The organism is Pelorhabdus rhamnosifermentans (assembly GCF_018835585.1).
Classification (GTDB): domain Bacteria; phylum Bacillota; class Negativicutes; order UMGS1260; family UMGS1260; genus Pelorhabdus; species Pelorhabdus rhamnosifermentans.
The window spans coordinates 57672-115342 of record NZ_JAHGVE010000012.1 but is presented as its reverse complement, the minus strand read 5'-3'; the positions used below and the strand labels follow the sequence as shown (position 1 = coordinate 115342).

Genomic DNA, 57671 nt, shown 5'->3' with positions numbered 1-57671 from the left:
AGCATCCACCTGTTATGCCAAGTAATTTTTTTGTGTATATCTTGCTTGTCATTAAAGAATATTTAGTTGGGTTAATTATTGGTTTTACAGCTTCACTTGTGTTTTCGTCTATACAAATGGCAGGATATCTCATTGATACACAAATTGGTTTTAGTATGGTAAACGTTCTCGATCCGTTGTTTGGGCAACAAGTTCCTCTTATAGGTAACTTTAAGTATATGTTGGCTTTAATAGTATTTTTAGCGATAAATGGTCATCATTTGTTTATTATGGCTCTTGTTTCTAGTTTTCAAGTTGTTCCTGTTACACAGGTTGTATTTCGTACAACACTGGCACCGTTATTTGTTGATTTTCTGAGTAACTTTTTTATTATCGCTTTAAAGATTAGTTTGCCTGTTGTTGTTACATTACTTTTGATGGATATTGGCATGGGAATTTTGGCTCGTACCATGCCACAAATGAATATTTTTATGGTTGGAATGCCTGCAAAGATTCTTGTTGGATTATTTATATTATCTATAGCACTACCTTTTTATATTCTGTTTATCGAGGTTTTATTTAATGGAATGTATGCCAATCTTAATCAAATTATTCAACAGTTTGCGCCAGGATAGTGTCGTAATGAGTTCATTTGATTTACAACGGTTTGCAGGTGAAAAAACAGAAGAACCAACAGCCAAACGCAAAGGCGAGGCCCGGCAAAAAGGTCAAGTTCCCAAAAGTATGGATTTTAGTTCAGCTGTTATTATGCTTGCTGCCTTTTTTTCATTACAATTTATTGCTCCTTATATGTACAAAGAAATTTCTGGACTAATGAGAAGTGTTTTTACTCAATTTCCTACGGCCGATTTTACAATAGCGAGTTTTCAGATCATGTTTATGGATTATGGCGTGGTTTTTTTGAAAGCTTCTTTACCTATTATGCTTGTGATTCTTGTTGTTGGGTTAGTGATTAATTATCTTCAAGTGGGATTTTTATTTACTTTACAGCCTTTAACACCGAGTTTGAGCAAACTCAACCCTATTAGCGGCTTGGAGCGCATGTTTTCCATGCAATCCATGGTTGAATTAATCAAGTCCATTATTAAAATTAGTGTTGTGAGCTTTTTTATTTATCGTTTTGCGCAAAATCAAGTGAGTCAAGTAGCGCAGTTGATGCATGCCGATCTGATGGATGTGATGCAAGTCGTCGGCTCAATGACACTAAAACTTGCTTTTCAGATTATTACGGTTTTGTTAGTTTTATCAATTCTTGATTATTATTTTCAATGGTGGCAAACCAATAAGAATATGAAAATGGACAAGCAAGAAGTGAAAGAAGAAATGAAGCAATCCGAGGGGAATCCGCAAATTAAGAGTAAAATTAAAGAACGTCAACGGGCACTCGCATTAAAGCGAATGATGCAGGAAGTACCTAAGGCTGATGTTATTATTACCAACCCGACACATTTTGCAGTTGCTCTAAAATATGATGCGGATATGGCAGCTCCCATTGTCGTTGCGAAAGGGCAGGACTATATTGCCCAAAAAATAAAGGCAATTGCTAAAGAGCATGCAATTGTTATCGTTGAAAACAGGATGTTGGCGCGGACTCTCTACAGTTCGGTGGAAATAGGTGAAATCATTCCCGCTGAATTGTATCAAGCTGTTGCTGAGGTTTTAGCATATGTATATCGCTTAAAAAAACGGTTGTCTTAATTAAAGGAGCGAAATTCGTTGGCTGCACAATCTACACCATTTGCAAAATTAACCAAACATAGTGATATCCTCGTGGCATTGGCCATTATAACGATTGTTGTTATGATGGTAATTCCTTTGCCTGCCGAAGTTTTGGACTTGTTTTTAACGCTCAATATTACCATTGCCTTAACTGTGGTGATGGTAGCTATTTATAATGTGGAACCCCTTGATTTTTCTGTATTTCCATCCCTGTTACTTATGACAACGCTGTTTCGTTTGGCTTTGAATGTTTCATCAACACGACTCATTTTACTTAATGGCTATGCGGGCGACGTGATTTTATCTTTTGGTAATTTTGTTGTGGGTGGTAATGCGATTGTAGGGTTTATTATGTTTGTCATACTGATTATTATTCAGTTTATTGTTATTACGCGCGGTGCAGAACGGGTAGCTGAAGTTGCAGCTCGGTTTACTTTGGATGCTATGCCTGGTAAACAAATGAGCATTGATGCTGATCTGAATGCCGGTCTCATTCAAGATAGTGAAGCTAAGGCCCGGCGTATAAAAATTCAGCGCGAAGCTGATTTTTTTGGTGCCATGGATGGTGCCAGTAAGTTTGTTAAAGGTGATGCTATTGCAGCGATTATTATCATTGTTATTAACATTGTCGGCGGTTTTATTATTGGTATGGTACAATTGAATTTGTCCGTGACTCAAGCACTTCAGCAGTATACGTTGCTTACAGTCGGCGAGGGATTGGTAAATCAGATTCCAGCGCTCTTAATATCAACGGCAACGGGTCTTGTTGTAACAAGAGCTGCTTCGAGTGAAAGTCTGGGTGTAGATTTGTCGCGCCAATTATTATCGAATGATAGAGTGTTTTTTATCGTTGCGGGTGTTTTGGCGTTTTTTGCTATTATTCCTGGATTGCCAGGCATTCCCTTTGGTTTGCTCAGTGCCTTATTATTTGGCATCGGTTATATGTTGCGTAATTCTAAGCAGACTGTGGCTCAGGCAGAAGTTACTAAGCAAGAAGAAAAAGAACTGGAAGATGTTCGCAAGCCGGAAAATATTGTTTCATTACTTCATGTGGATCCTATGGAGCTAGAAATTGGCTACAGCCTTATACCGCTTGTCGATATCGGGCAAGGTGGCGATTTACTTGATCGTGTTGTCATGATTCGGCGGCAGTGCGCGCTGGATTTAGGCCTGATTGTGCCAACCATTCGTATTCGCGATAATATTCAACTAAAACCAAGTGTTTATGTCATTAAATTAAAAGGTGTAGAGATCGCGCGAGGCGAATTATTACTTGAACATTATATGGCCATGAATGCAGGCAATGTTTATGAAGAAATTAGTGGTATTGAGACGAAAGAACCTGCTTTTGGTCTGCCTGCTCTTTGGATTCAAGAAGCAGATCGGGAAAAAGCTGAACTTGCAGGTTATACTGTTGTTGATACAGTATCCGTACTTGCCACGCATTTAACAGAGATTATCAAATGTCATGCTGCAGAAATTCTGGGGCGTCAAGAGGTACAAACCTTAGTTGAAGCGGTGAAAGAGAAAAATCCTGCTGTTGTGGAAGAGCTAGTGCCGAATTTACTAGCGTACGGTGACATTCAAAAGGTCTTAGCTAATTTATTGCGGGAGAGAATATCGATACGTGATATGGTAACTATTTTGGAAACGCTTGCTGATTACGCAGCATTAACAAAGGATACGGAAGTACTTACTGAATATGTACGTCATGCCTTAGCGCGTAACATTTGCAATAGTTTTGTCGTAAATAACACTCTTACGTGTATCACAGTAGATCCGACTCTGGAAAATACCATTTCCGGTGCTGTTCAGCGTAGTGAGCAAGGTTCATTCGTTGCTTTAGATCCAAATAAAATGAAGGAACTGATCAATAGTTTAACTGTTGAAATTTCTAAAATGACGGATCTTGGTTATCAGCCCATTGTACTCACAAGTCCGGCGGTACGTTTGTACTTTCGTAAGGTAACGGAACGTGCTGCACCTAGTCTCATTGTTCTTTCTTATGCGGAAATAGAGCCTAGAGTTGAAATCCAAGCTTTAGGGATGGTGAAGATATAATTGAAAGTGAAATCCTATACAGCAAATTCCATGCAAGAAGCCATGGTCCAAGTAAAGAGCGAACTTGGACGAGATGCAGTTATTCTTCATACGCGTCGTTTTCGTATGGGGGGGTTTTTAGGTTTTTTTTCGAAAGAAAAAGTAGAAGTTACGGCTGCTGTTGATTCAGCGGATTTAAAGAAAGTAGTAAAAAAGACGCCTGCTCTTCTAACTGAGCAAGCTGAGGATGCGAGAATGTTACCGCTTCAAGCGGAGCTAACGAATATGCATAAAATGCTCGAAGCGGTTTTAACTAAATTGCCTGATGGAGAGGGGCAAGCATCGCCTTTTTTACAACTTTTATTGAGAAATGATGTAGCGTTACCCATTGCAAACAGCTTGTTAAAGGAGATTAGTGGAACGCAGTTTACAGCTAAATCGGATGCAGCATTGACTAGGCACTTGCTTCATGAACGTATTGCTCATTATTTTAGTAATATTGAAGGGATTCAAATTGATTCTGCAAGCTGTCGGACCGTTGCATTAATTGGTCCAACGGGTGTGGGAAAAACAACCACAATTGCCAAAATTGCTGCTGATTTTACCTTAAAGCAAGGTAGTAAAGTGGCATTGATCACAGCGGATACATACCGAATTGCTGCTGTTGAACAATTAAAGACCTATGCAGATATTATTGGAGTACCTCTCGATATTGTTTATTCAGCTGAAGAGCTTAAGCAGGCAATTGATCGTCACCAAGATAAAGATTTAATTCTTGTTGATACAGCGGGACGTAGTCCAGGAAATCTGTCTCATTTAACTGAATTACAAGCGTTGCTTGCTGTGGATCCGGCCATTGAAACTTACCTTGTGTTAAGTATGACAACAAAATATCAAGATGCCTTGGATATAGTCGAAAAATTTTCAGTATGTACACCGCAAAAGTTATTATTTACAAAAGCGGATGAATCCACGAATATTGGTACGCTATTTAATTTAATTTATCGTTTTCCCATGACGTTGTCTTATATTGCTACGGGCCAAGATGTGCCTGATGATATTGAATTGGCAAATACTGATAAATTGACAAATCTTTTATTAAAGGAATAGGCGATGAAAGATCAAGCAGAAAAGCTTCGCCAAATGGCTCAGAAGCTATTTATACCAACTCCACTATCTTCGAATGGCAGAATTATTAAAACTTCTGTTCGTTCTAAGCCTCATGTTATTACGGTCACAAGTGGAAAAGGTGGTGTGGGGAAAACTAATTTTACGGTGAATCTTGCTTTGGCTCTTGCTGAATGTGGTAAAAAGGTTCTTGTAATTGATGCTGATTTAGGAATGGGCAATGTAGACATTGTTCTGGGTTGTTCAGCTCCTTATAATATGATGCATTTATTGGAAGATAATTTGGAGATTACTGACATTATGATTAATGGTCCTCGTGGGATAAAGTTTCTATCAGGTGGTTCAGGAATTCATGAACTTGCAAATTTATCCCAGGAAAATCTCGGTAAAATTATAAAAAAAATGCTTCTTGTTGATGATTGGGCCGATGTAATTTTAGTTGATACAGGTGCCGGTATTAGTCATAATGTCATTAATTTTGTTATGGCAGCAGATGAAGTTATTATTATTACTACACCAGAACCAACAGCAATTACGGATGCTTATGCAATTATGAAAACATTTGTAAGATGTCACGGTACAGCACCATTAAAACTTGTCGTTAATCGAGTTGTGGATGATGATGAAGGGCAAGGGGTAGTACAGAAATTAGTTTATGTAGCATTGCATTTTTTGCATTTATCGATTGATAAGTTGGGATTTGTTTATGAAGATCGCTGTGTTATGCAAGCTGTCAAAAAACAAGTTCCATTATTGATATCATTTCCTCATTCTATATCATCACATTGCATGAACCAAATAGCCCATAAAATAATTTATGGAGAAAAAATTACTCCTTCGAAAGGAATCAAAGAATTTTTTTCGAAGCTTTTAAATAAGGTGATGTAGTATTTTAGACAGAGGAGGAATTAATATTAGTTCTGAAATTATTCAAGTTAATCAACGCATAGATATTATTGTTGTAGGTAACGAACAGAATAATTATTACCATAGTCGCGTCGAAGAAATCAATGAAAATTTTATGATGCTTGCAATGCCGATGGATCATTCTGTACCGGTTATTTTGTCTCCTGATACACCATTTTATGGTAGCTTTGTTAAGGACAATGGTCGTTATCAGTTTAAAAGTGTCTATAAGGCTAAAAAAATTAGGCCCATTCCCATTTGGATTACTACATTGCCGGTAGATATAAAGAGAGTTCAGCTACGGTCTTTTGTTAGGTTAGCTGTTAATTTACCGCTGTCACTAAAAATATTAGCGGATGACATTGAGAATGAAGTAGTGCAAGATGTTGTTACTCATGATATTAGTGGCGGTGGTCTTTCCATCCTATCTAATACTCCCATTCCCATCGATACAAAAGTAGAGTTAGCGATTAACTTAGGTGAACAGGTTAATATTTGTAGTTCTGGTATTGTTGTTCGTTTAGAAAAACGACCTTCTGATTTGGAGTTCTATTTAATTAGTATCCAGTTTCTTGATTTAATTGAGCGGGAACGCAGTAAAATAATTAAATTTATTTTTAAAAAACAAGTGGAACGTAAGTCCAAAGGATTTTAACAAATGGTGGGATAATAATGATAAGGGTATTAATTGTGGATGATTCAGCTTTTATGCGCAAATTGTTAACGGATCAATTTGTCGGGCAGTCTGACTTTACTGTTATCGATACAGCACGCAATGGAAAGGATGCTATCGATAAAGTGAAAAGATTAAAACCCGATTTAGTTACAATGGATGTTGAGATGCCTAGTATGGACGGTTTAGAGGCTTTAGAGAAAATTATGCAGGATACGCCGGTTCCCGTCGTGATGATTAGCAGTTTGACTCATGCGGGTGCTGAGTCCACTATTCGCGCTCTTCAATTAGGGGCTGTTGATTTTATTACCAAGACAGTTGGCCCTGTTTCAAGTATTTCAGGTATTCAGTCTGAGATGCTTGATAAATGTCGGGCAGCTGTGAAGGCAAATGTTGTGCAGTTGAAAAAGCGCCTCATATCATCGCAACAGGAAAGTAAGGTTTTACTTTCATCTAGGACAAATGCCATTGATGAAAAAATTGTTGCTATTGGTACATCGACTGGCGGACCCAGGGCTTTACAGGAAGTATTAACGCGCTTGCCAGGTTCACTCTCAAGTGGAATTGTTATAGTTCAACATATGCCGCCTGGATTTACGCGCTCACTAGCTGAACGTCTGAATTCCTTATCCGCTTTAACTGTCAAGGAAGCAGAAAATAATGACGTTGTACGTCATGGGTTAGTGCTGATTGCACCAGGCAATTTTCATATGACGCTAGAAAGACAACAAAATAAAACAATCGTAAAACTCAACCAGAACCCACCTATTGGTGGTCTTCGACCTGCTGTCGATCCTATGATGGAAAGTGTTGCAAATCTTTACAAGCAAAAAGCTGTTGGCGTCATCTTAACAGGCATGGGACGTGATGGTTCTATCGGTATTTCTGCCATCAAAAAGTATAATGGCATTACGATTGCTGAAGATCAAAGTACAGCAGTTGTTTATGGTATGCCGAAAGCTGCTGTTGAATTAGGTGTTATTGATCATGTCGTACCCTTACAAGCGATTGCTGATCAAATCGTTAAATCAGTAACAAAATAACCGGAGGTGTAGAAGATGGATATGAACCAATATATGGGGATGTTTTTAGAAGAATCCCGTGAACATCTGCAGAGTCTTAACCAAAGTCTCCTAGAACTTGAAAGCGATCCGAGTGCATTAGCTGTGCTTGATGAAATTTTTCGTAGTGCCCATACAATCAAGGGGATGTCTGCAACAATGGGGTTTACCCAGATTGCTGAACTGACGCACGAGATGGAAAATGTGCTTGATTTATTGCGTAAATCAGTATTAAAAGCGGATCCTAATATTATTGATTTATTGTTTAAATGTGTTGATACTTTAGAGCAACTTGTCGAAAGTGTAGCGAATGAAACTGAGCTTACCATTGATGTTAATCCACTTGTTGAGAAACTTCGTCAAGTTGCAAATAATGGCGGGGCTGCTGTTACGGCTACTCCCCAATCTACTCATGAAAATACAGCGGCGGCTCAGGATCAAAGTCCGGAATCGTGTTCTCAAGTTGAGCTAAGTGATACAGAGATTCAGGTGGTAAAGGCTGCACATGATCAAGGGTTACTTGCTTTTGAAGTAAAGGTTGAGTTGCGTGAAAATTGTGTTTTGAAATCAGCACGGGCCTATATGGTTATGAGCGCCCTAGAAGAGCTTGGCGAGGTTTTTAAATCCATTCCTGCTGCGGAAGATCTGGAACAGGAAAACTTTGAATTTTCTTTTCAAGTTTTCTTAGTGACATCAGCAGAAGAAGATAAAGTCCAACAGACCATCATGAATATATCCGAAATTGAAGCAGTAACAGTAATTCCTTGTAAAGTACCCGTTGCTGAGCAAAAAACAGATCAGCCTAATCCCAAGAAAGAAGTAACACCCGCCGGAAAACCTGATAAGTTAGTTGAGCATCATGTTGAGAAAAAAATAAAAAGTGGTCAGTCTGTACGTGTCGATATTGATAAATTAGATAGTTTGCTCAATCTTGTTGGTGAACTTGTTATTAATAAAACACGCTTAGAACAAATTGGTCTAACACATAAATTAACTGATTTAGTTGAGACGATGGAACAAATGGATCGCGTAACAACGGATTTACAAAATGTTGTGATGAAAGTTCGTATGGTTCCAGTTGGACAAGTCTTTAATCGTTTTCCCCGCATGGTACGGGATCTATCACATGAATTAAATAAAGAAATTAATTTAATTATTCAGGGCGAGGAAACAGAGTTAGATCGTACAGTCATTGATGAAATTGGCGATCCCCTCGTTCATTTATTGCGTAATGCCATCGATCATGGTGTGGAGCATCCTGAAGAGCGTCAAGCAAATGGTAAGGATCCTGTTGGTGAAGTGCGGCTCATTGCCCGTCATGAGGGAAATAACGTGATTATTATGGTAACAGATGATGGGAAGGGCATTAATCCTGAGATTATTAAAGCGAAGTGTGTGGAAAAGGGTTTGATTACTCAAGCTGAAGCCGATAAAATGGACGCGAATGAGGCTGTTCGTATGGTATTTTATCCGGGCTTTTCAACTTCAAAAGTCGTTACAGATGTTTCTGGACGTGGTGTTGGTATGGATGTCGTCAAAACAAAAATTGAGTCTTTAGGCGGCAGAGTAGATGTCGAGACCAAGGTGAATGAAGGGAGTATATTTAAGATTCGTTTGCCATTGACTCTTGCTATTATTCAGGCATTACTTGTTAATATCTGTGATGAAATTTATGCTATTCCCTTAGGCTCGATTGATAGTACTATTAATATTACACCAGGTGACATTAAGACCATTCAGAATCAAGAGGTTATTTTACTGCGTGGCCAAATTATACCCATTGTTCGTCTAGGTAAAGTGCTTGCCATACCCGAAAAGGCGAATACAGAAGAGCCTGAGGAATTATTTGTCGTGATTGTCCATATGGGTGATCATCGTGCTGGTATTATTGTGGATACGCTTATTGGACAACAAGAGATTGTCATTAAGTCTCTTGGTAAGCTATTGGCAGGCATTAAAGTGATTGCAGGTGCTACGATACTTGGAAATGGTCAAGTTGCGCTTATTTTAGATGTAGGTTCATTAATGCAATAAAGGAGGGAATTCGATATGGAAGAAGAAATTAGGACTCAAACGGAAATTCAATTAGTGGCTTTCAAACTTGGTCGTGAAGAATATGGTATTAGTATTCTTCAGGTTCAGGAAATTAAACGGATGACCGATATTACTCGTGTGCCCTATACACCTGATTATATTCGTGGTGTAATGAATTTGCGCGGGAGTGTATTGCCTGTATTGGATTTAAAGAAACGCCTGGGGTTAGAGTCGAATGAAATAACAGATGATACAAGGATTGTGATTGTTAAGGTAGATGATTTAAGTGTTGGACTTATTGTTGACGCCGTATCCGAAGTCATGACAATTGCTCAGGAAAATATTGAAAATTCTCAAACCGTTGTTACGAGTGTTGCAGCTAATTATTTAGATGGTGTAGGAAAGTTGGAAAATCGTCTGCTTATTTTACTAAATTTAGAAGCCATTATTGGCATTAACCAAGAAACAGCAAAAGTCGGTTGATGAAATACCGGATGCAATGGGGTGAAAACGTTTGTGTGAAGAAATATTAAATCTTTCAGTACTACAATTGGATGCATTACGTGAAATAGGCAATGTTGGAGCTGGCAATGCTGCTACAGCCTTATCACAGATTATTAATCGAAAGATTGATATGACTGTTCCGAAAGTTTCTATTTTACCTTTAGGCGATGTTCCAGATGTAGTAGGAGGACCTGATGCCATGGTTGCTGGTGTGTATTTACGGGTTTATGGTCCGGCGCCAGGCAGTATCCTATTTTTAATGCCTCGTGAGAGTGCCTTCTATCTTGTTGATATGCTGATGGGGCGGGAACAAGGTTTTACGACTTCTCTAAATTCGATGGATGAGTCAGCATTGATGGAGATTGGTAATATATTAGCAGGTGCTTATCTTAATTCTCTGTCTTTTTTTACAAAATTGACACTTTTGCCCTCAATCCCAGCGTTAGCAATGGATATGGCAGGTGCTATTTTAAGTGTTATCTTAAGTCAGATTGGTACAATGGGGGACCATGCCCTTGTTATTGAGACGGAATTTACTACCGAATTTGAGGGTGTTAAAGGCCATTTTTTCTTAATTCCTGATCCAGGATCTTTAAGTATCATTCTTTCAGCAATAGGGGTGAAAGAATAATGGCTGAATTAATTAAGGTCGGAATGGCTGATTACAAAATTGGTAGCAATCCGGCAAGTATTATCAGCTATGGACTGGGATCGTGTGTTGGGATTGCTTTGTTTGATCCTGTAACGAAAGTGGGCGGATTAGCTCACATTATGTTGCCAGATAGTACACAGGCTCGTTCGGCAGAAAATCCTGCGAAATTTGCTGATACAGCTATTCCAAAAATGCTTGATGATATGCTTCGCGCGGGTGCTGTTCGAACTAGGATAACGGCAAAAATTGCCGGCGGTGCTCAAATGTTTAAATTTGCAAATGCAACGGATATTATGCGAGTGGGTGAACGTAATGCTGAATCCGTCAAAAATGTCTTAAAAAAATTAGGTCTGCAGTTACTTGCTGAAGATACGGGAGGTAATTACGGCCGAACGGTTGAATTAAAATTAGAGTCTGGTTTATATCGTATCAAAACAATTGATAAAGGTGAAAAAGAACTATAGAAAGGGGACAGGGGATGGTTAAGATAAAGATCATAATAGCCTTTACTTTTGCCATGATAGCCTGTGTTCTTACTATTTTCAGTGCACTAGCAGAACATGCGAGGCTCATGACGATCTTGTATAGGATGGGTGTATCGATGTTCCTTGTTGGAGTGCTCGGCTATATAGCTGCAAATTTTATGCAGCCGTATATTGAACAAAAACTGATCGAGCAAAAGCCTGAAGGACAAAAAACTGATATTTCCCAAACCCCTCTCAACGATAGCGATGAGGGATCACAAGCAAAGCAAGATGCCCAATTTAGCCCTTTAACTGCCGAAAAATTAGATCGTATTACAACTGCAAAATAGTGAGGTAGAAAGGGATGGGAGGGCATGACGCTAGTAGATGAAATGATTAACACGGATATATCTGGATTATGGAATAAGTATCAAGAATGCAAAACAGTGGAGCTACGTGATAAGCTAATTATTCATTATTTGCAAATGGTTAAAATAGTGGCTAGTCGGCTGGCTATTGGGTTACCACATTATGTTGATAAAGATGATTTAATGAGTAATGGATTTTTTGGTTTGATTGACGCAATTGAACGCTATGATATTCAGCGTGGTGTGAAGTTTGAAACTTACGCAGCCGTCAGAATTCGCGGTGCTATTCTTGATGCCCTGCGTGCACAAGATTGGATACCCATGACTGTTAGACAAAAGGCACGTCACTATGAACAAGTTTTAGCTAAACTCGAAAACAAACTTGGTCATTCGGCTACAGATCAGGAAATTATCGCTGAACTCGGTCTATCAATGGATCAGTATAATCATCTTTTAGCACAGCTTCATGCAACAACAACTGTTCCATTGGAAGATTTTATTAAAACGGAAACTCCATCAAATAAGCTATTTAATCCTGCGCAGGCAGTGGAAGAAGCGGATATAAAGACTTCATTAGCTAAAAGTATTGACCGTCTTCCGGAAAAAGAACGGCTTGTCGTTAGCTTATATTATTATGAAGAACTGACTTTAAAAGAAATCAGTATGATTATGAGCTTATCAGAAGCCCGAATTTCCCAACTACATACGAAAGCTATTTTTCGAATGCGTGGAGCCTTATCCGGCTTGAAATCCAGTTTACTTTAGTTAGTCTGGAAGGAGATTTGGTTATGTCTGATCAAACGATTTCAGTTAATACGAATGAAAAAGAGCAACAAAAGGAAAGTCCTGTTGTACAGGTACAGGAAACAACAGGAAGTATTGAAGCGAAAGTGACGGCAGGAGTTTCTGCTAAAGCAACAGAAGCTCCTGCTGAGGATAGCAAAAATCCGCCTGTGCCACCTGATCCGGAAATTACGATTCTTGTTTCTCGTGATCGCATGGAAGCGGTTCTTGCCATAAAAAAGCCGCCAAAATGTCGACCTGTATTAATTGATGAAGTTTTTGAAAAAATTGCCTCGGCTGGGGTTGTTTATGGTGTTGATCATAATGCCGTAGAGCAAGCCGTAAAAAGATCGGATAGTCAAACGTTATGTGCTAGAGGAACGGAAGCTCAACATGGGACAAATGCTTTTATTACTTTGACTTTTAATAGAGATGATAAAGGACGTCCAGTTCAGCGTGATAACGGAACAGTTGATTTTAAAAACCTAAATTTGTTTACAACAGTCAATCAGGATGATTTATTAGCTGAGAAAACATCTGCTACTGCGGGAACACCGGGGATGGATGTGCTGGGACATGAACTTCCCGCCAAACCTGGCAAGGATGTTATACTGCCAGCAGGGAAAAATGTTTATATTGAAGAAAATAAAATTTTTTCTGGTCTTACGGGACAGGTGCTTTATCAGAATAATAAAGTACAGGTTATTCCTGTTATTGAAATAAAGGGGGATGTCGACCTTTCAACGGGAAATATTGATTTCCCCGGTAGTGTCATTGTTCATGGCTCTGTTCAAGCAGGTTTTACTGTTAAGGCAGGAGGAGACATTGAAATTAATGGTACCTTAAGTGGTGGAGTTGTTGAAGGAAAAAATATTATTGTTCGTATGGGTATTCAAGGAATGAACCGTGGTTATATTAAGGCTGTTGAAAATGTTGTCGCGAAGTTTATTGAAAATGCTACGATTTTTGCGGGTAATGAAGTAATTGTGAGTGATGTTATTTTACATAGTCGTGTCAGTGCAGGGAAAAAAGTGCTTGTAGAGGGACGAAAAGGGCTCATTGCTGGGGGCATGATTTCTGCAGGTGAAGAAATTCGTGCCAAAGTTGTTGGGTCGCAACTCGCTAGCAATACGGATTTAGAGGTTGGAGTAAATCCATTACTTCGTGAAGAAAGGCAGCAATTGAAGCGTGAAATAAGCAAAGTACAAACAAGTTTAGATCAGGCCAAAAAAGGTCTGAATATTCTTCGTTCCATGAATGCAGAAACAATGCCGATGGATAAGCGAGAGATGATGTTAAAGCTTACTAAGGCGCAATTTCAGCTTATGGGACAAGAAGAAACAATGAAAAAACGCATGGTAGAAATTGAGGATATGCTGATAGAAATGCGTTATGGGAAAATAAGGATTTCTGAAGTTGTTTTTCCGGGAGCAAAAATAGTTGTGGGTTCTCTCATGAAACCTATTCGGGAAGAGTTGAAATATGTATCGTTTTTCGAAGAAGAGGGTGAAATTAAAGTAGGAGCCTATAACTAAAGTTTATTTTAGGTGGTGACGGCTATGAATATACATCCTATGGATATGCAGGTCCTTATTCCTCGAACAACAGATGTAGGTAAGACACAGCAACTGGCTAATCAGCAAGTGCTTACAGATCAGCAGGTATTTGGCGAGCAATTGAAAGAACGTGTTGAACAGCGTGAGCATCAGGTTCAACACCTTCCGCAGGCAGAAGGCGGAAAAATTACGTTAAATCAAGATAAAAATAAGCAGCAGCCACGTAAGGACAGCCAAAATTCTATGAAACAGGAAACGACCAAGGATGAACAAGATTGTGAAGTTGTTTTAAATCGGGCATCAACAAGTGATCCTGTTCGAGGTCGTTCTATTGATATTAGTATGTGATATTTCATGATTGAGGTGTCTTTTTATGTTAACAACAGTGATGGTTAGCCTCACGTTTTTGCTTGTCTGTGGTTTGTTCGTTTATTCCAAGCAGGGTATGTTAAGAAAATTATTTACAAATCAGATGTTTCAACCAGCCAGTGAATTGCAAAATCAGTTTGAAATGACTGCAGATAGAGTCATCTTAAATTTAGAGAGCCATATTACTCATTTAGAGGATTTACTTGAACAGGCAGATGAACGAATCGAAATACTTGATAGCAAATTGCTAAAGGTAAATCAGGAGCAAATTTTAAATTTAGAAAGCCATATTACTCACTTAGAAGATTTACTTGAACAGGCGGATGAACGAATTGAAATACTTGATGGCAAATTGCCGAAGATAGAAAAGAAGCAATTGGATCGACAAGAAATTGAATCATCTGTTTCCATGCCAACAAAACAGTCTGCTCATCTTCCTTATGGCATTACTCAGTACAATCGGCAGAAGAACAGTTGGCTTGATACAACGGAAAATAACAATCAAAATACTAACCTTCCTGATCAAGAGGGGTTAGGTTCGTCAATGAATCAACAACGCTCTGTTATCATGGCCATGTTCAAACAAGGGTATAAGGACAGGGAAATTGCGAAAGCAACTGGATTGGGGCAAGGTGAGATTGCACTTTTTCTCCAATTACATAACAAAAATTAGCGATTATTTATTCAATTAAAGAAAAAGTCTACTTTTTGCTTGTATATAGCGAGTAGTTATGATATACTCTATTTCGGTATAATTCACACGCATTTCAATGATACTGGCTGTGCCGATAGGTTCCAGTAACAGATGCGAAATGCGGCGGATAATAAACAGGAGGTGTTTTACTATGTCAGTAATTTCGATGAAACAATTACTCGAGGCAGGTGTCCATTTTGGACATCAAACAAGAAGATGGAACCCGAAGATGGCTCCTTATATTTTTACGGAGCGCAATGGTATTTACATTATTGACTTGCAAAAAACAGTCAAAAGAGTGGAAGATGCCTATAATTTCGTTCGTTCTTTAGCTAGTGAAGGGAAAACTTTACTTTTTGTTGGAACGAAGAAACAAGCGCAAGAAGCTGTAAAGGATGAAGCATTGCGCTGCGAAATGTATTATGTGAATGAAAGATGGCTCGGTGGTATGCTTACAAACTTCCAAACCATTCAAAAAAGGATTGGTCGTTTACGTGAATTAGAAAAAATGGAAGAAGACGGTACATTTGATGTATTGTCTAAAAAAGAAGTCATTACGCTTCGTCATGAAATGGAAAGACTGCAGAAGTTTCTTGGCGGCATTAAAGATATGCATAAATTACCTGGTGCTCTCTTTGTTATTGATCCTCGAAAAGAACGGATCGCCATTGCTGAAGCACGTAAATTAGGTATTCCTATTGTTGCTATTGTTGATACAAACTGTGACCCTGATGAAATTGACCATGTTATCCCTGGTAATGATGATGCTATTCGTGCTGTCAAATTGTTAACAGGTAAGATGGCTGATGCTATTTTAGAAGGTAAACAAGGCGAACAGTTAGCTGCAGCTGAATAATTATAAAGACATAGGAAAAGGTAAGGGGGACAGATATTTCTCTGTGCTCCTTACCTTTAATAATAAATAGGAGGAACATTTATGATTACAGCACAAAGTGTAAAAGAATTGCGCGAACGTACAGGCGCAGGAATGATGGACTGTAAAAAAGCCTTGACAGCTACGGAGGGCGATATTGATCAAGCAGTTGATTTTTTACGCGAAAAAGGTTTAGCGGCAGCCGCTAAAAAAGCCAATCGTATTGCTGCTGAAGGTGTTGTGCAAGCATACATACATGGTGGTGGACGCATTGGTGTTTTGTTAGAACTTAATTGTGAAACGGATTTTGTTGCTAAGACAGATGATTTCAAAGCATTAGCAAAAGATATTGCTATGCAAGTAGCAGCGAATAATCCTTTGTTTGTTAGTCGTGATCAAGTTCCCGATGAACTTGTAGAACATGAAAAAGAAGTTTTGAGAGTACAGGCACTTAACGAAGGAAAGCCAGAAAAAATTGTTGAGAAAATGATTGTTGGCCGTATTGATAAATTTTATAAAGAAATTTGCTTGATGGAACAGCCGTTTATTAAGGATCCTGATCAAACGGTTACGGAGCTTATTAATGGTACGATTGCGAAAATTGGTGAGAACGTGTCTATTCGCCGGTTTACTCGTTTTCAGCTTGGGGAAGGTATCGAAAAGAAATCGAATGATTTTGCCGCTGAAGTTATGGCTGCTGTTAAACAATAACTCATAGAGAACACACTTGTGTTCTCTTATTTTCTAAAAACGTGTATGAATATTAAGAGCGGGGTGTTTTTTTTGGAACAATCAATTTATAAACGGGTTGTGCTAAAAATAAGTGGAGAGGCTATGGCAGGCAATGTCGGCTATGGAATTGATCCATTGACAGTAGATGCCATCGCCCGTGAAGTGAAAAAATCAAGAGAAACAGGCGTGCAAATTGCCATGGTTGTCGGGGGCGGAAATATTTGGCGCGGTCTTGCCGGCAGTGCTAAAGGCATGGATCGGGCAACAGCCGATTATATGGGGATGCTTGCTACGATTATGAATTCACTCGCTCTGCAAGATGCCCTTGAACAGTATGACGTAGATACGAGGGTTCAAACAGCTATTGAAATGAGGCAAATTGCTGAACCTTATATTCGTCGTCGAGCTATTCGTCACTTGGAAAAAGGGCGAGTTGTTATTTTTGCAGCAGGCACGGGAAACCCTTATTTTTCAACAGATACGACAGCCGCCCTCAGGGCTGCTGAAATTGAAGCTGATGTGATTTTGATGGCGAAAAAGAATGCCGATGGTGTTTATGACTGTGATCCGCGTAATAATCCGAATGCCAAGAAATTTAAAGAACTAGACTACATTGAAGTATTGCAGCGTGGTCTGGCTGTAATGGATTCTACAGCTACTTCACTTTGTATGGACAATAAAATTCCCATGATCGTATTTAGTATTGATGAACCAGGCAATATTTTGAAGGCTGTGCTAGGGAAGGATATTGGCACAATTGTGGGAGGGAATAAAAATTGAGTAGTCATGAAATATATACAACCCATGAAGAGAAGATGAAAAAGGCATTAGAAGCTTTGCGTAAGGAACTAGCAACCTTTCGGGCAGGACGGGCAACACCGTCTATTTTGGATAAAGTAACTGTTGATTACTATGGTACGCCGACTCCCATTAACCAGGTTGCGAATGTTTCTGTACCTGAACCACGGATGATTGTGATTCAGCCGTGGGAAAAAACCATGTTAGCTCAAATTGAAAAGGCCATTTTAAAGTCTGATTTAGGACTTATGCCGAATAGTGATGGTGTTATTATTCGTCTTTCTATTCCTCAGTTGACGCAAGAACGTCGTACAGAGCTTGTCAAAATGCTTCATAAGAAAGCGGAAGAAGGACGGGTGGGGATTCGAAATATTCGTCGCGATGCCAATGAACAGCTTAAAAAGTTGGAAAAAGATCGAATTCTTTCGGAAGATGAGCTTAAAAAGGACCAAGAAGCGATGCAAAAATTAACGGATAAATATATTAAGGAAATTGATCAAGCTGCTACAAACAAAGAAAAAGAAATTATGGAAGTCTAAGTTAGCTATGTTGAATGTTACGGGTTATTCTTTGGCTGAAGCTTCTTCCATATTACATAACCATGCTATTGTCTGCGAAATTGTGGAAACTGTACCGCCAAACTGTCGAGCGGAGCTTCAAAAAGACTGTTGGTATGTATTGCGCCAGAATTTTGTAAAGCCAACTATTTGTCAGCTTGTTGTTGCGGCTAAGATTCGCCCTGCTTATTGTTGATGTTGACAACAGCAGTACCTCTGTGGCGGTTTGCCCAAGGGTGCTATTGTAGCTCCTAAACCCCCTCAACAGAGGGGGTTTTCTGTGTAAGTTTAATAGTTTAATAGTGTCTGGAGGTCTCGGTGTGTTAAATTGGTTTTCGAAAAAAAGCTCTGCTGAAGTAGCACCAGAACTGGTTTCTCTTATGGAAAAATTAAATCTAGATAAACTTCCTCGCCACGTTGCGCTTATTATGGATGGTAATGGTCGCTGGGCACAAAAAAAAGGATTGCCAAGGTCTTTTGGACATAAAGCAGGTGCTGAAAAACTTAAAACAATTGTGCGGTTTGCTTCTGACATTGGGATTAGCGCTATCACAGCCTATGCTTTTTCAACGGAAAATTGGAAAAGACCACAAAATGAAGTGGATATATTAATGAGTTTATTTTCTAGTTACTTGACTAACGAAGTAGAAGAATTACATCAAAATCAAGTACGTATTATGTTTAGTGGCGATTTATCACGGTTAGCCAAACCGCTAGAGCAAAAAATGCTTGATGCTGCCCAATATACCCGTAATAATCAGGGACTCACGTTAAATCTTGCCGTAAATTATGGGGGACGCGCAGAACTTGTACGAGCTTTTCGATCACTTGCTGACAAAATAGCCACAGGTGAACTGAAGAGTGATGATATTGGGGAAGATATCATTACGGAATATCTCTATACCGCTTCATTGCCTGATCCGGAATTATTAATCCGTCCGAGTGGCGATTTGCGCTTAAGTAATTTCTTGCTTTGGCAGACGGCTTATACCGAATTATGGTTTACTCCTTTGAATTGGCCTGATTTTACACCACAAGTTTTAGTACAAGCACTACTAGATTTTCAAGCAAGAGATAGACGGTTTGGTGGACTGAAAAAATAAAGTGGGTGTCAACATGCTTGGAAAGCGAATTATTACCGCTCTCATCGGGATGGCTTATACTGTATATGTTATTAATTTTGGTCAATGGCTCTATGCTCTGACAATCACTTTCGTTGCCATGGTGGCATGGCATGAATTTCAACGGATGGTTGCTCAGCAAAATATCCATTGTATTTATTGGCTTGGTATGACAAGTGTTTTATTAGTTTGTTCTACAGCCTGGTTAGGGAATAGCTATGAGGCTCTAGCGATTTTAGTCGGGATGATTTTAATTGCGCTTACGCAATGCATTATTTTTAGACCAGACTGTCAAATTACGGATGCTGCGTTTACTGTTTTGGGAGTTTGTTATATTGGAGTACTCTTTTCCCACCTCATTTTACTTAGATTTTATGAGTCCACGTTCGGTTTGTCCACAACAATGGATCAAGGAACAGCTTATTTATGGATTGCATTCCTTGGAACGTGGGCAAGTGATACCTTTGCTTTTTTTGTTGGTTCAACGTTTGGAAAGCATAAGCTGTGTCCACTCATTAGTCCTGGCAAAACAATTGAAGGATCATTAGGCGGAATGTTTGGTAGTCTACTTGCTGTAGCTTGTTTTGGTTGGTTTATTCATTTAGAATGGATTCATGTTGTAGTACTTGGGCTAATTGTTGGGGTTATGGCACCAGTGGGTGATCTTGTAGAATCCGCAATAAAACGATTTGCGAAAGTCAAAGATTCTGGCACCTTATTACCAGGGCACGGCGGTGTACTTGACAGGTTCGATAGTTTATTATTTGTTGTTCCTGCCGTGTATTATTATGTGTTTGTCTTGCTAGACTAAAGGAGTAATTATGCAGACTATTGCTATTTTAGGAAGTACGGGATCAATTGGTACACAAACATGTGACGTTATTTTTCATCATCAAGACTTATTTAAAGTATCGGCACTGGCCGCATTAAAAAATGATGAATTACTTGAGAAACAAATTCGCCTTCTTCAGCCTCGGATGGCTGTTCTTGTTGATGAACAAGCAGCCAGGAGGCTTCGCAGGCGTTATAGCGGTCCGACAAAGATATTGAGTGGACCTGAAGGATTAATTGTTGCAGCAACAGAAGGGGAGACACAGACAGTTGTGACTTCTCTTGTGGGGTTTGCCGGTCTTCGGCCCACAATTGCAGCTATTCGCGCGGGTAAAAATATTGCTTTAGCGAATAAAGAAACCCTTGTTGCAGCCGGAGAAATTGTGACAAAGTTAGTTGCACAGTATCATGTGAGGTTACTCCCTGTCGATAGTGAGCATAGTGCTATTTTTCAATGTTTGCAGGCAATTCAGAGACCCGAGTTGCATAAACTATATTTGACTGCATCAGGCGGACCTTTTCGGGACCTTACAGCCCAAGAGCTTTCACAAGTTACTTTAGAGCAGTGTCTGAAGCATCCTACATGGTCCATGGGACCGAAGATTACCATCGATTCTTCCACACTAGCCAATAAGGGTTTGGAAGTGATTGAGGCTCATTATTTATTCGATGTGTCTTATGAAAACATTACCGTTGTCATTCATCCACAAAGTATTGTTCATTCTATGATTCAAACGGTAGATGGTTCAGTGATTGCGCAGCTTGGGCAGCCGGATATGCGTCTTCCTATTCAATATGCTCTTTCTTATCCGGCGCGACTAGCAGGCAGTTATCCTGTGCTAGATTTTAAAGACATGATGTCACTGAGTTTTTCAGCGCCTGATATGGTGCGTTTTCCAGCACTAAAACTCGCCTATGACGTAGGCAAACTCGGCGGTACTTTTCCTTGCGTTTATAACGCTGCCAATGAAACGGCTGTAACGGCTTTTATGCATCAGCAAATTTCTTATCAGGATATTGCCTGCATTATTGAGCAAGTCGTCAGAAAACATACATATGCAGCCGATAGTTTGTCCATTGATGAGATTTTTGCTGCCGATGAATGGGCTCGTATTTTCGCGGCTGAACGAATCAGCCTTATTTCCGGTAAGTAATTTTTATAAGGTGGTGAGCACTTGTTATCAACAACGATCATTGCAACTGTCTTTGTTTTTGGGTTGTTAGTTTTTTTTCATGAACTCGGGCATTTTATGACAGCCAAATGGACAGGAATGCGCGTCGATGAATTTGCTATTGGTTTTGGCCCCAAAATTGCTTCTTATCGCAAGGGCGAAACACTTTATTCGTGGCGTCTCATTCCCCTCGGCGGTTTTAATAAGATTGCTGGGATGGATCCTGATGAGAAGCAAGATGAACGATCTTTTCAATCTAAGCCGTTAGCATCGAGAATTCTCGTGATTATTGCTGGCTCAATGATGAATTTTATTTTACCTATTGTGTTGTTTATGATCGTCTTTTTAGCTTCTGGTGTGGATGAAGCTTCGACACAGCCTGTCCTTGGAACGCTGCTCCCGAATCGTCCGGCAGCAACTTCGGGGTTTAACGAAGGGGACCGCATAGTTAGTATTAATGGTCAGTCTATTGAATCTTGGAAACAGTTTGTTGCCATTATTCAAGCAAGTGCCAATCAAACGCTGGATATTACAATTGAGCGAGATGGGCAGACTCAGATTAAAACGCTTGTTCCCGAATTTGATGCCAAGGCCAATCGTGCTGTCGTGGGCGTCATGCCGATTATTCATCATCATGTAGCAGGAGTTTTTGAGGCGATAGTCTTAGCAGGCAAGCAAACTTATTTTGTTGCAGGGGCCATGCTGACAGGTATTGCACAAATGATTACAGGTCAGGTTGCAGCTGAAGTGGCGGGTCCGATTGGTGTTGCTCAGCTGACGGGACAGGTAGCTCAGATGGGACTGATTCCGCTGTTACAATTTGCAGCTTTTTTAAGCATTAATTTAGGGCTGATTAATCTGTTCCCTGTACCTGTGTTAGATGGGGGTCATGTTGTTACTCTGTTAGTAGAAGGATTGCGTGGCAAACCGTTAAGTCATAGGAGCACCTATCTTGTACAAATGATTGGCATGGCACTGCTTCTTATGTTAATGATCTTTGCGACAATGAAGGATATTGTGCGGTTGAATCTATTTTAATCTGATAAGAGTGAAGTGAGCGAATTGGAACGAAAAAACACCCGTAAAATTAAAATTGGCAATGTCTTTGTTGGTGGCAATGCCCCCATTTCTGTTCAATCAATGACAAACACGAAAACACATGACATTTGTGCTACGACAGAGCAAATTAAGGAACTTGTGGATGCAGGTTGTGATATTGTTCGTCTAGCGATTCCAGATGAACAGGCCGCACAGGCTATTGAACAGATTAAAGTTCAGACGGATATTCCCTTAATTGCTGATATTCACTTTGATTATCGGTTGGCTCTCATGGTTATAGAGCGAGGGATTGATGCTTTGCGCATCAATCCGGGTAATATTGGCGGCAAAGAAAATGTTCAAGCTGTTGTTAAGGCAGCTAAAAAACAACAAATACCCATTCGGATCGGTGTGAATGCTGGATCATTAGATAAAAAGTTTTTAGCTAAGTATGGCGGACATCCAACAGCAGAGGCTCTTGTGGCCAGTGCTATGGAGCATGTTCGTTTGTTAGAGCAGGAAGATTTTTTTGATATTAAAATTTCTCTCAAGGCCCATGATGTATCCTTGACGATTGCTGCCTATCGGCTTATGTCACAAACAGTCAATTATCCACTGCACTTAGGTATTACAGAGGCTGGCACTTATCATTCGGGTGTGGTTAAATCAGCTGTGGGGATTGGCACGTTGCTAGCCGAAGGAATTGGTGATACTCTTCGCGTATCACTTACAGGAAATCCTGTTCATGAAGTCAAGGTAGGCAATGAAATCTTAAAGTCCCTAGGGCTTAAAGAATATGGGCCAACACTTATTTCTTGTCCGACCTGTGGGCGTTGTAACATTGATTTAGCCTCGATTGCATCGCAAGTAGAGGCACGGCTTGCTGAAATAAAAGTACCCCTTACAGTGGCTGTCATGGGTTGCGTTGTCAATGGACCCGGGGAGGCCAAAGAAGCAGATGTTGGTATCGCAGGTGGCAAGGGTGAAGGTCTTGTGTTTCGCAAGGGCGAAATTGTACGTAAAGTAGCAGAAGATCAGCTTGTTGCCGCTTTGTTTGAAGAAATTAACCATCAGATAGAAAAGTAGGAGGATTACACATGCGCGCATCACAACTTTATGCACCAACACTGAGGGAATCGCCAGCTGAAGCGGAAATTATTAGTCATAAATTAATGTTTCGTGCCGGTATGATTCGTAAAGCGGCTGGTGGCGTTTATACCTATTTGCCGTTAGCACTAAGGGTACTAAAAAAAATTGAAAATATTATTCGTCAAGAAATGGATGCTGCAGGTGGCCAGGAATTATTAATGCCTATTATGCAGCCAGCAGAACTTTGGAAAGAAAGCGGCCGCTGGGATGTATACGGCGATGAAATGTTTCGCCTAAAAGACAGGCATGAGCGGGATTTTTGTTTGGGACCTACGCACGAAGAAATGATTACAACTCTCATTCGTTCAGAAGTTCGGTCGTATCGTCAATTACCGCTTCTGTTGTATCAAATTCAAAACAAATATCGTGATGAGCGTCGTCCACGCTTTGGATTGATGCGTGGTCGCGAATTTATTATGAAAGATTTGTATTCTTTTGATCGTGATGAAGCAGGACTTCAAGAAAGTTATCAAAAAATGTATGATGCTTATAATCGTATTTTTAGTCGTTGCGGACTCAAGTTTCGGCCTGTAGAGGCCGATTCGGGGCAGATTGGTGGAAGTGGCTCTCATGAATTTATGGCTTTGGCTGATTCAGGCGAAGCTGCCGTTGTTTTTTGTTCCAAATGTGATTATGCAGCCAATGTGGAAAAGGCCGAACTTGCGCCCATTATGGCCCCGCAGGAAGAGTTATTACCCCTTGAGTCCATTCATACGCCTGGAACGAAGACAATTGAAGAAGTTTGCCAGTTTCTACATGTGCCACAGGAAAAAACTATTAAAAGTCTTGTTTATCAGACTGAAAAAGGTCTCGTCATGGCACTTGTTCGTGGCGATCATGCTGTCAATGAAGTGAAAGTACAAAATGCTTTGAGGTGTTTGGAACTGCAATTGGCTGATGAAAGAATGATTGAAGAAAAGATTCAGAGTGTCGCTGGGTTTATTGGACCGATTGGCATTCAGTCTGTAAAAGTGATTGCTGATCCTTCTGTCATGAATATGGTCAATGCTATTTGCGGCGCTAATGAACAGGACAAGCATTACAAAAATGTTAATCCTAAGCGGGATTTTACACCGGATGTTATGAAGGATATCCGTTTGATTGCAGAGGGTGATCCTTGTCCTCACTGCGGGGCATCTGTTCAAACAGCGCGCGGAATTGAAGTTGGGCAGGTGTTTAAGCTTTATACCAAGTACAGCGAATCTCTTGGTGCTACTTATTTAGATGAAAACGGCAAGGATAAACCTTTTGTTATGGGCTGTTATGGGATTGGCGTCAGCCGCACACTTGCTTCAGCTATAGAGCAGCAACATGATGAAAATGGTATTATCTGGCCTGTAGCTATTGCACCTTACCATGCCGTTGTCATTCCTGTTAATGCCAAAGATTCCGCGCAGTTAGAACTTGCTACAATAGTTTATCATACGCTGAATCAAGCAGGTATTGAAACGGTTTTGGATGATCGCAAAGAACGACCGGGTGTAAAATTCAAGGATGCTGATCTGATTGGTTATCCCTTAAAAATCACGATTGGACCCAAAACGATGAGCGAAGGTCAAATTGAGGTTAAAGTCCGTAAGACTGGGGAGCAGTTTTTCTTTCCTATGGCTGATTATGTTGCCGAAGTTCAGCAACTATTACGGTGACAATGACGTTTTTTTATGTCAAATAAGCTTTGTCAAAAAAACAGCGTAGATTTTATGCGCTGTTTTTTTCCGATTGAAGATATTGTACCCTTTGTCAGATGTGGTACAATAGAAAGATGAATAGAATTGGGAGCGAAGCGCATGTATAGCTATTGTGTTATTCCGGCTCAGGATCACTGTAAAGAATTTTTTGCTTTTGTTGATCATCTCGAGGCTTCGGTTCATGATAAAGAACTGTTTCGCAGTAGTAAAATCGAAAAGGTAGAAGTCGATACAGTGAAAGGTGGCTGGGAAGTTTTATTATCTGTCAAACAAACCTTGCCAGGTGAGCTGATTCAGCAGGCCCAGTCTTATTTGGCTTCACACTGCGGCTTAAACTACGTAAAGTTTATTGTTGTTTCAGGAAGTTTGGCAGACTATCTTAAGGTGAATTGGCAAAATTTTATTGAACAAGTCGTCAAACAAGACAGCGGGCTTAAGCATTTGCTGATCAAAGCGAAATGGACCTGCTCCGTCGAGACTCTTGCCATCGAGATTTTTGGACAGACAGCCGTTTATATGCTTGAAAAGTATGGCATTGCACAACGTATGGAGCAGTTAATTTTCAAGCAATTTGGCCATAAAATAGCTGTAGACTTTATTTGTCTGGAAGAAACAGCTCCAGTAGCAGCTGGTAACGATGATTTTATGACAACTGAATATTTAGAGGCTTTAGAAGAACATCTGACAGAGCAGCACGACAAAGTTCAGGAGAGTCCGGTTATTTTCGGGAAAAATTTTCGTGATGAACCGGTACCTATTCATAGCATACAGGAAGAACAACGTCATATTGCTTTTGAGGGAGTGCTCGTACAATTCGAATTGAAAGAATTGCGTTCCGGTCGATTTTTATTGACCTTTGATTTGTCAGATGAAACAGATGGTATCAGCGGTAAGGCCTTTTTTGATAATAAGGAACAGTTTGATAAGGTGTCAATTGCCTTGAAGAAAGGTATGATGATTCGAGTCAAAGGAACCGTGCAATATGACAAATATGCTTTAGAACTTGTCATGTTTGCTGACAGTATTTGCCGTGGGCATGCTAAAGCGCAGCGCAAAGATGAGGCTAAGAATAAGCGCATTGAACTTCATGCTCATACTAAAATGAGTACTTTAGATGGTGTGGCAGCAACAAAAAGCCTGATCCAAACAGCCGCAGATTGGGGCCACACGGCGATTGCTATTACGGATCATGGTGTTGTACAAGCTTTTCCAGAGGCGCAAGACGTTGCCGAAAAAGCGGGGATCAAAATCATCTATGGTATGGAAGGTTATTTGTGCGAAGAAGACATTACTAAGTCTCATCACGTCATTATTTTGGCAAAAAACTTGATTGGACTGCGCAATCTTTATCGCATTGTATCCTTATCACATTTGAAATATCTTTATCGGCGGCCACGTGTTCCGCGTCAAATTCTTATAGAACATCGCGAAGGATTGCTCATTGGCTCAGCTTGTGAGGCGGGGGAATTGATTCGCGCCATTGTTGCAGGTGCTTCTGAAGAAGACTTGCTTAAAATAGCCGCTTTTTACGATTACCTTGAAATTCAGCCGATTTTAAATAATGAATTTTTGGTCAGGCAAGGTCTTGTACCTGATGATGAAGGATTGCGTCAAATCAATAGAACGGTTTACAAATTGGGTGAAATTTTAGGCAAAAAGGTTGTTGCTACAGGCGATGTGCATTTTTTGCATCCTGAAGATGCCATTTACCGTGAAATTTTAATGAGTGGTCAAGGCTTTCGGGATGCCAACCAACAGCCGCCCTTATATTTGCATACGACAGATGAAATGCTCGCTGAATTTGATTACCTTGGCAAGGAAAAGGCTTATGAAGTCGTTGTTACGAATCCTCAATTTATTAGTGACATGGTGGAACATTTTAAGCCAATTCCAGATGAACTCTATTCACCGCAGATACCCGGGGCAGAAGAAGCCATTGAAAGCATGTCTTATAGTAAGGCCAAGGCTCTTTATGGCGACCCACTGCCTGAAATTGTGGCTGAGCGTTTGAAAACAGAATTGGATTCTATTATTAACCATGGCTTTGCTGTACTCTATTTGATTGCCCATAAACTTGTAAAAAAATCGCTTGACGACGGCTATCTTGTTGGCTCGCGGGGATCTGTTGGCTCCTCTTTTGTTGCTCATATGACAGATATTACGGAGGTAAATTCGCTGCCACCTCATTATTTATGCCCGATATGCAAGCATAGTGAATTTATTACTGATGGATCTTATGGCAGCGGATTTGACCTTCCTGATAAAGATTGCCCTCACTGCTTAAAACCTATGGTAAAAAACGGTCACGACATTCCTTTTGCTGTTTTCATGGGATTCCATGGTGATAAGGTTCCTGATATTGATCTTAATTTTTCCGGTGATTATCAGCCTGTAGCTCATAAATATACAGAAGAACTGTTTGGTAAAGATAATGTATTTCGTGCCGGCACAATTGCTACTATTGCTGATAAAACAGCTTATGGTTTTGTTAAAAATTATTTTAATGATCGTGGTGAAACGGTGCGCAATGCCCGTATTAATTATCTTATTGCTGGTTGTACAGGCGTTAAACGAACAACAGGACAACATCCGGGCGGTATCATGGTTGTACCGCGCGATATGGATATTCACCATTTTTCACCTATTCAGTATCCGGCAGATGATAAAAAATCGTTAACAATTACGACACATTTTGATTATCATTCTATTAGTAGCCGTCTCGTTAAACTTGATATTCTCGGTCATGATGATCCGACGGTGATTCGGATGCTCGAAGATTTGACAGGAATTGACGCTAAGACCATTCCTTTTGATGATGCTGAGACAATGAGTCTATTTTCTTCTACAGAGGCGTTAAAGGTGAAGTCATCTGATCTTGGCAGCACAGTGGGCACCTATGGCATTCCTGAGTTTGGCACGAAATTTGTCAGACAGATGCTAGACGATACAAAACCGCAAAAGTTTAGTGAACTTGTACGTATCAGTGGATTTTCTCATGGTACGGATGTATGGCTAAATAATGCCCAGGAATTGATTCGCTCGGGCACAGCCCAGGTATCTGAAACCATTTCGGCTCGCGATGATATTATGATGTACTTAATTCATAAAGGCGTTGACCCGTCGGATTCGTTTAAAATTATGGAAAGTGTCCGAAAGGGCAAGGGCGTGAAACCCGATGCAGTGGAAAAAATGCAAGCTAAACAAGTCCCTGCCTGGTATATTGAATCGTGTCAAAAAATTAAATATATGTTTCCACGTGCCCATGCTGTGGCTTATGTCATGATGGCTTATCGCATTGCTTATTGCAAAGTGCACTACCCCCTCGCTTATTATGCTTCTTATTTTACGGTTCGTGCCGCTGAATTTGATGCCGAACTTGTGGCTTCAGGGCTGGTTGCTGTACGTAAAAAACTCAATGAGTTTGAACAAAAAGGGAACACTTTGTCAGTGAAAGAGAAAAGCATGCAAACCATTCTTGAAATTGTCCTCGAAATGTATTTGCGTGGTTTTAAGGTCCATAAAGTGGATTTATATCACTCAGCTGCCTCGAAATTTACCATTACTGAAGATGGACTTTTGCCGCCTCTTGCAGGACTGCAAGGCTTAGGGACGAATGCGGCCATCAATATCGTGAAAGCACGTACAGAAAGGGCTTTTTCATCTATTGAAGATTTACGTAATCGTAGTCATATTTCTAAAACAATTATCGAAATTCTACGTGAGCATGGTTGTCTTGAGGGGATGTCAGAGACTGATCAAATGATGTTGTTTGCCTAAAGCTCCTTTTTTCACTGTTTCTTCAGTTGTAAAATGAATATTCTCATGCTATACTGTATATAGTATGTAATTATTGTGTTTTCCAAGAGAGTGGGCCTAGACCCACTCTTTAGTCTTATGGGTGAAACTCAATCTAACAAGTATAACAAGTTACATTTTTAGGAAACAATAACCGTAATGCATGTATGGGGGTAGATTTTGATGAAGACAGAACGGATCGAGGAGCTTGTGGAAAATCTTGTTATTGACATCATCCAAGACCGCGACATAGAAGTTGTTGATGTGGAATATGTAAAAGAGCATGACTGGTTTTTGCGGGTTTATCTTGATAAAATCGGTGGGATCGAATTAGATGACTGTCAACTTGTCAGTGAGCAATTAGAAGACAAACTGGAGAAGTTAGACCCCATTCCAGGTAGCTATTATTTGGAAGTATCTTCTCCCGGACTTGATAGACAGCTTCGCAAAGAGCGTGATTTTATTCGCCACAAAGGGGATAAAGTTGAGTTACATACATTTGCACTGGTAAATGGCAAAAAGTCCTTTGTAGGTGTTTTAAACGGAGCGGATCAAGGCAAAATTTACTTGGATATAAATGGTATTCAGTGTGAATTTGATAAAGAAAACGTATCTCAAGTGCGACTTTATCTCGAATTTTAATGGAAAAATTGAATAGGGGGAAAATAAATGAATGCAGAATTTATGCAGGCTTTTGAACAATTAGGCCGTGAGAAAGGAATTTCACCTGTTGTACTCTTTGATGCCATTGAAGCTGCTTTAATTTCAGCGTATAAACGGAATTTTGGCTCTGCGCAGAATGTGCGGGTTTCGCTGGATCGGACGACAGGAGAAATTCATGTGTACGCCCGTAAAACTGTTGTGGAAGAGGCACAAGATATACGACTTGAAATGTCTCTTGCTGATGCGCGTAGTCTTGATATGCGCTATGAACTGGAAGATGTTGTTGAAGTGGAAGTTACGCCAAAAAACTTTGGTCGTATTGCCGCACAAACAGCGAAACAAGTTGTTGTACAGCGCATTAGAGAGGCCGAGCGGGGCATGATCTATGAAGAATTTTCTAGTCGCGAAAGTGATATTGTCAATGGTATTGTGCAGCGCATTGAACAAAAAAATGTCTTTGTTGATCTCGGCAAAGCTGAAGCTATTTTAGCACCGTCGGAACAAATGCCAGGTGATACTTATAAACATGGGGATCGCGTAAAGACCTATATTATTGAAGTGAAAAAAACGACGAAGGGTCCGCAAATTCTTGTTTCACGTACCCATCCGGGGTTATTGAAGCGTTTGTTTGAATTAGAAGTTCCGGAAATCCATGATGGCATTGTGGAGATCAAATCGGTAGCGCGTGAACCGGGGCTTCGTTCTAAGATTGCTGTTCATTCACGTGATGAAGATATCGATCCTGTGGGCGCCTGTGTAGGTCATAAGGGCATGCGCGTACAAACCATTGTGAATGAACTGAAGGGTGAAAAAATTGATATTGTCAAATGGAATGCTGATCCAGCCAAATATATTGCTAACGCCCTCAGTCCTGCCAAGGTTGTTTCTGTTGAAGTAAGTGAAGCAGAAAAAATGTCCAAAGTCATTGTTCCTGATTATCAACTTTCCTTAGCTATTGGCAAAGAAGGTCAAAATGCCCGACTCGCTGCAAAATTGACGAGTTGGAAAATTGATATCAAGTCAGAGTCACAGGCGCAGGCTCTTGAGGAGTAGGTATGATGAAACAAAAAAAAATTCCACAACGGATGTGTGTGGGCTGTCAAGAAATGAAAAACAAGAAAGAATTATTACGAATTGTCCGGTCGCCTGAAGGTGAAGTGACAATTGATTTAACAGGAAAAAAATCTGGACGTGGAGCTTATGTTTGTAAAAGTAAGGCATGTTTGGAACAAGCGGTAAAAGCCAAACGGCTTGAACGTTCTTTAAAACAACCGATCGATCCAGCAGTATATCAAATGTTACTGGCTGAATTGGAGAAAATATGAGTGAGAACAAGCTTTTTTCATTGCTTGGTTTGGCACAAAAAGCTGGGAAAATAGCTTCAGGAGATGCGAAGGTACAAAAAACAGTCAAGGCCGGACAGGCTAAGCTGCTTATTGTGGCAAGTGATGCTTCTGAACTTACCCAAAAATCCTATCGTGATATGGCGAGTTTTTATCACGTCCAGTTGATAGCTAGTTTTACGAAAGATCAGCTCGGTTTAGCCGTTGGTAAAGGAAAACGAGCTGCTTTGGTTGTTATGGATGAGGGCTTTTCAAAAGCAATGTGTAAGGAGTTTAGTCAAATGGGAGAGTAAGAAAGTTGGAGGTGGCTCAATGTCAAAATACAGAATATATGAATTAGCCAAAGAGTTTAATACGACAAGTAAAGTCATTATTGATATTTTAGAACGGAATAATATGCCAGCGAAGAATCACATGAGTAGTGTCGATGATACGGCCAAAGCCGTTGTTGATCGAACTTTTGCTCGTAAATCAGCACCTATCGATTTGCCTGCAGAAAAACGGAGCGTGCCCACTGCTACTCCTAAGGCACCAGAAAAATCAGTTCCTGTGGTAAAACCCGCAGGTTTAGGGTCCAATCGGTCTTCTGCACCAGCTAATTCAGGTTATAGCAGAACTAATAACCGACCGAATTCCTATAATAATTCGAGCAGTCAAACAGGGACAAATCATACATCGAATCCAAATCGTTCGTCTTATTCGCGACCGGATCAACGGCGAACTACTCCGACGTCAGGAACGAATGCCTCGCAGTCTACAGGTGGTCAGTATCAACAGCGGACTTATTCCAATAATAATAATCGTTCTACAAGCAATCGTCCGGATCAACGCAGTACATCTTCCACAGCGGGGCAGCATAATCAAAATCGACCTTACAACCATACTGCGCCACATAGTTCCACATCAAATTCTTCAGCAGCAAGAACTTCAAATTTTACACCATCAAGAACAACATCTACGACAGGCAGTTCAACGCAGCAGAATCGTTCGAATTCCTCTTATAATCGTCCGCAGTCCACGAATAATCGTCCGACTGCTTCTAATCGGCAGCAGTCATTTTCTAATAATCGTGGACCGAATCAGTCAAATTATCGTGGCGGCAGTAATAATCAGTCTCGTAATGCCAGTCAAAATCGGAATCGGCCGCAGAATCAGAATAGGCATCGTAATAATCACCAGCAAGTACCTCAAACGCCACGCGTGGAAATTCCAAAGCCGACGCATGTTCAAGTGGGCGAATTAATTACTGTAAAAGATTTTGCAGCAAAATGTAATCGTTCTATTGGAGAAATTATTAAAAAATTGATGACACTGGGTGTTATGGCTGCCATTAACCAAGAAATTGATTTTGATACAGCTACTTTGGTAGGTACTGAATTTGGTGTGACAGTTGAACCTTTGCCACCTGAAGCCGATTTGACGGAAATACCGGAAATTATTGATGAACCTGAGTCACTCTTGCCTCGTTCACCTGTTGTTACTGTTATGGGACATGTCGATCATGGTAAGACATCTTTATTGGATAGTATTCGTAAAGCCAATGTAACAGCCTCTGAAGCTGGCGGTATTACGCAGCATATTGGTGCTTATCAAGTGAATTATCAAGGCAAGCGCATTGTCTTTTTAGATACACCTGGACATGAAGCTTTTACAGCCATGCGAGCTCGTGGTGCGCAAGTGACAGATATTTCTATCCTTGTTGTTGCAGCAGACGATGGTGTTATGCCTCAGACGATTGAAGCCATTAATCATTCAAAATCAGCCAAAGTGCCGATTATTGTTGCCATTAATAAAATGGACCGCCCTGGTGCTAATCCAGATGTAGTAAAACAGCAGTTATCTGAACATGGACTGATCCCTGAAGATTGGGGCGGCGATACTATTATGGTCCCTGTTTCTGCACAAAAGAAGACAGGTATTGCGGATTTACTTGAAATGGTTTTGCTTGTAGCAGAAATGCAAGAATTGAAAGCTAATCCCAATCGGACTGCCTACGGAACCATTATTGAAGCAGAACTTGATAAGGGACGCGGGCCTGTTGCAACTGTTTTAATTCAAAAAGGCACGCTGCACATCGGTGATTCCATTATTGCTGGTACAGCGCATGGCAAGGTTCGTGCGATGACAAATGAGCGCGGTGAAAAGGTTAAAAAAGCCGGGCCTTCAACACCTGTTGAAGTACTGGGACTTTCTGATGTACCACTCGCTGGCGATATTTTAGAAGCTGTTGATGAAAAGGTTGCGCGTCTTGTTGCTGATAAGCGGATTGCGAAGAAACGTACGGAAGATATGCAGCATTCCTCAAAGATTTCACTTGATGATTTGTTTGAGCAAATTAAAGAGGGAAACTTAAAAGAATTAAATATTGTTGTGAAAGCCGATGTGCAAGGTTCCATTGAGGCTCTGAAGCAAGCTCTTGTGAACCTTAAAAATGAGGAAGTAAGAGTTAATGTCATTCATGCAGCTGTTGGTGCCATTAATGAATCAGACGTCTTGCTTGCATCCGCCTCGAATACCCTCATTATTGGTTTTAACGTTCGCCCTGATGCCAATGCCAGAAAAGCAGCAGAAGCAGAAAAGGTGGATATCCGTACGTATCGTGTCATTTATGATGCCATCAATGATGTGCAAGCTGCCATAACAGGCATGTTGGCTCCAACATTTAAAGAAAATATTTTGGGACGTGTTGAAGTACGTAAAGTCATTAATATTCCACAGGGTGTAGTCGCTGGGTCTTACGTGCTTGAAGGAAAAATCTCTAATAAGTCCCAAGTTCGCATTATTCGTGATGGCGTTGTTATTCACGAAGGTGTTGTAGATGGATTGAAACGTTTTAAAGACGATGCGAAAGAGGTTGCCGCTGGCTACGAGTGCGGTGTGACCATTGAAAAATTCCGTGATATTAAAGAAGGCGATATTTTTGAAGCCTTTATTATGGAAGAAGTCAAGAAAAGCAGTTAAGGTTTTGTGAGAAACGGGGGAAAAACTATGGGACAACTGCGTGTTGAAAAAGTGCAGGAACTCATTAAGCAAGAACTGAGTAAAATGATTTTAACAGAACTAAAAGATCCGGGTATTGGCTTTGTTACAGTGACACAGGTCGAAGCAACCGGCGATTTGCGTAGCGCCAAAGTCTATTTGAGTTTGCTTGGTAGTGATGAAGAAAAAGCGCAGACTTGGAAGGCTTTAGAGCGTGCGCTTGGTCATATGCGTAGTGAAATAGGCAAGCGTATTCGTCTGCGTCTTACACCTGAACTGACTTTACATTTAGACAAATCCATTGATTACAGCACACACATTGAGAAATTGCTGCTGAAAATTAAATCAGAAGAGGACGGAAAGTAAATATGGAAGTGTCTTTCGCTACAATTGGTGAATTACTTGACCGTCATCAGCATTTTATCTTAACGCCTCATATGCATCCAGATGGGGATTGTCTCGGTTCCATGCTTGGTTTATATCACTATCTTGTGAGCCGTGGTAAAAAAGTCGAAATGTTTCTTGACGATACCGTTCCATCTTCTTTTGCTTTTTTTCCTGGCGTGAGTGTTATTAAACAGCCTCAGCATGTTAAAGCGGATCTATTGATCGTTCTTGATGCTAGTGATGTAGATCGTTTAGGTCGCGTAAAAGAGCAGGTAGATGCTCCTATTTTAAATATCGATCATCATGTATCAAACACTCATTTTGCTGAGTATTGGCTTGTTGATTCTTCTGCTTCGGCTACAGCTGAAATTGTCTATGGCCTGTTAAAACATCTTCAGGCCACTATTACAACAGATATGGCTGTCTGTCTTTATACGGGTATTGTTACAGACTCAGGTTTTTTCCGTTATGCTAACACTTCACCTAAAACCATGCGGTATGGTGCTGAACTAATGGAGCAGGGCGTAAGACCGCATGTGATTGCTGAATTGCTTGAAACGCGTTCGTTAGAAAGTCTGACGATTATGGCAGATGTTCTTCGTACACTCGAATTTTATGCGGACAACCAAATTGCAGTCATTACAATTAGTCCTGAAATCACCGCCAAGGGGAGTGATTATACGGAAGGTTTAATTAATTATCCTCGCAGTATTGAGCATGTTGAAATTGCTGTTATGTTTAAAATTGTCGATGCAAATACTGTACGGATTAGCTTGCGATCAAACAATGTTGATGTAAGCGCCATTGCTGTAGCATTTGGCGGTGGCGGACACATTCGGGCGGCAGGTTGTACGTTTAGTGGGTCCATTATTGAGGCCAAACAGCGTATAATTGAACTCTCAACAGCAACTTTGGCTGGTCAACAATGATTTCAGGACTCATTAATTTTTTAAAACCGCCTGGCATGACCTCTCATGATGTCGTGTCCTTTATTCGGCGTACGTATGGACTGAAAAAAGTTGGTCACGCCGGTACCCTTGATCCAGCTGCAGCAGGTGTATTACCTGTTGCATTGGGGCAGGCTACGCGGCTTTTGGAGTATATGACAGATACAAATAAGACCTATCGTGTAGAATTAACCTTCGGATATGAGACAGATACAGGTGATGAGGCAGGTCAAATCATTCAAACAAGCACTGTGCGCCCCAAAAAAGCGGCGATGGAGGCGTGTTTGTCTACTTTTGTTGGTACAATTGAACAAGTGCCGCCCATGTACTCTGCCATCAAAGTAGACGGGAAAAAACTGTACGACTTAGCACGTCAAGGAATTTCAATCGATGTTAAGGCGCGACAAATTATGATTGAATCGATTGAACTATTAACTACTACGGAAAATAAAATTTTATTTGATGTTACTTGTTCTAAGGGGACTTATATTCGAACCTTGTGTTTAGATATCAGTCACCGCCTTGGAACGTATGGAACGATGACATTTTTACTGCGAACACAAGTGGGTGATTTTCGGATTGATCAAGCCGCGACAGCTGAAGAAATCCAAAAAGAGCCAGACAAATGGTTGCTACCGATTGAATATGCCGTACGCTCTTTGCCTCGTATGCATGTTAATTGTGAGCAGTCCGATCATTTTTTGCATGGCCGATCATTTTCTACTTTACTGACTCATGGGGAAATTTATTCTGTTTTTGATGAACAAGAATCTTTGCTTGGAATAGGAAAAGTTGCTGATTCGGGCTTGATTATTTCTCCAGTAAAAGTGATTGCAGTATCCTAAGAGGAGAATAAAATGGAAATTTTCACACAATTAGCTGATTTACCACAGGGACTTACAAATACTGCAATTGCCCTAGGTACTTTTGATGGGATGCATATTGGACATAAAAAAATCGTTCAGCGTGTTATTCAGTTTGCTAAACTAAGTGGTGGCACGAGCGTCATGTTTACTTTTAGCAATCATCCGCGGTCTGTTCTATTTCCTGACCATGCGCCTAAGTTATTAATGAGTCAGGGAAAAAAAGCTGAATTGCTTGAAACGCTTGGACTTGACATGCTTGTGACCATTCCATTTACAACGGATTTTTTAAAATTTTCTCCAGATGAATTTGTACAGTTACTTCTGAAGCGTTTTCAGCCAGCACTGCTTGTTGTGGGAGCCAATTATTGCTATGGCTATAAGGGGCAGGGGACGAGTAAAACGCTATTATCAGCAGGGCGGGAAAATGGTTTTGCTGTGGAAGTCTCACCCATCATTACGGTAGCCGGGCACGCAGTAAGTTCAACAACGATTCGGAAACTTATTGAAAATGGTCAGTTAAAGCGTGCTGCTATGTTTTTAGGCCAGTTATATGAATTAGAAGGACCTGTTGTTGATGGCGATAAGCGGGGGCGTGTTCTGGGATTTCCAACAGCCAATATTTTTATTGAATCAGCCATGTTATTGCCTAGCGATGGTGTTTATGCTGTTCAGTTCATTTTAAATAACCAAGTTTATCAAGGACTCGCTAATGTGGGGGTCAATCCGACATTTCGTGGTGAGGAACGACGTTTAGAAGTCTTTTTATTGAATTTTTCCGGCGATTTATATGGCGAAAAGGTTCGTATCGCTTTTCTTGATAAAATTCGCCATGAAAGGGTATTTCAAAATGGTGAGCGTTTAGTTGAGCAAATTCAGCAGGATATTGCTGTAGCTAAACGGATATTTTCACTTCGATAGGCTGTTTTTTAGAGCCTATTTACTTTGCTCTTATCTTGTGGTAAAATTAATCAGTATTCAAAATAAAACCATAGCAAGGATTTTCGATTCTCCAACGAAATCTTTGGCTATTGGGGATTATGGAAAGAAAAGGAGGTGACCACCATGTTGACACCTGATTTGAAACAACAGTTAATCGAGCAGTACCGTGTACATGAAAATGATACGGGATCGCCTGAAGTACAAATTGCTATTTTAACTGAACGGATCAATTATTTGACGGAGCATTTAAAAGAGCACAAAAAAGACCATCATTCACGTCGTGGATTGTTAAAAATGGTCGGTCAGCGTCGTGGATTATTAAATTATCTTCGTGATAATAATATCGATCGCTACCGTACTATTCTTGAAAAATTAAATCTGCGTAAATAATAAAAGCGGGTTATACCCGCTTTTTTATTTTATTTAGATTAAATTGAAATAAAAAAGGAAATAATAAAAAAAATGTCGAAGAGATTTAATTTGAACAATAATGGGTTACGAAAGAGGAGGATCGCCCGGTATGCAGAGTTTCTCTATGGAAATAGGTGGAAGAAAACTGACCGTTGAAACAGGAAAAATGGCAAAACAGGCCAATGGTGCCGTGTTAGTTCGTTATGGAGATACAGCGGTGCTTGTGACTGCAACAGCATCAGCTGAACCACGGGAAGGCGTGGATTTTTTCCCGCTTACTGTTGATTATGAAGAAAAATTATATGCAGTTGGTAAAATTCCTGGTGGATTTATTAAACGTGAGGGTCGCCCCAGCGAATCGGCTATCCTCACTTGTCGGTTAATTGATCGGCCAATTCGTCCTTTATTTGCCGATGGTTTCCGCAATGATGTCCAGATTATTGCCACAGTCTTATCTGTTGACCAAAACAATCCACCGGATATGGCAGCTATGATTGGCGCTTCCTGTGCTTTAAGCATTTCTGATATTCCATTTAATGGCCCTATCGGTGGTGTACGTATGGGCTTAATTGATGGCCAATTGATTGTGAATCCTACGGTAGAACAACAGGCAGCTAGTGACTTAAATCTTGCTGTAGCTGGTACGAAAAATGCTATTTCAATGGTTGAAGCGGGCGCTCATGAAGTGAGTGAAGAAACAGTCTTGTCAGCCATTGCAAAGGGTCATGAGGTCATTTGTGAGATTGTAGCCATGCAGGAAAAGATGATGGCTGAGATCGGAAAGACGAAACGTGAAGTAAAACTTTTTGTTGTGGATCCTGAGATTGACCGTGCTGTTCGTGATTACATGTCAGAAAATCTTGCTAAAGCTGTACAGCATCCTGACAAACAAACGCGTGAAGAACAAATTCAGGCTGTAAAAAGTGAGACGAGTGAACACTTTGCTGCCATTTATCCTGATCATGGCAAAGATATTAGTGCCATGCAGAAAAAGATACTCAAAGAGATCGTTCGTAAAATGATTACAATCGATAAAATTCGTCCTGATGGTCGCGCCATTGAAGAAGTACGTCCCATTACGTGTGAAGTGAGTCTTTTGCCTCGGACACATGGTTCGGCACTTTTTACGCGTGGTCAAACGCAAGCTTTGACTGTGACGACATTAGGTGCTCTTGGCGACTCTCAAATACTCGATGGTGTGGGTGTGGAAGAATCGAAACGTTATATTCATCATTATAATTTTCCACCTTACAGTACGGGTGAAACACGTCCAACACGTAGTCCGGGTCGTCGTGAGATCGGTCATGGCGCACTTGCTGAACGCGCTCTCCTCCCTGTGATTCCTTCGGAAGAAGAATTTCCTTATACTATTCGCCTTGTTTCCGAAATATTAGAATCCAATGGTTCTAGCTCGATGGCCAGTGTTTGTGGCAGTACTTTGTCTCTGATGGATGCAGGTGTACCCATTAAAGCTCCTGTTTCCGGTGTTGCTATGGGACTTGTAAAAGATGGTGAGAACTTTACCGTCTTGACAGACATTCAAGGCATGGAAGATGCTTTGGGCGATATGGACTTTAAAGTTGCAGGAACAGAAAAGGGTATTACAGCCATTCAGATGGATATTAAAATTCAGGGGATTACACAAGAAATTCTTAAAGTAGCCTTGGCTCAGGCCCAGCGTGGTCGGACGCATATTCGAGGTAAAATGCTTGAAGCTTTGCAAAGTCCTCGTCCTGAACTATCTTCTTTTGCACCGCGGATTATTACCATGTCCATTGATCCCGATAAAATTCGCGATGTTATTGGACCTGGCGGTAAAATGATTAAAAGAATTATTGAAGAAACAGGTGTTACCATTGACATTGAAGATGACGGCAAGGTTTATATTGCCGCTGTCGAACAAGAGGCAGGGAAAAAAGCTGTTGCTTGGATTGAAAGTCTTGTTAAAAGTGTTGAAGTAGGGACCATCTATAAAGGCAAAGTTACGCGAATCATGAATTTTGGCGCTTTTGTTGAAATTTTGCCTGGTAAAGAAGGTCTTGTACATATTTCGCAATTAGCACGAGAGAGAGTAGGTAAGGTGGAAGATGTCGTGAAAGTGGGCGATGAACTTCTTGTTAAAGTTACTGAAATTGACCGTCAGGGCCGCGTGAATTTGTCGCATAAAGATTGCCTGCCTCGTGAGAAGGAACAGGAAAAGCAGTAAAAGCTTAAATCTTTTCTAGTATCGTGGAACAGCATCGAAGAGGTGCTGTTTTTTTTTATTGGTATAGGGAAATTTTTCACAATTATAAGACCATGAAAAACGTAGCATATCATAGTATTTGTATAATATTCGATTAAAAGTAACAAGATAAGTATAACATAATCCGATTTTTCACACTTTTTAGAAATAGACAAATATCCCTAGAGAAGGTATTCTAAGTACAAGGTGTTAATTGGTATGACCATAGTACCATAATACCAAATTATTTAATTTGAGGGGGAACGAAAATGGGTAACTATAATCGTGTAACAGCAGAAGTAATTAAGCAACTACAGGAGATTGTTGGTGAGAAATTTGTTTTGCATGATGAAGAAAAGATGGAACCTTATTCCCATGATGAACTAATGGATCCGAAATATATGAAAATGCCGGAAGTTGTTGTTTTACCCGAAAATGCGGAACAAATTTCAAAAGTTGTTAAATTAGCAAGTAAACTTACTATTCCCATTGTGCCACGGGGAGCAGGCACAGGTCTTGCTAGCGGAGCATCGCCAGTAAAAGGTGGGATTGTTCTATCTGTGGAGCGACTAAATAAAATTCTTGAGATTGACCACGAAAATATGTTTATGATTGTAGAACCGGGTGTTACAACGGCTGTTGTGCAAAAGGCAGCCAATGATGAAGGCTACCTCTATGCAGGTGATCCTTGTAGTGGTGATAGCTCTTTTATTGGCGGCAATGTGGCAACGAATGCCGGTGGGAATAAGGCTGTAAAATATGGTACAACGCGTCAGCAAGTCAACGGTGTTGAAATTGTTACAGCCGATGGTGATATTGTAACAATTGGTGGTAAATGTAAGAAGGATTCAACGGGTTATAGCTTACTTCACTTGATAATTGGATCAGAAGGAACATTAGGTATTATTACAAAATGTTATTTGAAACTTGTTCCGCTAGCTAAAAATGTCATGGATCTACTGGCCGTATTCCCAGACTTGAGTGCAGCTATTGGCGTCGTTCCAAAAGTAATGGCAGCAGGGATTACACCCGTTTGCGTAGAATTTATGGATAATGAATCCATTAAATGCTGTGAAAAATATTTAAATGAAAAATTGCCAAATAGTGAAGAGGGTCATTACATCATCGTTTCCATTGAAGGTGATAATGAGGAAATTCTGGAAGATCAATGTGCTACAATTGATGAAATTTCCATGGCGAGTGGCGCTCTGACGGTTCTTGTTGCTGATCCAGCAAAAATCTGGAAGGCCAGAAAAGCTTATGCTGAAGCAGATCGGGCCAGAAGCTTGATTTTCTCTATGGAAGATGTTGTAGTACCAGGCAATAAAATTCCAGAAACAGTCGAAAAAATTGCCGAACTAGGTAAAAAATATAACATTGCCATCCATTGTGCTGGTCATGCTGGCGACGGCAATATTCATGCCAATATTTTAAAAGATAAAATGACGGATGAGGAATGGGATACGCAATTACCAAAACTTCAGCATGAAATTTATAATCTTGTTTATAGCCAGGGCGGCAAATTATCTGGCGAACATGGTATTGGTTATAAACGAGTAAAATTAATGGAGGAATTTACTAATCCTGTTGAAATAAAAATGATGCGGGCTATCAAGAATGCGCTTGATCCAAAAGGAATTTTGAATCCTGGCAAAGTCATCAATGCGTAAATTTTGTTGAATTGCTCCCGCTCAAAATTATTGACAAATGAGAAGGGGAGAAATAGTGGAATTTAATCCAATTGTGTCAACAAAACTTTACAAACAAGTGATCGAACAAATTAAAGAAAGAATTTACAATAAAACTTTAAAAAAAGGCGATAAGTTACCTTCGGAGCGCGATATGGCTGTGATGTTAGGTGTTAGCCGTACAGCAATTCGTGAAGGACTTCGTTCTCTCGAAATGTTAGGCATTACAGAAAGTCGCCAAGGCGAAGGTACCTTTATTGTCTCTTCTTTTCCCGAATATAAAATTTTTGAGCCTCTCTCCTTAATTTTTATGTTGGAGAATAATACAGTTGAATTACTTGATGTGCGTTCCATGCTGGAAATTGAATGTGCCGGTATGGCAGCAGATTTTATTACTCCTGAAGAATTGGATGTACTTGAGGGTTATCGACTATTGCTTACAGGTGAGCGAGAAGGGAAAATTACGGAAGAGGCAGACTATACCTATCATTCCCTTATTGCTAAGGCCAGCCATCATACGCTGCTGTATTATATGTATTCTTCCATTAATGAAGTAGTTAGTCATCATATTGTGGATATGCGACAATTAATTTTGGAGGATCCAAATAATTCAGAAATACTTGCCTCGCAACACAATGAAATTTATCAAGCGATATTACTTAAAAACCGTGACCAAGCGCGGCAGGCTATGCGTGAACACATGCAATATGTTCATGATCAACTTTGCCGCAAATATAAGGAGTGAATTTACATTATGTGGGAAGTCATTGTCAGTCCCTACGGAATGTTTATGTCAGCGCTGCTCGCGTTTATACCGCTTCTATGGCTGTTAGTTAGCCTTGGTATTATGAAAATGCCTGCATATAAAGCCTGTATTATCGGTCTTGTGTTAAGTTTTGTTATTGCTATAGTTGGTTGGGGTATGCCTTTCATCTTATCGATTCGGGCAGCATTAGAAGGCGTAGTCCTGGCATTATGGCCCATTATCTGGGTTATCTTGGCGGCTATATTCACCTATAATGTGACACTGAAAACAGGTGCCATGGAAACAATCAAGGGATTTATGGGCAGTCTTTCTGGTGATCGCCGGATTCAGGCGTTGATTATTGCTTGGGGTTTTGGCGGATTTTTAGAAGCTGCAGCGGGTTTTGGTACAGCTGTTGCCATTCCTGCTTCCATCTTAATTGGTTTAGGATTTAATCCGTTTTTTGCTGCTGTTATTTGTTTAATTGCTAATACAGTACCTGTCGCATTTGGTGCTGTTGGCATTCCAATTACGACATTAGCCAAGGTCGCAGACGTCGATGTTATGCAGCTTACTTATTATACGGCGCTGCAACTGACACCATTTGTTATGGTCGTTCCACTTGCGTTAGTTTTGATTTTAACCAAAAGCATGTCTGGTTTAAAAGGTGTCGTGTCAACTGCTCTAGTTGCAGGTGTTAGTTTTGCTATACCGCAGCTGCTTGTAGCAAAATTCATTGGTCCTGAATTAACGGCCATTGTTGGTTCTATTGTGTCGATGTTCTGTACTGCCATGTGGGCGCGTATTTCACCTCCGAAAGAGGATTGGAAATTCCCCTTTGAAGATAAAGATGCGACTGCTCCTCAAAAAAATGCTGTTTCTTTAACAGATCAAATGATTGCTTGGTCACCTTACGTACTTTTATTTGTGCTGATTTTAGGAACAAGTAAATTTTTCCCGGCTATTAATAGTACACTTGGTCAAGTGAAAAGCATGCTCTTCATTTATAATGGCCCTGAGGGGAAACCCATGGGAGTTGACTGGCTGATTACGCCGGGCACACTCATTATGATTGCGGCTGTTGTTGGCGGACTTGTTCAGGGTGCTTCCATTACAGCTCTTGTTGAAACATTTGGCCGTACTGTTGTCCAACTGCAAAAAACGATCCTAACGATTGTCGCTATTGTGAGTATGGCTAAAGTTATGGGTTATAGTGGGATGATTGCCGCTATTGCACTGGCTTTAGCGAAAGTAACGGGTCCTTTCTATCCTGTTATTGCTCCAGCTATTGGTGCCTTGGGGACATTTGTTACAGGTAGTGATACGAGTGCCAATGTACTCTTTGGGGCCTTGCAAAAACAGACTGCTTTGGCCATTGGTGCCGATCCCACGTGGGTTACAGCATCTAATACAACTGGGGCTACAGCAGGTAAAATGATTTCTCCCCAGAGTATTGCTGTTGCCTGCTCCGCAACAGGGCAAGAAGGTCAGGAAGGCGCAATCCTTGCTGTAACCATTAAGTATTGTATTGTCTATGTCATTGTTGTCGGTGTTATGGTCTATGCTTTTGCCTAACAGAAACGAATAAGGTAAGCCAATTCACTTTTTGTGGATTGGCTTTATTTTTTTTACATGAAATGAGCTTTTTTCACATAATTATAATCAGCCGTATAAATAAAGGTGGGGAAAGAAATGAAAGGCTTTTGGACGTTTCGTTGGCCAGGTAAATGGCTGAGTGCATTGGCAGCGGTTATGACAGTTAGCTTATGTTTCATTTTTTTAAACAACTCACTTAAGGCATCGGATGATCCTAAACCAATTTATCAAGGTAGCACGGCGACAAAAAAAGTGGCTTTTGCTTGTAACGTGTTTTGGGGCGAAGAGTATTTGCCAGCCATGCTTGATACGTTTGCTCAAAATAATGTTCATATTACATTTTTTATTGGCGGCAGTTGGGCGAAACAATATCCAAATTTATTACAAAATATAGCTCAGGGTGGTCACGAATTAGCTAATCATAGCTACAGCCATCCCCATCCCAATGCACTGAGTAAAGAAAAAAACCAAGAACAAATCATCAAAACGCAGAACATTATAGAAGAAGTTACCAGTCAGAAAACAAAGCTTTATGCACCACCTTATGGTGAATTTAATCAGACAGTGCTTGCGGCAGCCAATGAATTAGGCTATACAACTATTATGTGGAGTATTGATACCATTGATTGGCGACGCCCGGCTCCGGAAGTCATTCACAGTCGAATCATGAAAAAACTTCAACCAGGAGCAATTATTCTGATGCATCCTACGGAACCAACAAGTAAAGCCTTACCTGGCATTATTAAAGAATTACAAGAGAAGGGATATACGATTACAACTGTTTCCGATGCCATAAGTAGCAATTAACAGGCAGAATATAGCCTGTTTTTTTATATGCAGCTTGCTCTCTGCCCAGAATCATGGTAATATGTTTACATAACATTATACCGATCAACTGGAATGGAGATGAAAATGAAAAAACATTGTTTACCTATTGTCTTGTTTATACTAGTCAGTTTCATGACTACTTTATTTTTGCCTGCTACATCGGCTTATGCCTTTTCGTTACAAGATTTAGTAGGACAAGCCAGTGCTCCCACAGTCGATAAAAATTCCAGTGTGAATATTGTTGATGTATTTGTTGGATTATTGCTTGGTAAGTTGCTTGGTAAAAAGCTGGATTTACCTGCTGCGACATCGGGTGGTTCTGTGAGTTTGCCTGGCGGCTTAAAATCAACGGGTAACAAAGAAGTTGTGGGGTTCTATGCTGAGTGGTATGGAACAGACAAGGATTCTTATAACGATTTTAATCGTCATGTCGATCAAATTCAGACCATTGCACCTTTCTGGGCAACGCTTGCCGAAGATGGTACTGTCAGCGATCGGGGTGGTGATGATCATCAGTCCGTTGTTACTTTAGCGCATCAAAATCATCGCTCAGTCTATTTGCTTGTCAATAATGCCACAAAAGGCAATACAGATGTACCCATTGATACGCTACTCAACAGTCCAAAATTGCGGACAATTGCCATTGACAACTTAGAAGCTACGGTTAAGAAATATCATCTTGATGGTATCAATATTGATTTTGAAATGGTGCCAGCAAAAGACAGAGATAATTTATCGCTATTCATGAAGGAACTTTCTGCGCGGTTGAAACCACAGGGATTGATTGTATCCATGGATGTTTTTCCTAAAGAAAATGAAAATAATGATGTTTCTGTTGCTTATGATTATGCTAGTTTAGCTAACTATGTCGATAAAATTATGCTCATGACTTATGATAATCATGGTACATGGAGTGAAGCCGGCCCGATTGCTGATATTGGCTGGGATGAAAGGTGCGTTAACTATGCACTGCAGTTTATACCGAAAAACAAACTTTATTTAGGTATTGCCGGATATGGTTATGATTGGTCAAGTAAAGGTACGGAAAGCTTGGAGTACCCAGCGATTATGAACTTGGCGAAGCAATTCAGTAAGCCCATCGAGTGGGATGAACCCTCTAAATCACCGCATCTATCTTATACGGGAAATGATGGAATCAGTCATCAAGTGTGGTTTGAAAATAGTCAGAGCATTGGTTACAAAGTGGACTTAATGAACAAGTATGATCTTGGCGGTATCGCCTTGTGGAAGCTTGGTGAAGAAGATCCGGCCATCTGGTCTGTCATTCAAGGCAAACTTGGCAATAAGTAAATCGGATAACAAAATGTCAGGAGGATTCTAGTGACTAGTAATAAAATCATGATTGCTGTACTTGTTCTTATGCTCAGTTTTAACTTTCTTCTGCCTTTAACAGTCAGTTATGCTGCCCCCCTCGATAATCTTGCTCAGACCCTTACTGCTTCGACTGTTTCATCAAGTTCATCAGGTTCATCAGGTGGTGGGCTTATTAATACGATATTTAGCTTTCTTTTTGATAAAATTTTAGGCCCCCTTCTTCATCTCGGCAGTTCTTCGACTACAGGTAGCGTGCCGACAACCATTTCTCCTTCTGGTAGTTCTGCGAATCCGCCATCCAACGTTGATAGTGGGGGGCTGAAGGGCAAGGTGATTGTTGTTGATCCTGGTCATGGCGGAAGTAACCCTGGGGCTGTGGGCAATAATGTTCGGGAATCGGATATTAATTTAGCGGTGGCCTTAAAACTGCAAGATCAATTAACACAGGCAGGTGCCAAAGTCATTATGACACGTAGCTCCGATCACACCGTTGCTCCTGAAGGCAGTACACTTGGACAGGAACTCGCAGCTCGTGTAGAACAAGCAGAGTCGAATCATGCCGATCTTTTCATTAGTCTTCATTCTAATGAAAATAGTGATAACTCGATTCAAGGAGCCATGACGTTTTATAACAGTGCTCAGTCATCACCTGTGGCATTAATTGTACAAAATGCCTTGATTAGTGCTACGGGAGCGAATGATAAGGGGACGTCTCAGGCTAATTTTTATGTCATTCGCAGTACTTCCATGCCAAGTATTTTAGTGGAAATGGGTTTTGTATCGAATGGCCAAGAGGCAGTGAAATTAAACAGTAGCGATTATCAGAATAAAATTGCTTTAGGCATTCGTAAGGGTATTGTTCAATATTTTAGTCAAAAATAAATTGCAGTTTCTTAGGGGCTATGCCGATTATGAGGTCATAGTCCCTTTTTTATCTGTACTTTGAGAGCAGGATTTTCTATCTTATAATAGAAAACAATGAAAGCAAGAATGTTATTCTCACATACAAAGGAGCTACTATGTACCATAAATCTGTACTATCCAATGGCATACGTGTCGTGTCAGAACAAATGCCACAGCTTAAATCGGTTAGCTTGGGCATTTGGATTGGAACGGGTTCTCGTCATGAATCAGATTTCAATCACGGTATTTCACATTTTATTGAGCATCTTATTTTTAAGGGCACAACAAAACGCAATGCGAAAGAAATTGCTGAAGTCGTTGATGCTGTAGGCGGACAAATTAATGCTTTTACAGCCAAAGAATATACGTGCTTTTATATGAAAGTCCTAGATGCTCAGCTTGATTTTGCTGCCGAATTACTTGAAGACATGATTTTTCATTCGCGGTTTGCCACAGAAGATATCGAGAAAGAGCGCGAAGTAGTTTTGGAAGAGTTGCATATGTATGAAGATTCACCGGAAGAACTTGTTCATGATGTGCATGTTCAGCAACTTTGGTCCGGTCATCCCTTAGGACGTAATATTTTGGGTACGCGCGAGTCCATTGCCACCTTTGATCAAAAAATGCTGCTTGACTATTACCAGCATCGCTATCAGACAGAGAATATTGTTATTGCTGCTGCTGGAAACTTGACGCATGATGCACTTGTTGAATGTGCTCAGCGTTATTATGGCCACCTCCAAAAAGGTTTTATTGTGGATCATCCGCATGTTCCACTTCTAAAGCCGACAACGCATATCCGGCTTAAAGAGACAGAACAAGTCCATATGTGTCTCAGCACAGATAGTGTTGCTTTTGATTCCCCCGATATTTACGGTGTCTATGTGCTAAATAATATTTTGGGCGGATCGATGAGTTCACGCTTATTTCAATCCATACGAGAAGATAAGGGATTGGCTTATTCTGTCTATTCTTATCCGACGAATTATAGTGACAGCGGACTTTGGACGATTTATGCTGGTACTCGGCCAGGCAATGCGCAGCATGTATTGGATCTTATTTTAGAAAATCTCCGTAAAGTGCGTAGCGAAGGGATTTTACTCAAAGAGCTTACGAAAAGCAAAGAACAATTAAAAGGAACTTTATTACTTGGACTAGAGAGTTCTGGTAGTCGGATGTCGCGTATTGGCCGCAATGAATTAACAATGAAGCGATTTGTACCGCTCAATGAGGTTGTGAGTAAAATTAATGACGTGACAATCGAGCAGATTGAAGGTCTTATTGCGCACATGATGCGTAAGCAGACTTTGTCTTATACGGCGATTGGTCCCTTGAAAGAAAAGGATAGTAATAAAGTGATTGTTTTATAGAGGAGGAAGAACTATAATGAAAAAACGCGGCTTTGCTTGGATTGAGGCTTATGCCAAGCAAAATTTACCTTTACCGAAGCGCAACACAGCCCATAGCGCTGGCTATGATCTTGCCACAATCACCGAGGTGAGTCTAAAACCAAATGAAGTGACTCTTGTTCCAACAGGGCTGAAAGCCTATATGCAAAGCAATGAATATTTAGGTATTCATATTCGTTCATCGCTTGCTGTCAAAAAACACTTGTGTCTCGTTAATAGTCAAGGAATCGTTGATTCTGATTACTATAACAATCCTGATAATGAAGGTCATATTTTTGTAGCACTTTTCAATTTTGGAGCGGAAACGATTGTTTTATCGGCTCATACGCGGATTGCTCAAGGTATTTTCTATTCATTTTTACTTACTGACGATGATGATGCTACAGATAAGCGTCAAGGGGGATTTGGCAGTACGGGGCAATAATGCTATTATTTTTTCATAAATAATGAGTGCGTGCATAAGGTAATGATAGAATGGAGGAGAGGGGCTTATGCATGAGCTTATATTGCTGCTCATATTATGTCTGTTTTTTTCCTTATCCCTTCGGCTTAGAATCAAGGTTTTGCGTCAGTCGTCAGAATTGTCACAAACTCAGGCATCTCCTGTGTCGACCGCTCTTACAGATCTTGTATCGACGGCAGGCGGAATATATTTATCTCTTATTTTACTTGTATCATTTTTAAAAGTAGATGTTCCTGAGAAACTGACCTGTCTAGCTGTGTCTGTAGACCCGCTTGCCTTGATTTCACTCATTATTACGCTCATTCAACCCTTTGTCTTTTCCATCTTTTATAAAGATTAAGAAGGTGAATTTATGCGTTTGCATGATTTAACAGGTAAAGAAGTGATCAATTTAGCTGATGGTGCTCGAATTGGCATTATTGATGAATGCGAATTGGTTTTTGACGGAAAAAATGGTAAAATAGCTGCTTTATTATTACCGAACCGCTTGGATTTTTGGCGATTTTTTCATGAAAATCGCCCATCCTCCATTCCATGGCAAGCCATTAAACGCATTGGTCAAGATTTTATTTTAGTTGATTATGAACAAGGAAGTGAAAAAGGCTTACTTATGAGTTCTCGTCCGCTCAATGAATCAAATTAAATTTTAATGAATATTCATTGCTGATTTTGGAGAAATTATCTGAAGAACCCTATTCAATGATCATGAAAATAGAGGAGGCTTCAGAATGGAAAATAAACCATCCAATTCAGCACAATCCAACAATAACATTGCTTCTGCCTATAGTGCGGTACAATCATCTACTTCGAGTCAGACAGGTATGCAACAAGGGCAGATGGCGCCGCAATCTGCGGCTCCACAAGCAACCGCGACGAGTGCGAAAGCAACGCAACAAAGCGGCGGATCGGCAGCAACTGCAGTTAGCATGGTTGTCGCTTCATTTACGGAACGCCGTCAAGCAGATCAAGCTGTTAATCAACTGCGGCAACAAGGTTTTACAACAGAAGAAATTAATGTTGTAGCCAAAAAAGGCGCTCATAACACAGATGAATCAGATACAACCTACTATAACGATGATGTAACAGATGGTGCTGTAGCAGGCGGAACGCTTGGCGGCATTGGCGGACTGCTTGTAGGGGCAGGGGCCTTGGCCATTCCTGGCATTGGACCGATTGCGGCAGCTGGACCGATTGCAGCGGCTTTAAGCGGTGCAGTGGCAGGTGGTGTTGCTGGTGGATTAATTGATTATGGTATCCCTGCTGAAGACAGTAAACGTTATGAGGAAAAAGTGGCACGAGGCGAAATCGTGGCCATGGTTCGCACCGATAATAGCAAAGTAAGTCAAGCTTCGACAATTTTTACGCAAAATGGTGCCAATGAAGTCAAAACTCATGCTCTTGCTTAAGTCGGGTTTTCCCGACTTTTCAATTATTTAGCTTAATTGTTCTAAATTGATTGACATTTTGCATAGGAATAGTGTAAGATGTTGATAATTAAATAATTGCTTTATTGTCTATGATATAGAGGTGCAGGGAACATCAGTACTTTCAGGAAGAGTGGTATCTATGATCTGAAAGGAAAGGGTTCATTGCCGAAGTGTGCGTAAATACCAAATTTGCCATACTGGTTTTATACCGAACAGGTATGAGACTGTCACCAATGATTGTTTTGGTGGAGCGCTATGTTCAGCAGAGGCAAAAAACACAGTTCCTTGTGATTGTTGTTTTGTTGCTTTATAGTGTTTCGAAAAATAATCAGCCGGTGCATGTAACTGGCTGATTTTTTATTCTATGGAGGTGAATTATGAATAAAGTAAAGGTTATGGTAAGTGGTGCATGTGGACGCATGGGCCAAGAAGTTATGAGGGCAGTCCTTAATGACGATGCACTTGAATTAGTAGGCGCCGTGGATGTAAAAAATGCAGGAACAGATGTGGGTACAGTAATTGGAAAAGCTGCGGTTGGTATTAAAATTGGTACTGATCTCGTTGAGGTTATAAAAGCAAGTCATGCTGAAGTCATGGTCGATTTTACCAGTCCCAGTTCTGTTATGAAAAACATTCGCTTGGCTCTGCAGCAAGGCGTATGTCCTATCGTAGGAACAACTGGTCTTTCAACGCAAGATGTTGCAGAAGTAAAAGAATTATGTCAGAAATTACAAGGAAGGGCTTTGATTGCGCCTAATTTTGCCATTGGGGCCATTTTGCTCATGCAAATGTCCGTTCAGGCGGCCAAATATTTACCACATGTTGAAATTATTGAGCTTCATCACGATCAAAAATTGGATGCTCCGTCTGGAACGGCGCTGCGTACAGCTGAATTGATTGCTGAAGTACGTGGTACTCTGCGCCAAGGTCATCCTGATGAAAAAGAAAAGCTACCTGGTAGTCGGGGTGGGAATTTTGCAGGTATTCCTATACATAGTGTGCGTTTACCTGGTTATGTAGCCAACCAAGAAGTGATTTTTGGTGGCTTAGGTCAAACCTTGACGATTCGTCATGATTCCATTTCAAGGGAATCATTTATGCCTGGCGTAACGCTTGCTTGTCGCAAGGCATCCTCTATCCAGGGCCTTATGTGTGGACTGGAAAATCTTTTAGATTAATGCGATTGAACTGATAAACATAAATAAGAAGCATGATTAAATTTTGAGATGTGGAGAGTGACATGATGAAAAAATCCAATGTAGCTATTCTTGGTGCAACAGGCGCAGTGGGACAGGAGTTCTTAACATTAATTGAAGAACGTAAATTTCCTTTTGAGAACTTAAAATTATTAGCATCGAAACGTTCGGCTGGTAAAGAAATCGACTTTATGGGAAAAACTTATACCGTAGAAGAAGCCACAACAGAGTCTTTTAAAGATATTGATATTGCTTTGTTTGCCGGCGGATCAGCCAGTAAAACTTTTGCTCCAGCTGCTGTAAAAGCTGGCGCTGTTGTTATTGATAATTCTAGTGCTTTTCGTATGGACCCGAATGTGCCGCTCATTGTTCCAGAAGTCAATCCTGAAGCTATCGCTGCACATCAAGGTATTATTGCTAATCCGAATTGTTCCACCATTATTATGTTAATGGCCTTAAAACCAATTTATGATAAAGTGAAAATTAAAAGGATTGTTGTTTCGACTTATCAGGCAGTGTCTGGCGCAGGAAAAGAAGGCATCAACGAATTAACAGAACAAACGAAAGCTGTCCTAGAAAATCGCCCTGTCGAAGCGAATATTTTGCCTAGTGCATCACTACCAAAACATTATCAGATTGCTTTTAATATATTGCCTCATATTGATGTATTTGTTGAGGATGATTATACCAAGGAAGAAATGAAGATGGTACATGAAACACATAAGATTCTTAATGACTATACTATAGGGATAACAGCAACAACAGTTCGCGTTCCAGTGTATCGCAGCCATTCTGAATCCATTAATCTTGAACTCTCCGGTCCTCTTTCAGCAGCAGAAGCCAAAGAAGTACTCGCTCAGTTTCCCGGCGTCATTGTGGAAGATAATCCTGCTGAACAAATTTATCCTATGCCGCTCTTTACATCTAATAAGGATGAAGTATTTGTCGGTCGCGTAAGACCTGATAGATCCGTCCAACATGGTCTGAATCTTTGGGTAACAGGTGATCAGATTCGTAAAGGTGCTGCACTTAACGCGCTGCAAATTGCTGAGTATATGATTCAACATCAATTAGTCTGAGGTGTGTGTTCAATGCAGATAATTGTCCAAAAATTTGGTGGTACCTCTGTTGCAACGGAGGAAGTGCGCCAATTAGTTGTCAAGAAAGTCCAGCAAGCCCTAAAAGAGGGGTTTACACCTGTCGTTGTTGTATCAGCTATGGGCCGAAAAGGGGCTCCCTATGCAACAGATACACTTCTTTCATTACTGAAGGAAACGAATGAGCGGACGGAAAAAAAGGAAATTGACTCGTTGCTTTGCTGTGGTGAAATTATTTCGGCTGCTGTTATGGCAGCCACGCTGCAAGGGGCTGGTGTAGCCGCAACCATGCTTACAGGCGGTCAAGCAGGAATTATTACGGACAATCACTTTACAAATGCCCGAATCATTAAGATTGATTCTTCTAAAATTCTCCATTTGCTTCAAGCGGGCCGTGTTCCTGTTGTCTGCGGTTTCCAAGGCGTAACAGTGGATGGTGATTTTACCACGCTTGGCCGGGGTGGCAGTGATACAACAGGAGCAGCTTTAGGAGCAGCTTTAAATGCAGAAGCAGTAGAAATCTATACAGATGTGGACGGTATTATGACGGCTGATCCTCGTATTGTAGAAGATGCACGTATTCTGGACTGTATTAGCTATAGTGAGGTTTGCCAGATGGCTCATCAAGGTGCCAAAGTCATTCATCCGCGTGCCGTAGAAATTGCGATGCAAAAAAATATTCCTCTTATAGTGAAATCAACCTTTAGCGATGCTCCGGGAACCTTGATTACCAGTCCGGCTACAAGTGATAGCGAAGCATCGCTTGTAACAGATCGTATTGCAACAGGTGTGACTTATTTGGAAAAAATCGTGCAAATAGCGCTTCAAGTAGAATCGACTGCTTCGCATCAAACGGCATCACAAGTGTTTCATGCTATGGCTAATAATAATATTAGTGTGGATTTGATTAATGTTCATCCAGGTCAAATTATGTTTACTGTGAACGCGGAAGTAGCATCTCTCGCTGAAGAAAAATTAGTTAAATTAGGTTTTCCTGTGACGCTATTGCCAGACTGTGCCAAGGTTTCTGTTGTGGGCGGTGGCATGCGTGAAGTACCAGGTGTGATGGCAAGCTTTGTTGATGCCTTAACGTGTAGTCATGTGGAAATACTACAAACTGTTGATTCTCATACATCCATATCAGCGCTGATTCATCAAGCAGATGTAAAAACAGCATTGCTTGCTCTTCACGGCCGGTTCGGATTAGCAGATTAACTTTTATTTTGCAACAAATTAGGAGGAGAAAAAAATGAAATCATTTGGTCGGATATTAACTGCCATGGTGACTCCTTTTCATCAAGACGGAACAGTTAACTACGAAGCCGCGGCGAAATTAGCTGAACATCTCATACAAAACGGTTCAGATGGCTTAGTTGTTGCAGGGAGTACAGGCGAGGCAGCTACCATGAATAAAGAAGAAAAACTGGAGCTGTTTCGAGTGATTGTCAAGAAAGTTGGAAATAAAGCTACCATTATTGCAGGAACAGGTTCCAATGATACTCTAGCCTCGGTTGAAATGACTAGAGCAGCTGAAAAAACGGGAGTTCATGGGGTGCTTCTTGTGGGACCTTATTATAATAAACCGCCGCAGGAAGGGTTCTATCAGCATTTTAAAACCATTGCGCAAAGCATATCTTTGCCGGCCGTTATTTATAATGTTCCAGGCCGTACGGCATCCAATATTTTACCTTCGACAATTATTCGTTTGTCTGAAATTGACAATATTGTTGCAGTTAAAGAATCAAGTGGTCAGTTAGAGCAATTTGCTGAAATTATTCGCGGAACATCACCTGATTTTATGGTTTATAGTGGCGATGACTCCTTGACACTTCCCAGCCTTGCCATTGGAGCACAAGGCATTGTAAGTGTTGCCGCTCATGTAGCAGGCAATGCTATGAAACGGATGATTGAGGCCTTTTTGGCTGGAGATATTAAGACAGCGGCAAAGCTCCATTTGGCTCTGTTGCCTGTATTTAAGGGCCTGTTTATTACGACGAATCCGATTCCAGTGAAAACGGCTGTTAATTTGCTTGGTCTTAATGCCGGTCCTTTCCGGTTACCTTTAGTGAATGCTACAGAACAGGAAACGGCAAAAATTCAGGAGGTCCTGCAGCTTATTCCAGCGATTTAATTTCCCGACTTAATTTATTTCGCCTGTCACTTTCGTGACAGGCTTTTGTATTTCCCATTTGGAAACTGCACATAATATTCTTAGGCTTTTATTTATTACTTGTTGCCTTCTCATAAATAGTATATAATGAGGTAGGAAGTAATTGGTTCGGCAGTTGTTGTTTATGCATGAGTGAACGGCTTGTACCGATGAGAGAGCGGACAAAAGTATCGGCAAATATAGAATATTTAAGATTATATTATGTCTACTGCTCGGAAGGCAGTAGCGTGGAGGTGTATATTTTTTTGACTAAAATGCCACAAAAAATTCAGATTATTCCGCTAGGCGGGATGGGAGAAATCGGCAAGAACATGACTGTTATTCGTTATGGTGACGAAATAATTGTCATTGATTCGGGTCTGATGTTTCCGGAAGATGATATGCTTGGGATTGATTTAGTTATCCCGGATATTTCTTATTTAATTGAAAATCAGGATATGGTGAAGGCCATTATCTTGACGCATGGTCATGAGGACCATATTGGCGCTCTTCCTTATGTACTTAAACAACTTAATGTTCCTGTATATGGGACAAAGTTGACATTAGGAATACTTCAGGGTCGCCTAAAAGAAAATAATGTATCCCCTGTTAATTTGAATCCTGTCAAAGCAGGCGATCAAATTCAAGTGGGTGCATTTAAAATTGGCTTTATTCATGTTAGCCACAGCATTGCCGATGCTGTTGCTTTGTCCATTCAAACTCCAATTGGAACTATTGTCCATACAGGTGACTTTAAATTGGATCAAACGCCTATTGACGGTAAGGTTACTGATTTTCACCGCTTTGCCGAGTTAGGTGACCAAGGCGTGCTTGTTATGCTTGCAGATAGTACCAATGCTGAACGTCCTGGTTATACCAAGAGTGAACGCAGTGTAGGGGCATCTTTTGATGATACGTTCCGCAATGCCAAGGGGCGCATTATTATTGCCAGTTTCTCATCCAACATTCATCGTTTGCAGCAGGCCATTGATATGGCTTGTAAATTCAAACGTAAAGTAGCTATTTTAGGTCGCAGTATGGTAAATGTTGTTAGTATTGCTTCAGAGCTTGGCTATATGAATATTCCCGAAGGTATGTTGATTGATATTGATGAAATCAAAAATTATCCTTTGTCCGGTATTGTGATTTTAACAACAGGTAGCCAGGGTGAACCCATGTCCGCTTTGACCCGTATGGCTATGTCTGATCATCGCAAAGTTGAAATCATGCCTGGTGATACGGTCATTATTTCAGCCACACCAATTCCGGGAAATGAAAAACTAGTCTCAAAGACCATTGACTTCTTATTTAAACAAGGTGCAGATGTTGTTTACGGTGCGTCTTCTGGAATTCATGTATCAGGACACGCCAGTCAAGAAGAATTAAAAATGATGCATAATCTTGTTCGACCAAAATATTTCGTACCTGTTCATGGCGAATATCGTCATCTTATTGTTCATGCAAAATTAGCTCAAGACTTGGGTATGCCTAAACAAAATATTTTGGTTGCTGAAAATGGCCAAGTATTAGAATTTAGTCCTGAAAAGGCTGTTATCAATGGAAAGGTTACGGCTGGAAAAGTGCTTGTTGATGGATTGGGTGTTGGTGATGTTGGGAATATTGTCTTGCGTGATCGCAGACAACTATCGCAAGATGGTATCTTAATCGTTGTTGTGACGATGGATAAACAACGCGGCTGTACTGTTGCAGGTCCTGATATTGTATCACGAGGATTTGTCTATGTTAGAGAATCTGAGAAACTTATGGATGAAGCGAAAGATAAGGTACAACTGGCACTTGATAAATGTCAAACAAACGGTATTACTGAGTGGGCGGCTATTAAGTCTAATGTCCGCGACGCATTAGGAAAGTATCTTTATGAACGCACGCGTCGTCGTCCAATGATTTTACCGATCATTATGGAAATATAAGTTCGATTTTTTGTTTATTTTGCTTTAACGAAAAAGTGGCTGCACAAATCGATGTGTAGCCACTTTTTTTGTTAAATATTATCTCCAATAATGAAATAACCAAGTCAGACTAATTTTTGACATTGATTTGATAAGGCAATGAGTGGGGAGGTATGTCTTATACGAGATGTTTAGCGTTAAAAACAATTGATTAAAAGTACACCTGGATTTTAGCCGATAACTGCCTACGTAGACGTATTTGAATGAGAAAGGATTAGAATAATGACTTTCAGGACTAAATACCCCCTTGAATAAATGAGTAGTCAATTATACAATATATATTGTATATTTTTTCATTAAATTATTTTAATTTAAAATGTTGGCAAACTTACTGAAAGGTAAGGACGCAAAACTTCGGGTCTACGTACGATATGTATATGACTGCCAAGTTGCAAAAATGAGAATTCATTGTTTGCAACTTGACAGTCATATTTTTTGTGTAAATATTTGTCATAACTGTAATATTATGTTATCCTGATACTGCGTGTAAGACTTATAGGTTTTGTTTATAAGGCGAGTATTATTTCATCTTTTTCCAATCGGTCGGTAAAATAAAGAAAAGTTAAAGAGAAGATGGTTTTGATAGTATATTTGATCAGGATGGTGAATTATTAAGTGAAAAAGTTTTTTATATTGCTGGTTTCAATGGCAACGATAATTGGTATATCTACAGATGAGTTGAAGGAAAATGTGGCATATGCTTCAAATGAGCTCATGAATATGAGTGAACTTGATAATAATCGTTCTGGTGTGGCTGAATTTGCATATGAAATGGAAAAGATTACGGAAAAGGTAATATCATTTCCAGCCATAAATGTTGAAAATTTTAAAGTTGAATTTTCATATGCTATGGCGCAAGTCACAGCACAAGTAATGCCGATTATACCTGCTGATCAAAGAACTGATTTTGCGTATAAAATGGCAAAAATTACGACTAAAATAAATAGCGACCAAAATTTAGATATCGAGAAAGCCAAAGCTGAATTTGCATATGAAATAGCGCAACTTACAACAAAAATCATAACTAATGGAGATATAAGCACTCCTGCTAACAGGCCATTACTTAAAGTGGGTGTTAATGATAATGATTCCAAAACAGCATTGCTTCGGAATAATGCCGACATTGAGAAAAAAGTACCAGTTAAGGTGAACGATACCAACACGGATCAAAGAGATATTGATAATAAGACTTACACGGGACTTATAGACGAATTGATGCATGTGGGTGACCGTAGCAAGCATGTGGACAATAAAGTCAAGGTAGACGGTGAAGTTCGTTATCATTATGCATTTAACAGAGGTTCCAATCGATGGGATAAGGATTCATCCGGAATTCGAACTTACCTTGGTTTTGGCACGAATATTAATGAGGATTGGCGTGTCAATGGTATGATGGACAT

At 40.3% G+C, this 57671-nt stretch carries 56 protein-coding genes and 2 riboswitches (2 of these 58 cut by a window edge); all 56 genes read left to right on the top strand.

The annotated features are described in order from the left end of the window. A protein-coding gene (gene fliR, locus Ga0466249_RS15145) for a flagellar biosynthetic protein FliR (RefSeq protein ID WP_215830307.1) crosses the window boundary here: on the top strand, positions 1-614 show its 3' portion. Its footprint begins 172 nt before the window's first position; only the last 614 of its 786 coding nucleotides appear in the window; its start codon lies beyond the left edge, outside the window; the stop codon is at positions 612-614. 7 nt (positions 615-621) lie between these two features. After that, positions 622-1698 carry a flagellar biosynthesis protein FlhB gene (gene flhB, locus Ga0466249_RS15140; RefSeq protein WP_246588759.1) on the top strand — a complete coding sequence of 359 codons (1077 nt, stop codon included), beginning with the start codon at positions 622-624 and terminating at the stop codon, positions 1696-1698. Between the two features lie 18 nt (positions 1699-1716). Further along, positions 1717-3780, top strand: coding sequence for a flagellar biosynthesis protein FlhA (flhA, locus tag Ga0466249_RS15135; protein WP_215830306.1), 2064 nt, complete (start codon positions 1717-1719; stop codon positions 3778-3780). A gap of 6 nt (positions 3781-3786) precedes the next feature. Continuing rightward, positions 3787-4869, top strand: a complete 1083-nt coding sequence (gene flhF, locus Ga0466249_RS15130; protein ID WP_312889784.1) for a flagellar biosynthesis GTPase FlhF — start codon at positions 3787-3789, stop codon at positions 4867-4869. Positions 4870-4872: 3 nt separating this feature from the next. Continuing rightward, a complete protein-coding gene (locus Ga0466249_RS15125) occupies positions 4873-5775 on the top strand; it encodes a MinD/ParA family protein (protein ID WP_215830304.1) in 903 nt (300 codons plus the stop codon). A gap of 1 nt (position 5776) precedes the next feature. Continuing rightward, positions 5777-6448, top strand: a complete 672-nt coding sequence (locus tag Ga0466249_RS27550) for a flagellar brake protein (protein ID WP_312889783.1) — start codon at positions 5777-5779, stop codon at positions 6446-6448. Positions 6449-6465: 17 nt separating this feature from the next. Continuing rightward, complete coding sequence (locus Ga0466249_RS15115; protein WP_215830302.1) at positions 6466-7509, top strand: protein-glutamate methylesterase/protein-glutamine glutaminase; 1044 nt, start codon at positions 6466-6468, stop codon at positions 7507-7509. 15 nt (positions 7510-7524) lie between these two features. Continuing rightward, positions 7525-9561, top strand: a complete 2037-nt coding sequence (locus tag Ga0466249_RS15110) for a chemotaxis protein CheA (RefSeq protein ID WP_215830301.1) — start codon at positions 7525-7527, stop codon at positions 9559-9561. 15 nt (positions 9562-9576) lie between these two features. Beyond that, on the top strand, positions 9577-10044 hold the full coding sequence (locus tag Ga0466249_RS15105; RefSeq protein ID WP_215830300.1) for a chemotaxis protein CheW: 468 nt from the start codon (positions 9577-9579) through the stop codon (positions 10042-10044). A gap of 31 nt (positions 10045-10075) precedes the next feature. Further along, the gene (locus tag Ga0466249_RS15100) at positions 10076-10696 is read left to right on the top strand and encodes a chemotaxis protein CheC (RefSeq protein WP_215830299.1); all 621 of its coding nucleotides are present in this window, start codon (positions 10076-10078) and stop codon (positions 10694-10696) included. Continuing rightward, entirely contained in the window at positions 10696-11181 is a 486-nt protein-coding gene (locus tag Ga0466249_RS15095) for a chemotaxis protein CheD (RefSeq protein ID WP_215830298.1), read from the top strand. The genes Ga0466249_RS15100 and Ga0466249_RS15095 overlap by 1 nt, the downstream gene beginning before the upstream one ends. A 14-nt stretch (positions 11182-11195) precedes the next feature. After that, positions 11196-11531, top strand: a complete 336-nt coding sequence (locus tag Ga0466249_RS15090; RefSeq protein ID WP_215830297.1) for a hypothetical protein — start codon at positions 11196-11198, stop codon at positions 11529-11531. A gap of 24 nt (positions 11532-11555) precedes the next feature. After that, positions 11556-12314, top strand: coding sequence for a FliA/WhiG family RNA polymerase sigma factor (locus Ga0466249_RS15085; protein WP_215830296.1), 759 nt, complete (start codon positions 11556-11558; stop codon positions 12312-12314). A 23-nt stretch (positions 12315-12337) separates the two neighbouring features. Beyond that, entirely contained in the window at positions 12338-13867 is a 1530-nt protein-coding gene (locus Ga0466249_RS15080; protein ID WP_215830295.1) for a flagellar assembly protein A, read from the top strand. Between the two features lie 24 nt (positions 13868-13891). Beyond that, a complete protein-coding gene (locus Ga0466249_RS15075) occupies positions 13892-14236 on the top strand; it encodes a hypothetical protein (protein WP_215830294.1) in 345 nt (114 codons plus the stop codon). A 25-nt stretch (positions 14237-14261) separates the two neighbouring features. After that, positions 14262-14930 (top strand): DUF6115 domain-containing protein, encoded by a 669-nt coding sequence (locus Ga0466249_RS15070; protein WP_215830293.1) that lies wholly within the window; start codon positions 14262-14264, stop codon positions 14928-14930. Between the two features lie 172 nt (positions 14931-15102). Then, positions 15103-15807 carry a 30S ribosomal protein S2 gene (gene rpsB, locus Ga0466249_RS15065; RefSeq protein ID WP_215830292.1) on the top strand — a complete coding sequence of 235 codons (705 nt, stop codon included), beginning with the start codon at positions 15103-15105 and terminating at the stop codon, positions 15805-15807. An 81-nt stretch (positions 15808-15888) separates the two neighbouring features. Further along, entirely contained in the window at positions 15889-16536 is a 648-nt protein-coding gene (gene tsf / locus Ga0466249_RS15060; protein ID WP_215830291.1) for a translation elongation factor Ts, read from the top strand. A 72-nt stretch (positions 16537-16608) separates the two neighbouring features. Then, positions 16609-17337 (top strand): UMP kinase, encoded by a 729-nt coding sequence (gene pyrH, locus Ga0466249_RS15055; RefSeq protein ID WP_215830290.1) that lies wholly within the window; start codon positions 16609-16611, stop codon positions 17335-17337. Between the two features lie 35 nt (positions 17338-17372). Beyond that, a complete protein-coding gene (frr, locus tag Ga0466249_RS15050; RefSeq protein WP_215830347.1) occupies positions 17373-17894 on the top strand; it encodes a ribosome recycling factor in 522 nt (173 codons plus the stop codon). Positions 17895-17901: 7 nt separating this feature from the next. Next, positions 17902-18108, top strand: coding sequence for a hypothetical protein (locus Ga0466249_RS15045; protein ID WP_215830289.1), 207 nt, complete (start codon positions 17902-17904; stop codon positions 18106-18108). 184 nt (positions 18109-18292) lie between these two features. Further along, the gene (uppS, locus tag Ga0466249_RS15040; protein ID WP_215830346.1) at positions 18293-19015 is read left to right on the top strand and encodes an undecaprenyl pyrophosphate synthase; all 723 of its coding nucleotides are present in this window, start codon (positions 18293-18295) and stop codon (positions 19013-19015) included. 13 nt (positions 19016-19028) lie between these two features. Then, positions 19029-19844 carry a phosphatidate cytidylyltransferase gene (locus tag Ga0466249_RS15035; RefSeq protein ID WP_215830288.1) on the top strand — a complete coding sequence of 272 codons (816 nt, stop codon included), beginning with the start codon at positions 19029-19031 and terminating at the stop codon, positions 19842-19844. Between the two features lie 10 nt (positions 19845-19854). Continuing rightward, positions 19855-21018: a 1-deoxy-D-xylulose-5-phosphate reductoisomerase gene (locus Ga0466249_RS15030; RefSeq protein ID WP_215830287.1), complete on the top strand. Its 1164-nt coding sequence runs from the start codon at positions 19855-19857 to the stop codon at positions 21016-21018. 21 nt (positions 21019-21039) lie between these two features. Continuing rightward, on the top strand, positions 21040-22074 hold the full coding sequence (gene rseP, locus Ga0466249_RS15025; protein ID WP_215830286.1) for an RIP metalloprotease RseP: 1035 nt from the start codon (positions 21040-21042) through the stop codon (positions 22072-22074). A 24-nt stretch (positions 22075-22098) separates the two neighbouring features. Further along, entirely contained in the window at positions 22099-23160 is a 1062-nt protein-coding gene (gene ispG / locus Ga0466249_RS15020; protein WP_246588758.1) for a flavodoxin-dependent (E)-4-hydroxy-3-methylbut-2-enyl-diphosphate synthase, read from the top strand. An 11-nt stretch (positions 23161-23171) separates the two neighbouring features. Further along, positions 23172-24869 carry a proline--tRNA ligase gene (locus tag Ga0466249_RS15015; RefSeq protein ID WP_215830284.1) on the top strand — a complete coding sequence of 566 codons (1698 nt, stop codon included), beginning with the start codon at positions 23172-23174 and terminating at the stop codon, positions 24867-24869. A 141-nt stretch (positions 24870-25010) separates the two neighbouring features. Next, positions 25011-28688, top strand: a complete 3678-nt coding sequence (locus Ga0466249_RS15010; protein ID WP_215830283.1) for a PolC-type DNA polymerase III — start codon at positions 25011-25013, stop codon at positions 28686-28688. A gap of 201 nt (positions 28689-28889) precedes the next feature. Then, positions 28890-29348, top strand: coding sequence for a ribosome maturation factor RimP (rimP, locus tag Ga0466249_RS15005; protein WP_215830345.1), 459 nt, complete (start codon positions 28890-28892; stop codon positions 29346-29348). 27 nt (positions 29349-29375) lie between these two features. Continuing rightward, the gene (nusA, locus tag Ga0466249_RS15000) at positions 29376-30422 is read left to right on the top strand and encodes a transcription termination factor NusA (protein WP_215830282.1); all 1047 of its coding nucleotides are present in this window, start codon (positions 29376-29378) and stop codon (positions 30420-30422) included. A 2-nt stretch (positions 30423-30424) separates the two neighbouring features. Beyond that, positions 30425-30694, top strand: a complete 270-nt coding sequence (rnpM, locus tag Ga0466249_RS14995; protein WP_215830281.1) for an RNase P modulator RnpM — start codon at positions 30425-30427, stop codon at positions 30692-30694. Next, a complete protein-coding gene (locus tag Ga0466249_RS14990) occupies positions 30691-31005 on the top strand; it encodes a L7Ae/L30e/S12e/Gadd45 family ribosomal protein (RefSeq protein ID WP_215830280.1) in 315 nt (104 codons plus the stop codon). The genes rnpM and Ga0466249_RS14990 overlap by 4 nt, the downstream gene beginning before the upstream one ends. 19 nt (positions 31006-31024) lie before the next feature. Further along, positions 31025-33673: a translation initiation factor IF-2 gene (infB, locus tag Ga0466249_RS14985; protein WP_215830279.1), complete on the top strand. Its 2649-nt coding sequence runs from the start codon at positions 31025-31027 to the stop codon at positions 33671-33673. Positions 33674-33700: 27 nt separating this feature from the next. After that, on the top strand, positions 33701-34057 hold the full coding sequence (rbfA, locus tag Ga0466249_RS14980; RefSeq protein ID WP_215830278.1) for a 30S ribosome-binding factor RbfA: 357 nt from the start codon (positions 33701-33703) through the stop codon (positions 34055-34057). A gap of 2 nt (positions 34058-34059) precedes the next feature. Continuing rightward, positions 34060-35007, top strand: a complete 948-nt coding sequence (locus Ga0466249_RS14975; RefSeq protein ID WP_215830277.1) for a DHH family phosphoesterase — start codon at positions 34060-34062, stop codon at positions 35005-35007. Further along, positions 35004-35870 carry a tRNA pseudouridine(55) synthase TruB gene (gene truB / locus Ga0466249_RS14970; RefSeq protein WP_215830276.1) on the top strand — a complete coding sequence of 289 codons (867 nt, stop codon included), beginning with the start codon at positions 35004-35006 and terminating at the stop codon, positions 35868-35870. The genes Ga0466249_RS14975 and truB overlap by 4 nt, the downstream gene beginning before the upstream one ends. A 12-nt stretch (positions 35871-35882) precedes the next feature. Further along, on the top strand, positions 35883-36809 hold the full coding sequence (locus Ga0466249_RS14965) for a bifunctional riboflavin kinase/FAD synthetase (protein WP_215830275.1): 927 nt from the start codon (positions 35883-35885) through the stop codon (positions 36807-36809). 144 nt (positions 36810-36953) lie between these two features. After that, complete coding sequence (rpsO, locus tag Ga0466249_RS14960) at positions 36954-37220, top strand: 30S ribosomal protein S15 (protein ID WP_215830274.1); 267 nt, start codon at positions 36954-36956, stop codon at positions 37218-37220. Between the two features lie 130 nt (positions 37221-37350). Continuing rightward, the gene (locus Ga0466249_RS14955) at positions 37351-39447 is read left to right on the top strand and encodes a polyribonucleotide nucleotidyltransferase (protein WP_215830273.1); all 2097 of its coding nucleotides are present in this window, start codon (positions 37351-37353) and stop codon (positions 39445-39447) included. A 287-nt stretch (positions 39448-39734) separates the two neighbouring features. Then, positions 39735-41135, top strand: a complete 1401-nt coding sequence (locus Ga0466249_RS14950) for an FAD-binding oxidoreductase (protein ID WP_215830272.1) — start codon at positions 39735-39737, stop codon at positions 41133-41135. 55 nt (positions 41136-41190) lie between these two features. Further along, entirely contained in the window at positions 41191-41898 is a 708-nt protein-coding gene (locus Ga0466249_RS14945) for a FadR/GntR family transcriptional regulator (protein ID WP_215830271.1), read from the top strand. Between the two features lie 9 nt (positions 41899-41907). Then, positions 41908-43473 (top strand): L-lactate permease, encoded by a 1566-nt coding sequence (locus Ga0466249_RS14940; RefSeq protein WP_215830270.1) that lies wholly within the window; start codon positions 41908-41910, stop codon positions 43471-43473. Positions 43474-43590: 117 nt separating this feature from the next. Then, entirely contained in the window at positions 43591-44301 is a 711-nt protein-coding gene (locus Ga0466249_RS14935) for a polysaccharide deacetylase family protein (RefSeq protein ID WP_215830269.1), read from the top strand. 105 nt (positions 44302-44406) lie between these two features. After that, a complete protein-coding gene (locus Ga0466249_RS14930) occupies positions 44407-45633 on the top strand; it encodes a glycosyl hydrolase family 18 protein (protein ID WP_215830268.1) in 1227 nt (408 codons plus the stop codon). A gap of 30 nt (positions 45634-45663) precedes the next feature. After that, positions 45664-46539 (top strand): N-acetylmuramoyl-L-alanine amidase family protein, encoded by an 876-nt coding sequence (locus Ga0466249_RS14925; RefSeq protein WP_215830267.1) that lies wholly within the window; start codon positions 45664-45666, stop codon positions 46537-46539. 137 nt (positions 46540-46676) lie between these two features. After that, the gene (locus tag Ga0466249_RS14920) at positions 46677-47930 is read left to right on the top strand and encodes a M16 family metallopeptidase (RefSeq protein WP_215830266.1); all 1254 of its coding nucleotides are present in this window, start codon (positions 46677-46679) and stop codon (positions 47928-47930) included. 16 nt (positions 47931-47946) lie between these two features. Then, positions 47947-48393, top strand: a complete 447-nt coding sequence (gene dut / locus Ga0466249_RS14915; RefSeq protein WP_215830265.1) for a dUTP diphosphatase — start codon at positions 47947-47949, stop codon at positions 48391-48393. Between the two features lie 67 nt (positions 48394-48460). Continuing rightward, a complete protein-coding gene (locus Ga0466249_RS14910; RefSeq protein ID WP_215830264.1) occupies positions 48461-48772 on the top strand; it encodes a hypothetical protein in 312 nt (103 codons plus the stop codon). A gap of 12 nt (positions 48773-48784) precedes the next feature. Next, positions 48785-49075: a YlmC/YmxH family sporulation protein gene (locus Ga0466249_RS14905; RefSeq protein ID WP_215830263.1), complete on the top strand. Its 291-nt coding sequence runs from the start codon at positions 48785-48787 to the stop codon at positions 49073-49075. Positions 49076-49160: 85 nt separating this feature from the next. Next, entirely contained in the window at positions 49161-49838 is a 678-nt protein-coding gene (locus Ga0466249_RS14900) for a general stress protein (protein WP_215830262.1), read from the top strand. A 108-nt stretch (positions 49839-49946) separates the two neighbouring features. Further along, a riboswitch (Lysine riboswitch) is annotated at positions 49947-50123 on the top strand. A gap of 113 nt (positions 50124-50236) precedes the next feature. Further along, a complete protein-coding gene (gene dapB / locus Ga0466249_RS14895; protein ID WP_215830261.1) occupies positions 50237-51037 on the top strand; it encodes a 4-hydroxy-tetrahydrodipicolinate reductase in 801 nt (266 codons plus the stop codon). Positions 51038-51102: 65 nt separating this feature from the next. After that, complete coding sequence (locus Ga0466249_RS14890; protein ID WP_215830344.1) at positions 51103-52134, top strand: aspartate-semialdehyde dehydrogenase; 1032 nt, start codon at positions 51103-51105, stop codon at positions 52132-52134. A 12-nt stretch (positions 52135-52146) separates the two neighbouring features. Continuing rightward, positions 52147-53367, top strand: a complete 1221-nt coding sequence (gene dapG / locus Ga0466249_RS14885; RefSeq protein ID WP_215830260.1) for an aspartate kinase — start codon at positions 52147-52149, stop codon at positions 53365-53367. A 34-nt stretch (positions 53368-53401) separates the two neighbouring features. After that, positions 53402-54283 carry a 4-hydroxy-tetrahydrodipicolinate synthase gene (gene dapA / locus Ga0466249_RS14880; protein ID WP_215830259.1) on the top strand — a complete coding sequence of 294 codons (882 nt, stop codon included), beginning with the start codon at positions 53402-53404 and terminating at the stop codon, positions 54281-54283. Between the two features lie 284 nt (positions 54284-54567). Further along, entirely contained in the window at positions 54568-56232 is a 1665-nt protein-coding gene (locus Ga0466249_RS14875; protein ID WP_281422652.1) for a ribonuclease J, read from the top strand. A gap of 350 nt (positions 56233-56582) precedes the next feature. Further along, a riboswitch (cyclic di-GMP riboswitch) is annotated at positions 56583-56668 on the top strand. Positions 56669-56886: 218 nt separating this feature from the next. Next, positions 56887-57671: the 5' portion of an S-layer protein gene (locus tag Ga0466249_RS14870; RefSeq protein WP_215830258.1), read on the top strand. The gene runs 694 nt beyond the window's last position; the window shows 785 of its 1479 coding nt (coding positions 1-785); the start codon lies at positions 56887-56889; its stop codon lies beyond the right edge, outside the window.

What these genes read in the sequence shown, in the direction of transcription:
- flhB (WP_246588759.1), top strand. Translation starts at nt 622, where the DNA reads ATGAGTTCATTTGATTTACAACGGTTTGCAGGTGAAAAAACAGAAGAA.
- Ga0466249_RS15125 (WP_215830304.1), top strand. Translation starts at nt 4,873, where the DNA reads ATGAAAGATCAAGCAGAAAAGCTTCGCCAAATGGCTCAGAAGCTATTT.
- Ga0466249_RS15115 (WP_215830302.1), top strand. Translation starts at nt 6,466, where the DNA reads ATGATAAGGGTATTAATTGTGGATGATTCAGCTTTTATGCGCAAATTG.
- Ga0466249_RS15110 (WP_215830301.1), top strand. Translation starts at nt 7,525, where the DNA reads ATGGATATGAACCAATATATGGGGATGTTTTTAGAAGAATCCCGTGAA.
- Ga0466249_RS15105 (WP_215830300.1), top strand. Translation starts at nt 9,577, where the DNA reads ATGGAAGAAGAAATTAGGACTCAAACGGAAATTCAATTAGTGGCTTTC.
- Ga0466249_RS15095 (WP_215830298.1), top strand. Translation starts at nt 10,696, where the DNA reads ATGGCTGAATTAATTAAGGTCGGAATGGCTGATTACAAAATTGGTAGC.
- Ga0466249_RS15090 (WP_215830297.1), top strand. Translation starts at nt 11,196, where the DNA reads ATGGTTAAGATAAAGATCATAATAGCCTTTACTTTTGCCATGATAGCC.
- Ga0466249_RS15085 (WP_215830296.1), top strand. Translation starts at nt 11,556, where the DNA reads ATGACGCTAGTAGATGAAATGATTAACACGGATATATCTGGATTATGG.
- Ga0466249_RS15080 (WP_215830295.1), top strand. Translation starts at nt 12,338, where the DNA reads ATGTCTGATCAAACGATTTCAGTTAATACGAATGAAAAAGAGCAACAA.
- Ga0466249_RS15075 (WP_215830294.1), top strand. Translation starts at nt 13,892, where the DNA reads ATGAATATACATCCTATGGATATGCAGGTCCTTATTCCTCGAACAACA.
- Ga0466249_RS15070 (WP_215830293.1), top strand. Translation starts at nt 14,262, where the DNA reads ATGTTAACAACAGTGATGGTTAGCCTCACGTTTTTGCTTGTCTGTGGT.
- rpsB (WP_215830292.1), top strand. Translation starts at nt 15,103, where the DNA reads ATGTCAGTAATTTCGATGAAACAATTACTCGAGGCAGGTGTCCATTTT.
- tsf (WP_215830291.1), top strand. Translation starts at nt 15,889, where the DNA reads ATGATTACAGCACAAAGTGTAAAAGAATTGCGCGAACGTACAGGCGCA.
- frr (WP_215830347.1), top strand. Translation starts at nt 17,373, where the DNA reads ATGAAAAAGGCATTAGAAGCTTTGCGTAAGGAACTAGCAACCTTTCGG.
- Ga0466249_RS15045 (WP_215830289.1), top strand. Translation starts at nt 17,902, where the DNA reads ATGTTGAATGTTACGGGTTATTCTTTGGCTGAAGCTTCTTCCATATTA.
- uppS (WP_215830346.1), top strand. Translation starts at nt 18,293, where the DNA reads ATGGAAAAATTAAATCTAGATAAACTTCCTCGCCACGTTGCGCTTATT.
- Ga0466249_RS15035 (WP_215830288.1), top strand. Translation starts at nt 19,029, where the DNA reads ATGCTTGGAAAGCGAATTATTACCGCTCTCATCGGGATGGCTTATACT.
- Ga0466249_RS15030 (WP_215830287.1), top strand. Translation starts at nt 19,855, where the DNA reads ATGCAGACTATTGCTATTTTAGGAAGTACGGGATCAATTGGTACACAA.
- Ga0466249_RS15015 (WP_215830284.1), top strand. Translation starts at nt 23,172, where the DNA reads ATGCGCGCATCACAACTTTATGCACCAACACTGAGGGAATCGCCAGCT.
- Ga0466249_RS15010 (WP_215830283.1), top strand. Translation starts at nt 25,011, where the DNA reads ATGTATAGCTATTGTGTTATTCCGGCTCAGGATCACTGTAAAGAATTT.
- rimP (WP_215830345.1), top strand. Translation starts at nt 28,890, where the DNA reads ATGAAGACAGAACGGATCGAGGAGCTTGTGGAAAATCTTGTTATTGAC.
- nusA (WP_215830282.1), top strand. Translation starts at nt 29,376, where the DNA reads ATGAATGCAGAATTTATGCAGGCTTTTGAACAATTAGGCCGTGAGAAA.
- rnpM (WP_215830281.1), top strand. Translation starts at nt 30,425, where the DNA reads ATGATGAAACAAAAAAAAATTCCACAACGGATGTGTGTGGGCTGTCAA.
- Ga0466249_RS14990 (WP_215830280.1), top strand. Translation starts at nt 30,691, where the DNA reads ATGAGTGAGAACAAGCTTTTTTCATTGCTTGGTTTGGCACAAAAAGCT.
- infB (WP_215830279.1), top strand. Translation starts at nt 31,025, where the DNA reads ATGTCAAAATACAGAATATATGAATTAGCCAAAGAGTTTAATACGACA.
- rbfA (WP_215830278.1), top strand. Translation starts at nt 33,701, where the DNA reads ATGGGACAACTGCGTGTTGAAAAAGTGCAGGAACTCATTAAGCAAGAA.
- Ga0466249_RS14975 (WP_215830277.1), top strand. Translation starts at nt 34,060, where the DNA reads ATGGAAGTGTCTTTCGCTACAATTGGTGAATTACTTGACCGTCATCAG.
- truB (WP_215830276.1), top strand. Translation starts at nt 35,004, where the DNA reads ATGATTTCAGGACTCATTAATTTTTTAAAACCGCCTGGCATGACCTCT.
- Ga0466249_RS14965 (WP_215830275.1), top strand. Translation starts at nt 35,883, where the DNA reads ATGGAAATTTTCACACAATTAGCTGATTTACCACAGGGACTTACAAAT.
- rpsO (WP_215830274.1), top strand. Translation starts at nt 36,954, where the DNA reads ATGTTGACACCTGATTTGAAACAACAGTTAATCGAGCAGTACCGTGTA.
- Ga0466249_RS14955 (WP_215830273.1), top strand. Translation starts at nt 37,351, where the DNA reads ATGCAGAGTTTCTCTATGGAAATAGGTGGAAGAAAACTGACCGTTGAA.
- Ga0466249_RS14950 (WP_215830272.1), top strand. Translation starts at nt 39,735, where the DNA reads ATGGGTAACTATAATCGTGTAACAGCAGAAGTAATTAAGCAACTACAG.
- Ga0466249_RS14940 (WP_215830270.1), top strand. Translation starts at nt 41,908, where the DNA reads ATGTGGGAAGTCATTGTCAGTCCCTACGGAATGTTTATGTCAGCGCTG.
- Ga0466249_RS14935 (WP_215830269.1), top strand. Translation starts at nt 43,591, where the DNA reads ATGAAAGGCTTTTGGACGTTTCGTTGGCCAGGTAAATGGCTGAGTGCA.
- Ga0466249_RS14930 (WP_215830268.1), top strand. Translation starts at nt 44,407, where the DNA reads ATGAAAAAACATTGTTTACCTATTGTCTTGTTTATACTAGTCAGTTTC.
- Ga0466249_RS14920 (WP_215830266.1), top strand. Translation starts at nt 46,677, where the DNA reads ATGTACCATAAATCTGTACTATCCAATGGCATACGTGTCGTGTCAGAA.
- dut (WP_215830265.1), top strand. Translation starts at nt 47,947, where the DNA reads ATGAAAAAACGCGGCTTTGCTTGGATTGAGGCTTATGCCAAGCAAAAT.
- Ga0466249_RS14910 (WP_215830264.1), top strand. Translation starts at nt 48,461, where the DNA reads ATGCATGAGCTTATATTGCTGCTCATATTATGTCTGTTTTTTTCCTTA.
- Ga0466249_RS14905 (WP_215830263.1), top strand. Translation starts at nt 48,785, where the DNA reads ATGCGTTTGCATGATTTAACAGGTAAAGAAGTGATCAATTTAGCTGAT.
- Ga0466249_RS14900 (WP_215830262.1), top strand. Translation starts at nt 49,161, where the DNA reads ATGGAAAATAAACCATCCAATTCAGCACAATCCAACAATAACATTGCT.
- dapB (WP_215830261.1), top strand. Translation starts at nt 50,237, where the DNA reads ATGAATAAAGTAAAGGTTATGGTAAGTGGTGCATGTGGACGCATGGGC.
- Ga0466249_RS14890 (WP_215830344.1), top strand. Translation starts at nt 51,103, where the DNA reads ATGAAAAAATCCAATGTAGCTATTCTTGGTGCAACAGGCGCAGTGGGA.
- dapG (WP_215830260.1), top strand. Translation starts at nt 52,147, where the DNA reads ATGCAGATAATTGTCCAAAAATTTGGTGGTACCTCTGTTGCAACGGAG.
- dapA (WP_215830259.1), top strand. Translation starts at nt 53,402, where the DNA reads ATGAAATCATTTGGTCGGATATTAACTGCCATGGTGACTCCTTTTCAT.